This is a genomic window from Salinisphaera orenii subsp. orenii MK-B5 (genome assembly GCF_003788635.1).
In the GTDB taxonomy this organism is placed as follows: Bacteria; Pseudomonadota; Gammaproteobacteria; order Nevskiales; family Salinisphaeraceae; genus Salinisphaera; species Salinisphaera orenii.
The window spans coordinates 1-55,287 of the sequence record NZ_AYKH01000041.1 but is presented as its reverse complement, the minus strand read 5'-3'; the positions used below and the strand labels follow the sequence as shown (position 1 = coordinate 55,287).

58 protein-coding genes (1 of these 58 only partly in view) are annotated in these 55,287 nt (G+C 69.2%); 31 read left to right on the top strand and 27 right to left on the bottom strand.

Translation table 11 applies throughout. From position 1 onward, the window contains the following. The 3 genes in view from SAOR_RS14135 to SAOR_RS14125 are tightly spaced (at most 7 nt apart) and all read right to left on the bottom strand, a layout consistent with a single transcriptional unit that may run on beyond the window. On the bottom strand, positions 1 to 244 hold the 5' end (the start) of the coding sequence (locus SAOR_RS14135; protein WP_185015703.1) for an SAM-dependent methyltransferase. Its footprint begins 989 nt before the window's first position; only the first 244 of its 1,233 coding nucleotides appear in the window; its start codon is at positions 242 to 244; its stop codon lies beyond the left edge, outside the window. 7 nt (positions 245 to 251) lie between these two features. After that, complete coding sequence (locus tag SAOR_RS14130; RefSeq protein ID WP_123631995.1) at positions 252 to 1,019, bottom strand: DUF1365 domain-containing protein; 768 nt, start codon at positions 1,017 to 1,019, stop codon at positions 252 to 254. After that, the gene (locus SAOR_RS14125) at positions 1,019 to 2,275 is read right to left on the bottom strand and encodes an NAD(P)/FAD-dependent oxidoreductase (RefSeq protein ID WP_123631994.1); all 1,257 of its coding nucleotides are present in this window, start codon (positions 2,273 to 2,275) and stop codon (positions 1,019 to 1,021) included. The genes SAOR_RS14130 and SAOR_RS14125 overlap by 1 nt, the downstream gene beginning before the upstream one ends. 229 nt (positions 2,276 to 2,504) lie before the next feature. Here SAOR_RS14125 and SAOR_RS14120 point away from each other — a divergent pair, with 229 nt between their 5' ends. Both SAOR_RS14120 and SAOR_RS14115 read left to right on the top strand, forming a co-directional pair. After that, positions 2,505 to 3,476, top strand: coding sequence for a malate dehydrogenase (locus SAOR_RS14120; RefSeq protein WP_123631993.1), 972 nt, complete (start codon positions 2,505 to 2,507; stop codon positions 3,474 to 3,476). Between the two features lie 127 nt (positions 3,477 to 3,603). Further along, positions 3,604 to 4,512: an FkbM family methyltransferase gene (locus SAOR_RS14115; RefSeq protein ID WP_123631992.1), complete on the top strand. Its 909-nt coding sequence runs from the start codon at positions 3,604 to 3,606 to the stop codon at positions 4,510 to 4,512. A gap of 7 nt (positions 4,513 to 4,519) precedes the next feature. Here SAOR_RS14115 and SAOR_RS14110 read toward each other — a convergent pair whose 3' ends face one another. The 4 genes from SAOR_RS14110 to glpK all read right to left on the bottom strand — a co-directional run bounded on the left by SAOR_RS14110 (position 4,520) and on the right by glpK (position 9,220). Further along, positions 4,520 to 5,761, bottom strand: coding sequence for a glycosyltransferase (locus SAOR_RS14110; RefSeq protein WP_123631991.1), 1,242 nt, complete (start codon positions 5,759 to 5,761; stop codon positions 4,520 to 4,522). A gap of 37 nt (positions 5,762 to 5,798) precedes the next feature. Next, entirely contained in the window at positions 5,799 to 6,659 is an 861-nt protein-coding gene (locus tag SAOR_RS14105) for a hypothetical protein (protein ID WP_123631990.1), read from the bottom strand. Next, positions 6,656 to 7,522 carry a hypothetical protein gene (locus SAOR_RS14100; protein ID WP_123631989.1) on the bottom strand — a complete coding sequence of 289 codons (867 nt, stop codon included), beginning with the start codon at positions 7,520 to 7,522 and terminating at the stop codon, positions 6,656 to 6,658. The genes SAOR_RS14105 and SAOR_RS14100 overlap by 4 nt, the downstream gene beginning before the upstream one ends. 198 nt (positions 7,523 to 7,720) lie before the next feature. Next, complete coding sequence (gene glpK / locus SAOR_RS14095) at positions 7,721 to 9,220, bottom strand: glycerol kinase GlpK (RefSeq protein WP_123631988.1); 1,500 nt, start codon at positions 9,218 to 9,220, stop codon at positions 7,721 to 7,723. Positions 9,221 to 9,507: 287 nt separating this feature from the next. Here glpK and SAOR_RS14090 point away from each other — a divergent pair, with 287 nt between their 5' ends. Further along, complete coding sequence (locus SAOR_RS14090) at positions 9,508 to 10,326, top strand: DUF547 domain-containing protein (RefSeq protein WP_184947557.1); 819 nt, start codon at positions 9,508 to 9,510, stop codon at positions 10,324 to 10,326. 196 nt (positions 10,327 to 10,522) lie between these two features. Here the strand turns inward: SAOR_RS14090 and SAOR_RS14085 are convergent, their stop codons facing one another. The 3 genes from SAOR_RS14085 to arsS form a co-directional block, all read right to left on the bottom strand. After that, positions 10,523 to 11,278, bottom strand: coding sequence for an anti-sigma factor (locus tag SAOR_RS14085; protein ID WP_185015702.1), 756 nt, complete (start codon positions 11,276 to 11,278; stop codon positions 10,523 to 10,525). Continuing rightward, positions 11,278 to 11,841 (bottom strand): sigma-70 family RNA polymerase sigma factor, encoded by a 564-nt coding sequence (locus SAOR_RS14080; protein ID WP_123631985.1) that lies wholly within the window; start codon positions 11,839 to 11,841, stop codon positions 11,278 to 11,280. Before SAOR_RS14080 ends, SAOR_RS14085 begins: the two co-directional genes overlap by 1 nt. Before the next feature lie 165 nt (positions 11,842 to 12,006). Next, the gene (gene arsS / locus SAOR_RS14075; protein ID WP_123632073.1) at positions 12,007 to 12,963 is read right to left on the bottom strand and encodes an arsenosugar biosynthesis radical SAM (seleno)protein ArsS; all 957 of its coding nucleotides are present in this window, start codon (positions 12,961 to 12,963) and stop codon (positions 12,007 to 12,009) included. A gap of 108 nt (positions 12,964 to 13,071) precedes the next feature. Between arsS and hemB the strand changes: the two genes are divergently transcribed. Next, entirely contained in the window at positions 13,072 to 14,079 is a 1,008-nt protein-coding gene (gene hemB / locus SAOR_RS14070) for a porphobilinogen synthase (RefSeq protein WP_123631984.1), read from the top strand. A 4-nt stretch (positions 14,080 to 14,083) separates the two neighbouring features. Here hemB and SAOR_RS14065 read toward each other — a convergent pair whose 3' ends face one another. The 3 genes from SAOR_RS14065 to SAOR_RS14055 are packed head-to-tail and all read right to left on the bottom strand — an operon-like array spanning position 14,084 to position 17,250. Beyond that, positions 14,084 to 15,283: a glycosyltransferase gene (locus SAOR_RS14065; protein ID WP_123631983.1), complete on the bottom strand. Its 1,200-nt coding sequence runs from the start codon at positions 15,281 to 15,283 to the stop codon at positions 14,084 to 14,086. 4 nt (positions 15,284 to 15,287) lie between these two features. Beyond that, positions 15,288 to 16,430 (bottom strand): polysaccharide pyruvyl transferase family protein, encoded by a 1,143-nt coding sequence (locus SAOR_RS14060; protein WP_185015701.1) that lies wholly within the window; start codon positions 16,428 to 16,430, stop codon positions 15,288 to 15,290. Positions 16,431 to 16,446: 16 nt separating this feature from the next. Beyond that, a complete protein-coding gene (locus SAOR_RS14055) occupies positions 16,447 to 17,250 on the bottom strand; it encodes a hypothetical protein (RefSeq protein ID WP_123631981.1) in 804 nt (267 codons plus the stop codon). Positions 17,251 to 17,351: 101 nt separating this feature from the next. On the opposite strand from SAOR_RS14055, the gene SAOR_RS14050 reads away from it, so the two are divergent. Next, positions 17,352 to 18,140 (top strand): protein kinase family protein, encoded by a 789-nt coding sequence (locus tag SAOR_RS14050; protein WP_123631980.1) that lies wholly within the window; start codon positions 17,352 to 17,354, stop codon positions 18,138 to 18,140. Beyond that, positions 18,127 to 18,867, top strand: a complete 741-nt coding sequence (locus SAOR_RS14045) for a class I SAM-dependent methyltransferase (RefSeq protein ID WP_123631979.1) — start codon at positions 18,127 to 18,129, stop codon at positions 18,865 to 18,867. The genes SAOR_RS14050 and SAOR_RS14045 overlap by 14 nt, the downstream gene beginning before the upstream one ends. A gap of 161 nt (positions 18,868 to 19,028) precedes the next feature. Here the strand turns inward: SAOR_RS14045 and SAOR_RS14040 are convergent, their stop codons facing one another. The 3 genes from SAOR_RS14040 to SAOR_RS14030 are packed head-to-tail and all read right to left on the bottom strand — an operon-like array spanning position 19,029 to position 22,662. Then, a complete protein-coding gene (locus tag SAOR_RS14040) occupies positions 19,029 to 20,162 on the bottom strand; it encodes a glycosyltransferase family 4 protein (protein ID WP_123631978.1) in 1,134 nt (377 codons plus the stop codon). After that, a complete protein-coding gene (locus SAOR_RS14035; protein WP_123631977.1) occupies positions 20,159 to 21,412 on the bottom strand; it encodes a glycosyltransferase in 1,254 nt (417 codons plus the stop codon). The genes SAOR_RS14040 and SAOR_RS14035 overlap by 4 nt, the downstream gene beginning before the upstream one ends. Beyond that, positions 21,409 to 22,662, bottom strand: coding sequence for a glycosyltransferase (locus tag SAOR_RS14030; protein WP_185015700.1), 1,254 nt, complete (start codon positions 22,660 to 22,662; stop codon positions 21,409 to 21,411). Before SAOR_RS14030 ends, SAOR_RS14035 begins: the two co-directional genes overlap by 4 nt. A 90-nt stretch (positions 22,663 to 22,752) precedes the next feature. Here SAOR_RS14030 and SAOR_RS14025 point away from each other — a divergent pair, with 90 nt between their 5' ends. The 6 genes from SAOR_RS14025 to SAOR_RS14000 all read left to right on the top strand — a co-directional run bounded on the left by SAOR_RS14025 (position 22,753) and on the right by SAOR_RS14000 (position 27,820). Beyond that, a complete protein-coding gene (locus SAOR_RS14025) occupies positions 22,753 to 23,838 on the top strand; it encodes a hypothetical protein (RefSeq protein WP_123631975.1) in 1,086 nt (361 codons plus the stop codon). 156 nt (positions 23,839 to 23,994) lie between these two features. Beyond that, complete coding sequence (gene waaF / locus SAOR_RS14020) at positions 23,995 to 25,086, top strand: lipopolysaccharide heptosyltransferase II (RefSeq protein ID WP_123631974.1); 1,092 nt, start codon at positions 23,995 to 23,997, stop codon at positions 25,084 to 25,086. Further along, a complete protein-coding gene (gene aroE / locus SAOR_RS14015; RefSeq protein ID WP_123631973.1) occupies positions 25,083 to 25,931 on the top strand; it encodes a shikimate dehydrogenase in 849 nt (282 codons plus the stop codon). The genes waaF and aroE overlap by 4 nt, the downstream gene beginning before the upstream one ends. A gap of 10 nt (positions 25,932 to 25,941) precedes the next feature. Next, a complete protein-coding gene (gene mntR, locus SAOR_RS14010; RefSeq protein WP_123591076.1) occupies positions 25,942 to 26,436 on the top strand; it encodes a manganese-binding transcriptional regulator MntR in 495 nt (164 codons plus the stop codon). Between the two features lie 7 nt (positions 26,437 to 26,443). Continuing rightward, positions 26,444 to 27,157 (top strand): deoxyribonuclease V, encoded by a 714-nt coding sequence (gene nfi, locus SAOR_RS14005; RefSeq protein WP_123631972.1) that lies wholly within the window; start codon positions 26,444 to 26,446, stop codon positions 27,155 to 27,157. A 78-nt stretch (positions 27,158 to 27,235) separates the two neighbouring features. Continuing rightward, a complete protein-coding gene (locus SAOR_RS14000) occupies positions 27,236 to 27,820 on the top strand; it encodes a hypothetical protein (RefSeq protein WP_123631971.1) in 585 nt (194 codons plus the stop codon). Between the two features lie 394 nt (positions 27,821 to 28,214). On the opposite strand, the gene SAOR_RS13995 is transcribed toward SAOR_RS14000, so the two are convergent. The 6 genes from SAOR_RS13995 to hisI form a co-directional block, all read right to left on the bottom strand. Continuing rightward, complete coding sequence (locus SAOR_RS13995; protein WP_123631970.1) at positions 28,215 to 28,685, bottom strand: EF-hand domain-containing protein; 471 nt, start codon at positions 28,683 to 28,685, stop codon at positions 28,215 to 28,217. Between the two features lie 391 nt (positions 28,686 to 29,076). Next, positions 29,077 to 29,844 (bottom strand): twin-arginine translocase subunit TatC, encoded by a 768-nt coding sequence (gene tatC, locus SAOR_RS13990; protein ID WP_123631969.1) that lies wholly within the window; start codon positions 29,842 to 29,844, stop codon positions 29,077 to 29,079. Further along, complete coding sequence (gene tatB / locus SAOR_RS13985) at positions 29,841 to 30,242, bottom strand: Sec-independent protein translocase protein TatB (protein ID WP_123631968.1); 402 nt, start codon at positions 30,240 to 30,242, stop codon at positions 29,841 to 29,843. Before tatB ends, tatC begins: the two co-directional genes overlap by 4 nt. Positions 30,243 to 30,257: 15 nt before the next feature. Then, positions 30,258 to 30,551 (bottom strand): Sec-independent protein translocase subunit TatA, encoded by a 294-nt coding sequence (gene tatA, locus SAOR_RS17340; protein WP_425472116.1) that lies wholly within the window; start codon positions 30,549 to 30,551, stop codon positions 30,258 to 30,260. 14 nt (positions 30,552 to 30,565) lie between these two features. After that, complete coding sequence (locus SAOR_RS13975; protein WP_123631967.1) at positions 30,566 to 30,904, bottom strand: phosphoribosyl-ATP diphosphatase; 339 nt, start codon at positions 30,902 to 30,904, stop codon at positions 30,566 to 30,568. Next, entirely contained in the window at positions 30,897 to 31,328 is a 432-nt protein-coding gene (hisI, locus tag SAOR_RS13970) for a phosphoribosyl-AMP cyclohydrolase (RefSeq protein WP_245965487.1), read from the bottom strand. Before hisI ends, SAOR_RS13975 begins: the two co-directional genes overlap by 8 nt. 121 nt (positions 31,329 to 31,449) lie before the next feature. Here hisI and trkA point away from each other — a divergent pair, with 121 nt between their 5' ends. The 10 genes from trkA (at position 31,450) to SAOR_RS13920 (ending at position 39,816) form a co-directional block, all read left to right on the top strand. Next, positions 31,450 to 32,829, top strand: a complete 1,380-nt coding sequence (gene trkA / locus SAOR_RS13965; protein ID WP_123592120.1) for a Trk system potassium transporter TrkA — start codon at positions 31,450 to 31,452, stop codon at positions 32,827 to 32,829. Between the two features lie 70 nt (positions 32,830 to 32,899). Continuing rightward, positions 32,900 to 34,309 carry a TrkH family potassium uptake protein gene (locus tag SAOR_RS13960; protein WP_123632071.1) on the top strand — a complete coding sequence of 470 codons (1,410 nt, stop codon included), beginning with the start codon at positions 32,900 to 32,902 and terminating at the stop codon, positions 34,307 to 34,309. Positions 34,310 to 34,355: 46 nt separating this feature from the next. Continuing rightward, complete coding sequence (locus SAOR_RS13955; protein ID WP_123631966.1) at positions 34,356 to 34,688, top strand: tetratricopeptide repeat protein; 333 nt, start codon at positions 34,356 to 34,358, stop codon at positions 34,686 to 34,688. Beyond that, positions 34,688 to 35,641, top strand: coding sequence for a homoserine kinase (locus SAOR_RS13950; protein ID WP_123631965.1), 954 nt, complete (start codon positions 34,688 to 34,690; stop codon positions 35,639 to 35,641). The genes SAOR_RS13955 and SAOR_RS13950 overlap by 1 nt, the downstream gene beginning before the upstream one ends. Continuing rightward, the gene (gene dtd, locus SAOR_RS13945; protein ID WP_123631964.1) at positions 35,638 to 36,075 is read left to right on the top strand and encodes a D-aminoacyl-tRNA deacylase; all 438 of its coding nucleotides are present in this window, start codon (positions 35,638 to 35,640) and stop codon (positions 36,073 to 36,075) included. Before SAOR_RS13950 ends, dtd begins: the two co-directional genes overlap by 4 nt. Positions 36,076 to 36,171: 96 nt before the next feature. Beyond that, positions 36,172 to 36,765, top strand: coding sequence for an imidazoleglycerol-phosphate dehydratase HisB (hisB, locus tag SAOR_RS13940; RefSeq protein ID WP_123592124.1), 594 nt, complete (start codon positions 36,172 to 36,174; stop codon positions 36,763 to 36,765). 18 nt (positions 36,766 to 36,783) lie between these two features. Then, positions 36,784 to 37,428, top strand: a complete 645-nt coding sequence (hisH, locus tag SAOR_RS13935) for an imidazole glycerol phosphate synthase subunit HisH (protein ID WP_123592125.1) — start codon at positions 36,784 to 36,786, stop codon at positions 37,426 to 37,428. 52 nt (positions 37,429 to 37,480) lie between these two features. Further along, complete coding sequence (hisA, locus tag SAOR_RS13930) at positions 37,481 to 38,227, top strand: 1-(5-phosphoribosyl)-5-[(5-phosphoribosylamino)methylideneamino]imidazole-4-carboxamide isomerase (RefSeq protein WP_123631963.1); 747 nt, start codon at positions 37,481 to 37,483, stop codon at positions 38,225 to 38,227. Next, positions 38,224 to 39,009 (top strand): imidazole glycerol phosphate synthase subunit HisF, encoded by a 786-nt coding sequence (hisF, locus tag SAOR_RS13925; protein ID WP_123592127.1) that lies wholly within the window; start codon positions 38,224 to 38,226, stop codon positions 39,007 to 39,009. Before hisA ends, hisF begins: the two co-directional genes overlap by 4 nt. Positions 39,010 to 39,105: 96 nt before the next feature. Next, positions 39,106 to 39,816, top strand: a complete 711-nt coding sequence (locus SAOR_RS13920) for an SIMPL domain-containing protein (protein ID WP_123631962.1) — start codon at positions 39,106 to 39,108, stop codon at positions 39,814 to 39,816. 58 nt (positions 39,817 to 39,874) lie between these two features. Here the strand turns inward: SAOR_RS13920 and SAOR_RS13915 are convergent, their stop codons facing one another. From SAOR_RS13915 to def, 4 genes are all read right to left on the bottom strand, one after another. Next, entirely contained in the window at positions 39,875 to 40,441 is a 567-nt protein-coding gene (locus tag SAOR_RS13915; protein ID WP_123592129.1) for a type 1 glutamine amidotransferase domain-containing protein, read from the bottom strand. Positions 40,442 to 40,534: 93 nt separating this feature from the next. Beyond that, on the bottom strand, positions 40,535 to 41,833 hold the full coding sequence (rsmB, locus tag SAOR_RS13910; protein WP_221180005.1) for a 16S rRNA (cytosine(967)-C(5))-methyltransferase RsmB: 1,299 nt from the start codon (positions 41,831 to 41,833) through the stop codon (positions 40,535 to 40,537). Continuing rightward, entirely contained in the window at positions 41,826 to 42,749 is a 924-nt protein-coding gene (fmt, locus tag SAOR_RS13905; RefSeq protein WP_123592130.1) for a methionyl-tRNA formyltransferase, read from the bottom strand. Before fmt ends, rsmB begins: the two co-directional genes overlap by 8 nt. Positions 42,750 to 42,762: 13 nt before the next feature. Then, complete coding sequence (def, locus tag SAOR_RS13900) at positions 42,763 to 43,281, bottom strand: peptide deformylase (protein WP_123631960.1); 519 nt, start codon at positions 43,279 to 43,281, stop codon at positions 42,763 to 42,765. A 98-nt stretch (positions 43,282 to 43,379) separates the two neighbouring features. On the opposite strand from def, the gene SAOR_RS13895 reads away from it, so the two are divergent. The 9 genes from SAOR_RS13895 to SAOR_RS13855 all read left to right on the top strand — a co-directional run bounded on the left by SAOR_RS13895 (position 43,380) and on the right by SAOR_RS13855 (position 54,755). Then, positions 43,380 to 44,525 carry a LysM peptidoglycan-binding domain-containing protein gene (locus SAOR_RS13895; RefSeq protein ID WP_185015699.1) on the top strand — a complete coding sequence of 382 codons (1,146 nt, stop codon included), beginning with the start codon at positions 43,380 to 43,382 and terminating at the stop codon, positions 44,523 to 44,525. Between the two features lie 40 nt (positions 44,526 to 44,565). Beyond that, the gene (dprA, locus tag SAOR_RS13890) at positions 44,566 to 45,681 is read left to right on the top strand and encodes a DNA-processing protein DprA (protein WP_123631958.1); all 1,116 of its coding nucleotides are present in this window, start codon (positions 44,566 to 44,568) and stop codon (positions 45,679 to 45,681) included. Between the two features lie 33 nt (positions 45,682 to 45,714). Continuing rightward, a complete protein-coding gene (locus tag SAOR_RS13885; protein ID WP_123591439.1) occupies positions 45,715 to 46,185 on the top strand; it encodes a Smg family protein in 471 nt (156 codons plus the stop codon). A 137-nt stretch (positions 46,186 to 46,322) separates the two neighbouring features. Continuing rightward, positions 46,323 to 48,986: a DNA topoisomerase I gene (locus SAOR_RS13880; RefSeq protein ID WP_123631957.1), complete on the top strand. Its 2,664-nt coding sequence runs from the start codon at positions 46,323 to 46,325 to the stop codon at positions 48,984 to 48,986. 54 nt (positions 48,987 to 49,040) lie between these two features. Next, positions 49,041 to 49,628 carry an L-threonylcarbamoyladenylate synthase gene (locus tag SAOR_RS13875; protein ID WP_123631956.1) on the top strand — a complete coding sequence of 196 codons (588 nt, stop codon included), beginning with the start codon at positions 49,041 to 49,043 and terminating at the stop codon, positions 49,626 to 49,628. A 1-nt stretch (position 49,629) separates the two neighbouring features. Further along, entirely contained in the window at positions 49,630 to 50,547 is a 918-nt protein-coding gene (hemF, locus tag SAOR_RS13870; protein ID WP_425472121.1) for an oxygen-dependent coproporphyrinogen oxidase, read from the top strand. 10 nt (positions 50,548 to 50,557) lie between these two features. Continuing rightward, positions 50,558 to 51,517: a LysR substrate-binding domain-containing protein gene (locus SAOR_RS13865; protein WP_123632070.1), complete on the top strand. Its 960-nt coding sequence runs from the start codon at positions 50,558 to 50,560 to the stop codon at positions 51,515 to 51,517. 74 nt (positions 51,518 to 51,591) lie between these two features. Continuing rightward, positions 51,592 to 53,514 carry a transglycosylase SLT domain-containing protein gene (locus tag SAOR_RS13860; RefSeq protein WP_185015698.1) on the top strand — a complete coding sequence of 641 codons (1,923 nt, stop codon included), beginning with the start codon at positions 51,592 to 51,594 and terminating at the stop codon, positions 53,512 to 53,514. Positions 53,515 to 53,516: 2 nt separating this feature from the next. After that, the gene (locus SAOR_RS13855) at positions 53,517 to 54,755 is read left to right on the top strand and encodes a multifunctional CCA addition/repair protein (protein WP_123631953.1); all 1,239 of its coding nucleotides are present in this window, start codon (positions 53,517 to 53,519) and stop codon (positions 54,753 to 54,755) included. A 194-nt stretch (positions 54,756 to 54,949) separates the two neighbouring features. Here the strand turns inward: SAOR_RS13855 and SAOR_RS13850 are convergent. Beyond that, the coding region (locus SAOR_RS13850) for an undecaprenyl-diphosphate phosphatase (RefSeq protein WP_281273454.1) at positions 54,950 to 55,287 on the bottom strand (338 nt) is incomplete at its 5' end.

Below are 55,287 nucleotides of genomic sequence, written 5' to 3'. Positions count from 1 at the left end.
CCATATAGCCTTCGGCGAAGCCGATGGAACCGGCCTTGAACAGGCGCGTGACCATGCGCGGCGAGACGATGCGCAGGGCCGCGCTCGGCCCCGGCCGGCGGCCGACGAACAGCGCCAGCGAGCCGCCGGGCAGCGCGACCTCGAGGCGACCGGTGTGCAGCCGGTCCAGGCGTTTGACGACCTGACGCTCGCGCCAGGTCGCCGGCCGGCCGGATTGCTTGGTCGCGCGGTGGCTCGAATGCATGACGGCTTCAGGACACATTGGAGTCGTGCGGTTTGGGTTTCGGGCGATAGCCGGCGCCGCGCAGCCAGAGCTTGAGCGCCTGCCAGTGGATTGCGGCGATGACCTTGAAGGGCAGCAGCGGCCGCGCCAGCGCGGCCCGCAGCAGAGCGGCGGTGGTCAGCGGTCGGCGCTCGCCGGTCAGCGTGGTGGCGATGCGCAGCGTCTGACCGCTGTCGTCGTACAGCCGGATACCCACGCCCAGGCGCTCGTCCGGATACAGAAAATGAAAGCGATAGCGGCCGTCACGATCGAGAAAGGGCGAGACGTGAAACCGCTTGGCCTTGTCCGCCGTGACCCTCGAACCCATTGCCGCACCATCGGCGTGGAGCACATAGAAATGATGCTCGCCGAAGGTGTTGTGGACCTGGGCGACGATCGCGCGCAGCCCCCCGTCGGCGTGCTCGCAGTAGAACAGGCTGAGCGGATTGAAGCCATAGCCGAGCACCCGCGGCATCGCCAGCAGGCGCACGCGGCCGCCGGCCAGGGTCACGCCGCGATCGGCCAGCAGCGCCTCCAGCCAGGGCCGCAGCGAACTGCCGTCGTGCGGGCCGTGGTCGGCGTCGTGGAACGACAGCCAGTTGAAACGATTGCGCGAGAGCAGCGGCGTGGCCGCGCAGGCGGCGTCGATCGCGTCGATGTCCAGCAGCAGGTACCACGCCCGGTAGCCGAAACCATAGCGCGGCGCACCCGGCCTTCGGTGCATGATGCGGGCGATGTAGAGCGCATGTGCCGCCATCACCGACGCCAGGCCACGCGCGCACCCAGCCCTTCGGCCACGCGGACCGCGGCCGCGAGACCGTCCTCGTGAAAACCGTAGCCGCACCAGGCGCCGCAGTGCCAGACGCCGCCCGCGCCCTGGATCGTGTCCAGCTCGCGCTGGGCCGCGACCGCGCGGCCGTCGAACACGGGATGGTCGTAGGTCAGCTCGCGGATGACGCGCCCGGCCGCCGGTTCGATCAGCGGATTGAGACTGACGAAATAGTCGGTGGCGCCGGCAATCGACTGCAGCCGGTTCATCCAGTACGTCACCGCAACGCGCTGATCGGAGACCGCATCGCGATCGGCGAGATAGTTCCAGGACGACCAGACCGCGCGCCGGCGCGGCATCAGGGCGGGGTCGGTGTGCAGGATCGCGCGGTTGCGCTGGAAGGTGAACGCCGACAGCAGTCGCCGCTCGGCCGCCGACGGCCCGGCCAGCAGTGCCCGGGTGGTATCGGCGTGGCAGGCGAACACGACCTGATCGAAGTGCGCGTCGTCGCCGCGGGCGGTCGTCACACGCACGCCGGCGGCGTCGCGCTCGACGCCGGTGACCGCGCAATCCAGCCGCAGGCGCGGGCCGAGCTCGGCGGCGATCGCCTGCACGTAGCGCTGACTGCCGCCGGCGACCGTGCGCCACTGCGGCCGATCGCTGATATCCAGCAGCCCGTGGTTGTCGAAGAAGCGCAGGAACGGCGCGACCGGAAAATCGCGCATGCCGGCGGCCGGCGTCGACCAGATCGCCGCAGCCATGGGCAGCAGATAACGCGCGGCGAAGGCGCGGCCGTAGCGGTTTCGGTCGAGGAACGCGCCCAGCGGCTCGTCGGGCAGCGCGTCGTTCGCGATCAGGCGCTTGCCCTGGCGATTGAAGCGCAGGATGTCGGCCAGCATGCGCCAGTGCGCGGCATCGGCGATGAGCCGCGTCTGAACGAACAGCGTGCGCCAGCTATCGCCCGCCCACTCGATCGCGCCGCCCGCGATTGATACGCCGAAGGACATGTCGTTGGCCGTGGTCGGCACCTCGAGCTCGGCCAGAAGCGACTGAAAATACGGATAATTCCGGTCGTTAAGAACGATGAAGCCAGTATCCACCGGCTGTGTGCCGGCCATCACCGTATGGGCGTGGCCGCCGGCGCGCGCCTCGGCTTCGAACACCGTGACATCCGCGTGTTCGCGCAGCAGCCAGGCCGCGCCCAGCCCGGCGATGCCGCTGCCCACGATGGCGATTCGCTGCATGTGGTTCGTCCTGTGACCGGAAACTGCCGCCAAAGGGCGGTCATACGGCGCGCCCGCGCGGGTGGATGCCTTTTTACCCGGTTTCGTGTTTGGGCTATGCTCTACGCCGCGTTTTTCAAGCCCGGCCCGCCGCGCCGTCGCGCGATCCGCCCGTTCGTCGGCGATCGCCGGAGGGCGTCGGCGACGCGCTCAGGGCCCAGGCATCGACGACCTTCGCAAAGGAGCAGCCATGAAAGAACCTGTACGCGTAGCCATCACCGGCGGCGCCGGCAACATCAGCTATTCGCTGATCTTCCGCATCGCCGCCGGCGACATGCTGGGCCCCGACCAGCCGGTGATTCTGCAGCTGCTCGAAATCCCGCCGGCCATGGACGCGCTCAAGGGCGTGATCATGGAAATCAACGACTGCGCCTTCCCGCTCGTGCACGGCGTCTCCGGCAGCGACAAGCCCGAAGAAGCGTTCAAGGACGTGGACATCGCCCTGCTGGTCGGCTCCAAGCCGCGCGGCAAGGGCATGGAACGCTCGGACCTGCTGAAGGCCAACGGTGACATCTTCTCGGTCCAGGGCGCAGCACTCAACGACAACGCCTCCAAGGACGTGAAAGTACTGGTGGTCGGCAACCCGGCCAATACCAACGCGCTGATCGCCGCGGCCAACGCACCGGATCTGGACAACAGACAGTTCACCGCCATGATGCGGCTGGACCACAACCGCGCCCTGTCGCAGCTGGCCCAGAAGACCGATGCCCACGTCACCGACATCGACCGGATGATGGTCTGGGGCAACCACAGCGCGACCCAGTATCCGGACATCAGCAAGGCCACCGTCAAGGGCAAGCCCGCCCTGGATCTGGTCGACCGCGACTGGTACGAGAACGATTTCATCCCGACCGTGCAGAAGCGCGGCGCGGCGATCATCGAAGCCCGTGGCGCCTCGAGTGCGGCCTCGGCGGCCTCGGCCGCCATCGACCACATGCGCGACTGGGTGATGGGCTCGGACGGCATCGTTTCGATGGGCATTCCCTCCGACGGCAGCTACGGCGTCGCCGAAGGCATCATGTTCTCCTATCCCGTCATCTGCCGGAACGGCGACTACGAGATCGTCCAGGATCTGGAGATCGACGAATTCAGCCGTGAGCGCATGAAAGCCACGGAAGACGAGCTGCGCGGCGAGCGCGAAGCCGTCGCCGATCTGCTCTGATCCGCCGCGTCGACGCCGGGCCGCCGGCCCGGCGTCTCATCCCCGCCTCGAGTCCGACCATGCACGATGATCGCCGCGCGACGGGCTCATTTTTGGATTGCGCTCTCGAATCCCGGCGTGCCCTCTCGTGAGCGGTAGAACCGGGCTCGCCATCGCGCGCAGCCTGCGCGCGCTGTCGCCGGCGGTCCGGCGCTCGCTGCTTCGGCGGCTCGACCGACTGGCATTTCTCGATCGCTCACTGGCCGCCTGCGGTCAGACGACCTATACCCACGCCGGGCGCCGGATCACCGTCGATGCGGGCGATCGCGTCGGCCGCGAGATGCTCAAGAACGGCTTTACCGAGCAGCCGTTCGTAGCGCTGGTCCGCCGTCATTTCACCGATGTCGAGGGCTGTTTTCTCGATATCGGGGCCAATCTCGGCAACTACGCGCTGGCGCTGGCCCCGCATTACCGGCAGACCTACGCCTTCGAACCCAACCCCGTGTCCTTTCGACTGCTGCAGCAGAACGCACACGACAATCCGTCGCTGGGGATCGAGCCGATCCGCATGGGCCTGTCCGCGCATACCGGAACGGCTGCGTTCTATCCCAACAATGCCGGCAACTCCGGCGCGTCGGGGCTTGAGAAAAAGCGGCCGGGCGGCGAACGCATCGAGGTCGAGATCGCACGGGGCGACGATTTCCTGCCCCGCTTCGCCCCCTTCGTGGCCGCGATCAAGATCGACGTGGAAGGCCACGAGCTGGACGTGCTCCGCGGGCTGGAGCGAACGCTCGAACGCGACCGGCCGGTGATCTTCATGGAGTGGCTGACCGACACCATGCGCACGAAGGGCGGCTTCGACGCGCTGCGGGCGCTACTGCCCGACTACGCGCTGCTGGTGCCGGCGGCGCGCGGCCAGAACGGCCGCATCAAGACCGCGGCGCCCAAGCACCGCCTGACCCTGCTGACACCGCTGGCCGAGCCCCACCGCTCCAAGTACAACCTCGTGTTCTGCGTGCCCCGCGAACGCGCGGACGCGATCGCGACACACGGCTGAGGCCCGCTCAGCCGCCCAGCCGACCGGTGCGGTGAAAACGGGTCACCGCGTCCATCACACAGGCCGCGTGGCCTTCGTAGGAGAACACATCCCGGGCCCGCCGGATGCCGGATGTGCTCATGCGTTCGTAGGTGGCGGCATCGCGGAACAGCGCCTGCACGGCGTCGGCCGCGGCCTCGGGCGCGACCGCGCGCGGCTCGCGGATGCTGTCGGTGCCGGGATCGTAGACGTATTCGGGCAGATCCTGGATCCGGCCGCCGAGGGCCCGGTATTCCGACAGATCCAGCTCGGGCTGGACCACCCGGCCGCATTCGCCGTGCACGACGATCTCCGGCAGGCCGTCGACATTGCTCGCGACCACGGGGCAGCCGTGCACCATCGCCTCGACCGCCACGGCGCCGAAGGGCTCGCGCAGCGCCAGATGCAGCAGACAATCGACCGTGGCGTAGAAGGCCGACATGTTCCGGACCAGCCCGTGCAAGGTCACCCGATCGCCCAGCCCGAGCGTCTCGATCAGGTCGGCGACCGTGGCCTCCTCGGCTCCGGTACCCGCGATATGCAGATGGGCGGCGACGCCGCGCGCGTTCAGTGCGTGCAGGGCGTGGACCGCGAGAACCACGCCCTTGATCGACTCCAGCCGGGCGGCCACGCCGATATGCAGGACGTCGGCGGCCGGGAAGTGCCGCGGCATCGACTCGGCGGGCACCATGTTGGGCCTGAGCGCGTTGCGACAGAGCCGGATCTCGCCGGTATAGCCCCAGCGCAGTTCCAGCATGCGCCGGGAGGCGTTGGAGTTGGCCAGGGCGCCGCCGACCGAATCCAGAAGCCGGCGCTTGGCTCCCTCCTCCCCCGGCAGCCAGGACGAGCCGCGGTCCCAGTAGATGCACCGGGACCCGCCCACGGCCCGCACGGCGCGCCAGTTCTCACCCATGCGGTTCCAGAGCAGCGCCACATCCGGCCGGTGGCGCGCCGCAATCCGGCGCTGATGGGCGGCACGCAGAAACGCGGGCCGGCTCGGAATCTTCCAGCGGCCGAGACGCTTCTCGAAATCGATGCCCTCCGCATCGGCTTCGATCTCGCGTGCCAGATGCGGATGAATGCGCTTGCTGCAGGCCACGACCGCGTGCGACACGTCAAAGCGCTGGCGCGTGTGGTGGATGAACTGGGCGAACTGGTGCTCGACGCCCCCCACCGCCGCCAGACTCACGTAATGGAGTATCCGGATCGGCCGCTCGCGACTGTTCGACATGCCGTGACGAATCCGTTGGGCGCGCCGCGCGGACGCCTCAGTCGAACGACTGCGGCAGCCGCGTGACGCCGAGTTCCTGCGACAGGTAGCGCTGGACCTCTTCACGCGGATATTCGCGGATCACCTTGTTGGTGACGTGAACGATGCACGCCTCGGCGCCGGCCCCGTCGAACAGATAGCGCAGCAGTATGAAGCCCGTATCCGGAAAATGGCCGGGACCGTCCGGGCCGGCCACGCTGTACAGACAGGTCTGATCGGACTGCCAGCGGCCGCTGCGCACGACCTTCTCCCATCGTTCGACGATCGGCATCCCCCGTTTCATGTCCACCAGGACAACGCCGCCGTGATAGGCGTTGTCGACCGGCTTGTCGTTCGAATAGCACAGCAGCGGCCACGTCGCGAGGGCCGGCTTCATGGTTTCGTACCACGCCGCCAGCGGCGAGGCGACCACGAGATCGGAATCCAGATACAGGAACACCGGCTCGCTGACGTAGTGCATCAGCACTTGCTTGCAGCCCTTGGCGATCAGCCGGTTTCCGGCCGGCGGCGCGTGGACGACCACGACGTTATCCAGCGGCTCGAAAAGCTCGGGCAGGTCGGTGATGACGTAGATCGGCCCTTGATACGCCCCGCGATCGCGCAGCGAGGTGATCATGGTCAGACACCAGTCGGCGTATTTGTCGCCCATCGCGACCGCGCCCACCGCCAGTTCCGGGCAGGCCGGATCCGGTCGGGTTGCGGCGTCGCGCCTGCCGTAGACCGACCCGAAACGCAGCCGGGCCCGCCAGATGAGATCACGGCGCTGGTGTCGCAGCCGCCGCGGCAGCGAACGCGGCTCGAGATAGCGGTTGGCCGCGGGGACGTCCTCGGCGGCTCCAGGGATCCGCGGCGAACTCATGCGTCGCGACCGAAACTGGTCGGAATGCGTTCGAGCCCGACCACATGCGACAGATAGGCCTTGATCTCATCCGAGGCGTAGCGCCGCATCAGGCCGTTGGTCACGTGGACGAACGTGCCCGGCGGCTCCCCGGCGCCGTCCCGCTCGGGATCGAAGTCCGGCTGATCGGGGCCCAGGATCTGGTGCAGATAGACCAACTCCTCGTCGTCGAAGCGAGCGACGTCATCGTCGGTGATGATCGAGTGCATCGACCACTGGTCGAGCTGATAGCGGCCGGTGCGGATGAGACGGAGCCAGCGGTCGAAGAACGGCCGCACGCGCTCGCGATCCATGAGCATCAGCCCGGCGTGGTAGGCGCCGGCGACCGGCATGTTGCCCGTATAGAGCACGAGCGGCCGCGCGTCGAGCTTGGGCCGGGCCCGCCGATACCACTCGGCCAGCGGCCGGCCGATGATGATGTCGGCGTCGATATAGAGCAGCCGGGGCTCGCTCGCCCAGTCCAGCATCAGCTGCTTGCAGGTCTTGATGACCAGTCGATAACGGGTATAGGGCACGACCACGACATGCACGTTGTCGAGGCCCTCGAACGGCGTCGGATCCTCGGTGACCACATACACCGGCCCGTGGTAGTTGCCGCGCTTGCGCAGCGAATCGATCATGCTCAGGCACCAGTCGTGGTACTTGGGCAGGATCGCGATCGCGTATATCGCCAGCCCCGGAAACGCCGGATCCTCGCGTGTCGTCCCCTCCGGCAGACGCGCCTCGCGCCTGACGCGGCCCCGCCAGAGCCAGTCGCGACGACGGTGCCGCAGCCGCTGGCTGATGGTCCGGTTGGGCTTGAGCGGCGTGGGTCGTTGGGCCATGAAGACAGCGTTAAATAATCGTTAGCCCATTCTAGCAAGCCTGTGCCGCCGGGGCTGCAACCCGGGTGCGGATTCACGCCGATGCGCGTGGATCACGGCGCTCGATCCCGGTCGCCGGCAGGCAACGCCCGGGCCGTGCCCGGCGAGCCGGATCGATGCCCTGCCGGCCGCGGCAGACCGGGCCTCGATCCGCCGTTGTCAGTCCGCGCAGCGCACGCGCGCGACGGCGCGACACCAGCCGTCGTAGAGCGCATCGACCTCGGCGGCCTCGCGCGTGACCTCGAAGCGGCGCTCGGCGCGCCATAGCGCGCCGACGGCCTCCAGCGACTCGTACAGCCCCACCTGCAGGCCGGCGAGATAGGCCGCACCGAGCGCGGTGGTCTCGATGATCTCGGGACGCTCCACCGGCGTCTGCAGGATGTCGGCGAGAAAACCGCACACCAGATCGTTGGCCGCCATGCCGCCGTCGACGCGCAGCTCCCGCGGGCCGGGCGCGTCGTCGCCGATGGCGCCGACGAGATCGCGGGTCTGATAACAGGTCGATTCGAGCGCAGCGCGCACGATCTGCTCGATGCCGGTGTCGCGGGTCAGCCCAAGGATGGCCCCGCGCGCCGCCGGGTCCCAGTACGGCGCCCCGAGGCCGGTGAAGGCCGGCACCAGATAGACGCCGTCGGTGTGCTCGATCGAGGCGGCCAGGGCCTGGGTCTGCTCGGCCTTTTCGAACAGATGCAGCGCGTCGCGCAGCCACTGTATGGCCGCGCCCGCGACGAAGATGGAGCCTTCGAGCGCGTAGGTCGTGCGGCCGCCGATGCGATAGGCCACGGTGGTGAGCAGCCGGTGGCGCGAGAGCACGGCCGTCTCGCCCACGTTGAGCATCAGGAAACAGCCGGTGCCATAGGTGGATTTGGCCATGCCCGGCGCGAAGCAGGCCTGGCCGACGAGCGCGGCCTGTTGATCGCCCACCATCGCCGCGATCGGAATCTCGGCGCCCAGGAGATCCTTGCTGATCGTGCCGAAATCGCTGGCGGTGTCGCGCACCTCGGGCAGCAGCGCGGCGGGCACGTCGAAAAAGGCGAGCAGCTCGTCGTCCCAGCGCTGGTCGTGGATGTTGAACAGCAGCGTGCGGGAGGCGTTGGTGGCATCGGTGGCATGCACCGCGCCGTCGGTCAGATGCCAGAGCAGCCACGCGTCGATGGTGCCGAAGGCGAGTTCGCCGGCTTCGGCACGCGCCCGGGCGCCGTCGACATGGTCCAGCAGCCAGGCGATCTTGGTCGCCGAGAAGTACGGATCCATCAACAGCCCGGTCCGTTCCTGCAGCCAGGCTTCGGTCGAGTCATCGGCGAGCGCCCGGCAGCGCTCGGCCGTGCGCCGGTCCTGCCAGACGATCGCCCGGTGGATGGGTTCGCCGGTGGCGCGGTCCCAGATCACCGTGGTCTCGCGCTGATTGGTGATGCCGCAGGCCGCCAGATCCGCCGCCGACAGGCCGGCCCGGTCGATGGCCTCGCGACAGACCGCAAGCACGTCGGTCCAAATCCGGTTCGCGTCGTGTTCCACCCAGGCTTCCTCCGGATAGAACTGATCGAATTCGCGCTGCGCACTCGCCACGATGGCGCCGCGGGCATCGAAGACGATCGCGCGGCTGCTGGTCGTGCCCTGGTCGATGGCCAGAAGATGATTGCGGCGGTTCACGGGCGGCATACGTGGTGTCGTTTGTACCGCAGCATCCGCGCTGCATGGCCGACGGGTCAACCGACGGCCACACGCCGTCTCGCCGATCGATGCGATCCGCGACCCGACCGAAACGTCGGCTGCCGGGCGAGCACATACAGCGGCCGATTGAGCTGCGTGCGTCCGCACGCAGCGGCTGCACAGACCACCAGTTGCCGAACACCGAGACCCCGGCTACCGTGATCGTCGCGCCCCGCGCGGCGCGAGCGTGTATCCGCAGCCCGCGCCCGCGCACCCGATCAAGCAAGGAACCCGCCATGCGCGCCATCGCCGTGATCGCCCTCTGTCTCGCCCCCGTCGCCGCCCTGGCCGCGCCCGAGGCGGATCTGTGGAAACGCTGGCAGGCGCACGACGAGAACGCCACGCAGACCATCGATCACGGCGCCTTCGACGCCTTCCTCGATACCTATATCGTGGCCCACGAGCACGCCCCCAACGGGGTCCGCTACGGCGACGTGACGCCGGCCGATCGCCGCGCCCTCGCCGACTACGTCGAGCGCATGCAGGAGATCGACATCGACCGCTACAACCGGGACGTGCAGCGGGCCTACTGGACCAACCTCTACAACGCGGCCACGCTCGAATTCGTCCTCGACGACTATCCGGTCGACTCCATACGCGACATCGGCGGCGGCCTGTTCTCCAAGGGGCCGTGGAATAAAGAGGTGCTGCGCATCGACGGCGAGAAGCTGAGCCTGAACGATATCGAGCACCGCATCCTGCGGCCCATCTGGGGCGACGGCATGACCCACTACGGCGTCAACTGCGCATCGATGGGCTGCCCGGACCTGCGCCCCGAGGCCTATACCGGCGACACGATCGGCGCGCAGCTGCGCGACAACGCCCGCGACTACGTCAACAGCCCGGCGGGCGTGCGCTTCGACGACGACGAACTGACCGTGTCACGCATCTATGAGTGGTATCGCCGCGACTTCGGCCACAGCGACCAGGCGATCATCAGCGAACTGCGGCGGCACGCGGCGCCTGCGCTGTCCACACGACTGGACGCGCGCGACGCGATCGACGGCTACGCCTACGACTGGTCGCTCAACGACGAAGCGGCCATGGACGACTGAGCGGCCGCTCGGGCGTCGTGCCGCTACTCGGCCGAGCCCGCCACACCTGCCGCGCCCCCGGCGACGATTAAACCGCCGCCGGCACCGCAGTCGCTGGCGAGATCCCCGGGCGGCGGTCAGTCGGGCCCGCGATCGCGACAGGACCTTCGAGCGAGCGGTCCCCCGATCGACGCGCCTCAGGCCCGGCCGCGCGTTCTCAGCCGGTATGGCGTGCGATCGGCGACGTCCACATCAGTTCACCGGCCGGCGTGTTGATGTTCTCCCGGGTGGCGTCCTCCATCGACACCATCAGCCGCGCGGGCTGGTCCATCGCCTGGGCGACCGTATCCGACAACTTCATCTTGTACTTGCCGCCGGCGTGCGGCAGCTTGCCCAGCAGCACCGGTTCGCCCTGCTCCGGCTTGAACCAGATCCGCAGCGTCTTGCCCTCGGGCACCGGGTAATCGCCCATCGCCACCACCGACATCTCGTGGCTGCCGGCCTCGGCGGTAACCAGCCAGCTCATACCGGTGGGTTCGTCGTAGATCACGCTCGCATAGGCCGGCTCGCCGGAGGACGCGGGCGCGCCCTCGGGCTGCCTCGACGAGCCGAACAGCAGCGCAGCCATGACGATCGCGGCGACCGAGGCGGCCACGGCCAGACCGCGCCAGAACCCCGTGCCGGAACGCCGGCCGCGCCGGCCGAAATCGCCGCTGGCGACATTGGCATGGGGTGGCGCGTCGGCGTCCATCGCCGCGGCGATGCGCTGCCAGACCGAGGCCGGCGGCTGCACCGGCGCCAGCGCCAGGCCGAGCGCCCCCAGGCGATGCTCCCAGTAGGCCAGTTCCGCCCGCGCCCCGGCGTCGTTCGACAGCTCGCGCTCGAAGGCGCGCGCGTCCTCGGCGTCGAGCGTGCCCAGCACGTATTCGGCGGCCCGGAGGGTCATGGCGTGTTGTGTTTCCGATTCGGCCATCACGCCCGCTCCGCCAGGCATTCGCGCAGACGGATCAGCCCGCGCCGTATCCAGCTCTTCACGGTGCCCAGCGGCGCCCCCAGTCGGTCCGACAGTTCCTGATGCGTCAGTCCCTCGTAATAGGCCAGCAGCACGCTGTCACGCTGCTGCGGCGCCAGCGTGCCCAGGCAATGCCGCACCGCGTCCAGCGACTGCTGGTTCTCGTTCTCTTCCAGCGGCGAGAGCGCCTGCTCGTCCTCGAGCAGCGTCGCCACCATGTCCGGCTCCTCAGGCATGGCGACCTCGGGCCGCTTGCGGCGCAGCACGTCCAGCGCCCGATAGCGCGCGATCGACAGCAGCCACGTCAGCGGGGCGCCCCGCTCGGGCGCGTAGGTATCGGCCTTCTGCCACACACGTACATAAGCGTCCTGCAGCGCATCCTGCGCGCGTTCGGGATTGCGCAGAATACGCAGCAGCAACGCGTAGAGTTGCGACGAGGTCGCCGCATACAACTGCTGGAATGCCTTCTGGTCGCCCTCGGCCGTGGCGGCCAGCCACTCGGCCAACTGTTCACGCTCGGCCATCGCGTTACCGCACCCCCGTCGGATGGAGATCGGCGCCGCACGGGCGACCGGGTCGCGCACGGCGTCTGGGGACGCTTGCCTGATTCATGCGTGCATTCGTGTCCGGATTATGACCGCCAGTCTGGCGACAAACGTCGGTCGACTCAATTGCCTGCGGTCGGTTCATCAGCTCAGCGCGCCCCCGCAGCTGCTGCCCTGACCTGCGGTGCAGCCGAAACAATGATCGTCGACGGCGATCGATCGCTGCTCGAAATCGGTATCGCGCAGCGCGGACAGATGCACCCGCGAGCCGCCGCCAAGCGGCAGATCGAGCATCTGATTGAAGTCGCAGTCGTAGACATAGCCCTGCCAGTCGACACTGATCAGCCCGCGGCACATCACGCCGTCGAGGTTGTCCGGGCTGTGGGCGCCGCGCAGCAGTGTCATGTACTGATCCATGCGGCCCTCTCTCCAGAGCGTGCGCGCGAAACGCTTGATCGGCATGTTCGCGATTGTGAACAGGTTGTCGAAGACGATGCCGAATTCGTCGAACAGGAAACGCTTGTAATCCGCCTCCAGCGGCGCCTGCGGCGGCGGCAGGCTGGCACCCGCCGGGTTGTAGACCAGGTTGAGCGTCAGACCGCTGTCCGGATGGCCGTAACCGAGCGCGTTGAGCTTGATCAGCGCGGCGATACTGGCCTCGAAGACGCCCTTGCCGCGCTGGGCATCGACGTTGTCGGCCGTGTAGCACGGCAGCGAGGCGATCACCTCCACCCGGTGGTCCGCCAGGAAGCCGGGCACCCACTCATAGCCCGGCTCCTCGATGATCGTGGGATTGCAGCGATCCATCAGATGGACGCCGAGCGCGCGCGCCTCGCGCATGAAGTCGCGGAAATGCGGGTTCATCTCGGGCGAGCCGCCGGTCACATCCAGACAGCGGATGCCCTGCGCGCGCATGAAATCCAGGGCTACGTCCATCGTGGCCCGGTCCATCAGTTCGGTGCGCTTGGGCCCCGCCTCGACGTGACAGTGCGTGCAGGCGATGTTGCACAGATAGCCCAGATTCATCTGCAGCGTGTGCAGGGCGCCCCGCCGGATCGGCGGAAAATCGGTGGGCGCTTGTGCTTGAACGGCACCCGGCATGGCGGCCTCGGCCAGACGTGTTCGGATGGTCACGAAGTCTATCAGCAGTTGAATCGCCTTCGGTGGGACCTACCTTCCAAATCACTGAACTTCCCGACCGTGCCGACCATGCCCGACAACTATCCCGGCCACTATCCGGCGACGCGCATGCGCCGCGCCCGCGCGCGCGATTTCAGCCGCCGACTCACGCGCGAGACGCAGCTGACCGTGGACGACCTCATCTACCCGGTGTTCGTGACCGAGGGCGAGGCGGTGGACGTCGCCGCGATGCCCGGCGTACGCCGGCACACGCTGGACGGGCTGCTGCGCGAGATCACCGATGTCGCCGCGCTCGGCATCCCGGCAGTGGTGCTTTTCCCGGTGATCGATCCGTCAAAGAAGACGCCGGACGCGGCCGAGGCCGCCAACCCGGACGGTCTGGTGCCGCAGGCGATCCGTGCCATCAAGCGCGAATTCCCCGAGCTGGGCGTGATGACCGACGTGGCCCTGGACCCCTACACCAGCCACGGCCAGGACGGCGTCGTCGACGACGACGGCTATGTTCTCAACGACGCCACCATCGATATCCTCGTACGCCAGACCCGTGCCCACGCCGCGGCCGGGGCGGACATCGTCTCGCCCTCGGACATGATGGACGGCCGCATCCAGGCGATGCGGGCCGCGCTCGAGGCCGACGGCCACGTCAACACAGTGATCATGTCCTATGCGGCGAAGTTCGCCTCCAGCCTGTACAACCCCTTCCGCGAGGCGGTGGGCTCGGCGGCCAATCTAGGCCGCGCCGACAAGCGCACCTACCAGGTCGACCCGGCCAACACCGACGAGGCCCTGCGCGAGGTCGCCCTCGATCTCAAGGAGGGCGCGGACATGGTGATGGTCAAGCCCGGCATGCCCTATCTGGACATCATCCACCGGGTGAAGGAGACCTTCGGCGTGCCGACCTTCGCCTACCACGTCTCCGGCGAGTACGCGATGCTCAAGGCCGCCATCGACAACGGCTGGCTCGACGAGCGTGCCGCCGTGCTCGAATGCCTGGGCAGCTTCAAACGCGCCGGCTGTGACGGCGTGCTGACCTACTTCGCCAAGGACGCCGCGCGCTGGCTCGCGCCGGCCGACTGATCCCCTAGATCGACCCCAGCGCCACGTGGACATCGTCCATGTGGCGCGTGTAGGACAGCCGCCCCGCCGCATCGGCGATGGCGTTGGCGCTGAAACGCGCCAGCCGGTCGCCGTCGCCGGCCAGCGCGGCGACGGCCTCGGCCAGGTCGGCGGGGTCGATGAACCGCGGTGCGGCGATGCGATCGGCGATCGGATCGTAGACGCAGTCCACGCGCGGCTCGAGCGCGGTCTCCAGATCTGCCAGCGCCGCGCTGTCGCAGGTCGGCTCGATGCACAGCCCGGTGCGTTCGTGCTGGACGACTTCGGGCAGTCCGTCGACCCGGGTGGCGATCACCGGGCAGCCGGCCAGCGCGGCCTCGGCACAGACCAGGCCGAAAGCCTCGCGCATGGCCGGGTGGAGATAGCAATCGAGGGCGTCGTAGAAGCCCTGCATGTCGGCGACGAAGCCGCAGAAGCGCACGCGCTCGGCGACACCCAGACGCCGGCAGAACGCCCGCATCTCGGCCTCCTTCGGGCCGGTGCCGGCGATCCAGAGCTCGACGTCGTGGCCACGGCGAACGAGTTCGTGCACCGCCTTGATGGCGATGTGGGCGCCCTTGTAGGTCCGCAGATGGCCGGCCGTACCGATCCGGAAGGGCCGGCCAACCGGCAGGTCCCGCACCCGCGGCGCCCGGCTGCGCTCGCTGGCGGCCACACCGTTGAGACACAGCGCAATCGGCCGCTCGCAGCCCCAGCGCAGCTGCAGCATGCGCCGCGCGGCGTGGGAGTTGCACAGTACGGTGTCGATCTCGTCGAAGAACGCGCCGGTCTTGTCCGGATCGTGGTGGGAATACCACGACGCGCCGTGCTCCCAGTAGACCGGGCGCAGCCCGTGTGCCGCGAAGGCCCGCACGATGCGCAACCGGTTGAAACCGTCCCAGATGATGCCGGTGTCCGCGGCCGCCCGCGCGAACATCCGCTGCTCGCGCCGTCGACGCAGCGCGGCCGGCCAGCCGGGCAGCTTGACGCGGCCGTGATACCGCGGATGCCCGGCCCAGCGCGCGTGCCCGCGCAGCGGCGCACGCGCGGCGTGATGGATCGCCGGCTGCTCTAGCCAGACGCTGTTGTCGTAGCCGTGCCGCCGGGCCGAATATTCGAGGAAACGCAGAAAATGCGTCTGCAGCCCGCCGAACAGGGTGAGGTTCATGTGGTGCAGCAGCCGCATGCCGTCAGCCCCCGGCCGCGTGACGCAGTGCGTCGACGTTGCGATAGGCCAGCTCGCACCAGGGCGCGCGTCGGGCGCGCACCTCCGCCGGGTCCGGCCGCTTGGCGGCGAGCCGCGCCTCGATCTCGCGGGTCAGCCGTTCGCCCCAGCCCGGCTCGCCGTAGCGCGGGCCGTCGGCGACGCCGGCGGCGGCCCGCAGGCCGTCGATCTTGGGCGTGTTGCTGTCGAGCGCGATCCACGGCGTGCCCACGCAGGCCGCGGCGATGCTGTGGTGGAACCGCCCGGAGACCAGCAGTCGGCTGTCGGCGATCAGCCCCAGCCACTCGTCGAGACTCGCCGCGTCGACCACGCGCCAGGGGGGCCGGCGCCAGAATCGACCGGAGCACAGCGCCCGCCGGCGCCAGGCCCGCTGCAGATCACGTAGGAAGGCCGCATCCTCGTGATTGCGTGCGCCTGCCGAGCCCACCAGCACGGTCAGCGCGTGGCCCTGTTCGGCCAGCCGCGCCATCACATCGACCTGGACCGAGGCCCAGGCGCGCTGCCAGATCACGCTCGTGGCGAACACGATGCCGCGCGGCGCGCTCGTCGGCGCCGGCGGCTGCGCCTCGATGCAGAGCGGCAGGCAGTCGAAGCTCTCTCGGGCGTCGCGCCGCAACCAGCGTGCGACCCGTGCGTGCGACAGCGGCTCGCGCACCGCAACGAAACGCACGGCCTCGTACGCGCGGCGATAGATCGCCAGCAACGCGTCGTCGGCGACCTCGGTCGTATCCTGCGGATAACAGGAGTGATTGACCCGATCCGCCGGTCGCCCGAGCCGCTCGGCCGCGTACCAGGCGAGATAGAGCAGTGTCTTGGCGACGCTGCGATCGCCGTGGAGACAGCCCTCGGCGTTGACCACGACCACATCGGCGGCCGCCAGGCGCTCCGGCAGACACGGCGCCCGCGTGCGCAGCCGCGCCAGCGGCGCGTCGGTGTCGAAGTCCGCGGCTGTATTCAGGGCCCCGCCCAGGCGCGGGATATCCTCGGCGATGACGCTCTCGACGGTGTAGCCGAGCGCGCCGATCGCACGCTTGAGCCCGCGTGTGGTGCCGGTACAGCCCCAGTGGCAGACACCGGCGGTGTCGTTGACCAGCAGCGCCGTGGTCACAGCGTCGACGCCCGCATCAGTCAATCACCGGGGCGGAATCCAGCACGCCGTCGGTGACGAGCAGGCTACGGGGGTTGCAGCACAGCAGCCGACGGCCCTGGCGATCGAACTCGCCGCGCACCGCGCGCATGGCGTCGCACAGGGTGAAGTCGTCGTGCCGCTTGGGGCGGGCGTTGGCGTGCCGGCCTTCGCGCACCGAGCGGTCGTACTTGTCGTCGACCCACAGGTCGCGGTTGCTGTCGGTGATCATCTCGTCGTAGAAATAGCCGGCGTCGGACAGATCGATCCCCAGCAGCTTCACGTCGCAGCCGGGGTGGAGAATGTTGACCAGGTTGATCGCGACCGTGAGCGAGCCGCGCCGATGATACAGCGGCTGCGACAGATCGCGCGCCCAGTGAAAGCGCGGCGCTTCGTTGCTCACCGGGAAAGGCACCAAGTGGTCGTAAGCCGGCAGCGGCTCCGGACGATAGCCGTGCTGCTGCATCAGCTGGCGGCGCAGGCGGCGCTTGCGCACCGGATGCCGCCAGGCCGGGGTGCGATAGAACTGCGGATAGGTCTCGCTGACGTAGTACGGCAGCGCGTGCCCCAGATGCTGCAGGCGTTCGATGCACCGACGCAGAATCAGGTCCGCGTAGTAGTTGAAGTCCGACAGGAACAGCATCCGCGGCAGGATGCCCAGCCGCTCGTAGTGCAGGTAGTAGCGGTTCATGCCCAGCGTGCGCGGATGCGCATCCAGATACGCCCGCTCCTCGGCATCCAGCGCGAGCAGCGATCGTCCGGTGCCGAAGATATAGACCGTGTCCGTCATCGTGGCCGCCATGGTGCCAAGTCTCGCGGGAATCGCGCGGGCCGTGGCCACGCAACGAGCCGACCGCGCCGCGTCAGCCGCTGTCGTCGGGGTCGCGTATCATCCGCCACGGCATGCGTGATCGCAAACCCGCGTCCGAACAGCCCGGCACCACCGCCGGCGACCGCAGCGCGCCGCCCGTGCTCGAGCGGGTCCGCCGGCGTGCGCCCGCGATCCTGGGCGGCGGGCCATGGCGATTCCGGCTGACGCCGGATGTCGACCTGCCCGGGGCCGTCACCGGCTGGCGGCTGCTCTACGACGGCGCCCACTCGCGCATCTACCGGCTCGAGGCAGCCGCGCTGGTGGTCAAGCTCGCCGAGCCGCGTAGTCGCCCCCGCGACGATCTGCGCAAATACGTGATGTGTCAGGCGCGGCGCGAATATCGCGGGGCCGCCTTTCTCAACGCGCTCGGTCTGGATACGCCGGACATGCGCGGCTGGGCGGTCTCGCTCGCCCCGGGCGCGCACTACGAATCGGCGCTGTTCATGCGGCCCCTGCCGCCGTTTGTCTCCGGCCTGCGGCTGCTGCGCAGCGAGAGCGACGCCGACCGACGCGCCGCGTTTCTCGCCCGCCTCGCCTCGGAGCTGGGCACGCTGTTCGGCCACGGTTTCGTTCACAAGGACTGCCATTTTGATAACTTGTGCGTGCGCGACGACGGTCGCCTCGTCTGGATCGACTGCGACATCCGGCGCCCGGGCAGCGCCGCCCGCCGCCGACAGGGGCTTCGCCGAGCGCTGGCGCTGCTGCGCCGCACCGCGCGAAACGACATCGGCGAACGCGAGTGGCGAATCTTCAAACAGCAATTCGGTGAGGCGCTCGCGCACGCACCGAATGGACCATCCCTGATCGATGAAATTCAGTAACGCAGCGACCCGGCTCAAGGGCATTCCCCACATATCGCGCCATTCCGCGCGGATTCTCTACGACTTCATCCTCACCGAGCAGCCGCGCGACTGCATCGAGCTGGGCTTCGCCCACGGCGCCGGCAGCGGCTACATGGCGGCCGCGCTGGATGAACTCGGGCGTGGGCATTTGACCTGCGTCGACATCGAGCGCAGCCGCGCGTTCGACCCCACCATCGAGCAGACGCTGGAGGGGCTGGGACTGGCCTCCTTCGTATCGATCCACCGCGAGGTCAACTCCTACAACTGGTTCCTCAAGAAGGCCGTCGAGCAGCAGATCCGCGACGGCCGCTGCGAGCCCTGCTACGACTTCGTGTTCATCGACGGCAGCAAGAACTGGACGATCGACGGCATGGCCTTCTTCCTGGCCGACAAGCTGCTGCGAGAGGGCGGCTGGATCCTGTTCGACGACTACGCCTGGCGCTATGCGGACGCCCTGGAGCGCGGAAAATCCGCCACCGACGGCGTGAGCATCCGCGAACTCTCCGCCGACCAGATCGAGCAGCCGAACGTGGCCGCGATCTTCGATCTGCTGGTTGCGACCCATCCCGGTTACGGCAATTTCCGCGTTCAGGACAACACCTGGGCCTGGGCGCAGAAGACCGCCGACGGCGAGCGCGGCGTGCGTCAGGAAAGCAAGTCCCGTCTCAGGAGCGGTCTGCGGCGCTGGTTCGCAACGCGTTCGTAACACGCGCGCGTCGTCGAGCGCGGCGCGGGTGGCATTGGCGCTGTCCGCCTCCCGACCCTCCACTTAAAAGTAAAGAGACCGACGGCACCGCGGCCGGACAGCGGCATGGCGCGGTTTCCGGCTCCGGCCATCGGGCGCGGCGCGCCCCCGCTTGGAAACCGCTAGAGGCCGTGGGCGGCGTAGACGCGGCGTGTCGCCTCGAAGTTGGCGCGTTCGGTGTTGCCGGCCACGGCCGCGAGCCCCGCCTGCGCCACGTCGGCCCGCCGGGCGGGATCGACGATCCACTGCGCCAGCAGCGCGCGCAAGGCCTCGACGTCCGGCGTCTCCGGCAGCGCCTCGCGCAGATCCGCGGGCAGCAGCTCGGTCGCACCGACCCGGCGGCTGGTGACCACCGGCACGCCGCAGGCCATGGCCTCCTGCACGCTCTGACCGAATTCCTCGACGCGCGCCGGGTGGACACAGATATCCAGGGCGTGGAAATAGCGCTCGGGCGCGCGCGTGTGCTTGACCAGGCGCAGGCGATCGGCGATGCCCAGCGCACGGGCCTGGGCCAGGAACGGCCCCGCCCCGGCCTGCTTGCCGAGCACCAGCAGCAGGCTGCGCTCCCGCACCGCGGCCGGCAGGCCGGCGTAGGCCTCGAGCAGCAGATCCAGCCCGCGCTTGCGGTAGTCGCCCGACGTCACCAGCCCGACGAGCACGGCGTCGCCGCAGTCGAGCTCGGCGCGCACCGCATCGCGATGGCGTGCGCGATCGGCCCGGTCGAACTGTTCCGGCCGATACCCGGGATGGATGATCGGCAGGCGCTCGCGCGCCACGCCGTAGCGCCGGGCCAGGTCGTCCTGCATGAGCTTCGAGTTGCAGATGCACGCCGCAAAGCCGTCCTCGGCGAAGATGCGGTCGTGGATCTCGGCCAGCGTTCCGCGTGGGTCCAGGGCCGTGCCGTGGGTGATTTCGTGCGCGAGGTGCAGGCAATTGTGCATCGACAGCACGTGCTGTCGATAGTGATGCCCGTGCCCGGCAACGAATTCGTAGCCGGCGGCATCGACGACGCGCTGGGCGCGGGCGGCGAACCAGCGCCATTTGTGACGCTTGAACAGCGGCAGCCGGCCGATCTTCACGGCCCGGCCCATATCCGGCGTCACCCCGCCGCGATCGACCTTCTCGCCGATGAGATCGACGGCATGGCCCAGCCGCCGAAAATGCCGGGCATGGTCGGCGATGGTGTTGTTGGTGCCGCCGATGTCGCCGATGCCGCGAAACACGATCGCGATCCGCTTACCCGGAGTGGTACTCATGTGATCTGACCTGCCGAAGCCGGTGGATCCGCAAGCGTGCCACGGGCGCGGAATTCGTCCACCGCGGCAAGCGCCGCGTCGACGTGGCCGTCAAAGACGAAGCGCGTGGCCACCGCCTCGATGGCGGCGGCACTCATGCGCGCATAGGCGTCCGGATCGTCGGCCAGCGTCGCCACGGCCGCCGCCAGCCGCTCGGGATCGACGAGCACCAGCGGTGCGATCCGATCCCGCACCGGATCGTAGACCACGGGCGGCAGATCGTCGTCGTGGCCGCCGAGCAACGGATAATCGGCCAGCGGCAGGCTCGGCGCCACGCACAGACCGGTCACGTCATGGGTGATGACCTCCACCAGGCCGTCGACCGCCGCGACCACGGCCGGGCAGCCGTAGGCGTTGGCTTCCACCGCGATCTGGCCGAATGGCTCGCGCAGCGCCGGATGCACCAGCAGATCGATGCCGCGATAGAACGCCCCCATGTCCGCCACCAGACCCTCGAAGCGCACGACATCGGTCAGATCGAGCCGCGCCACGAGCGTTTCCAGGCGCCGGCGTTCGGGCCCGTCCCCGGCGATCGACAGCGTCACCGCGCGGCCCTGATCGCGAAGCAGGGCCAGCGCGTGAACCGCCAGTGCCACGCCCTTGATCGGCTCCAGCCGGGCGACCACACCCAGCCGCAACGGGCGGTCGGACACGAGCTGTCGCGGCCGGGCCGCGGCCGGCCGCAGCGAGGGCCGCAGGGCGTTGGGCACCACCCGGATCGCGCCGCGATAACCCCAGCGCAGCTCCAGCATCCGCCGCGCCGCGTGGCTGTTGCACAGCACCGCCGGAACCGTCGCCAGAAACCGCTGCTTCGCGATCGTCTCGCCGGGGAACCAGCTCGCGCCGCGCTCCCAGTACAGGCAGCGCGCCGCGCCGGCCGCTTCGAGCGTGCGCAGACTGTCGCGCATACGGTTCCAGATCACCGCCACATCCGGCCGATGCCGGCGCATCAATCCGCGCTGGTGGGCGGCGCGCACCGCCCGGGGCCAGGCGGGCAGCTTGAGCGGGCCGGCGTACTTCTCATAACCCACCGGCACACCCGACGCCGCCAGCCGATCGGCCACCAGCGGATGCACGCCGCGACCGCAGGCCACCACGGCATGCCGGGCGTCGGCCCGCGCCAGCGCGGTGCGAAGGAATTCGACGAACTGCAGCTCGACGCCGCCGGCGCCGTCGAGGCTCACGTAGTGCAGCAGCGACGCCGCGCTCATGCCGCCGGCGCCAGGGTGCCGGTCGCGGCGTATTCGCGCGCCGCGGCGAGCACGTCATCTACATGCGCGTCGAAATCGAACGCCGTGCGGACGTGGGCAATGGCAGCCGCGCTCATCCGGGCGTAGCGATCCGGATCGGCGATCACCCGCATCACCGCATCGGCCAGCGCCGCGGGCTCGCAGATGCGCGGCGGCACGATCCGGTCGGTCACCGGATCGTAGACCACGGGCGGCAGTCCGGCGGTGCTGCCGCCCAGTGCGCGAAAGCGCTCGAGACCGGCCGTGACGGGCACGCAGTACCCCCCGTGCTCGTGTGCGACGACTTCCGGCAGGCCGTCGACCGCGCTGCATACCACGGGGCATCCGGCGGCGGCCGCCTCGGCCGCGACCACACCGAACGGCTCGCGCAGCGCCGGATGGAGCAGCACGTCGATCTGTTCGTAGAAAGCCGCCATGTCGGCCACCACGCCCCGAAATCGCAGCCGTGACGCCACGCCCAGCGCATCCGCGAGCGCCGCCAGATCTCCGCGCAGCGGACCGTCGCCGGCGATATCCAGCCACGCATCCACACCACGCTCGACGAGTGCAGCCAGCGTGTGGATCGCCAGGCAGGTCGCCTTGACCGGCACCAGGCGACTCGCCGTGCCCAGCCGCACCGGCGCATCGGCGGCCCGACGACGCGGCGCTGCGGCCAGCTGCGGCGAACGCATGCCGTTGGGGCAGACGCGGACCACACCCCGGTATTGCCAGTGCAGTTCCAGCATCCGCCGCGCCGCCCGCGAATTGCAGATCACGGCCGGCAGCCGGTCGAGTACCGCGCGCTTGGCCTCGACCCCGCCGGCGAGCCAGGCGGAGCCGTGCTCCCAGTAAAGACAGCGCCGCGGGCCGAGCGCGTCGAGCACCCGTGCCTGCTCGCCGAGTCGGTTCCAAAGCAGCGCGACATCCGGCTGCAGCGTTCGCGCGAGCCACCGGTAACGTGCCCGGCGCAGCTGCGCCGGGCGCTGCGGCAGCTTGAAACCGCAGACCTTCTTCTCATAGCGCCAGTGTCCGACCCCCGCCAGCGCCTCTCGATGCAACGTGTGAATCCGCCGGCTGCAGGCGACCACGGACTGATCCAGAGCCTGTCTCTCGGCCGCGCGCCGGACGAACGCGGCGAACTGCTGCTCCACGCCGCCGAAACCGCTGAGGCTCACATAATGGGTCAGCGACAGCGGCACGGAACCCGCCTCGGCTGTCGTCGCGGCGTCCATCATTTTTCTGTTAAATTTGCGTTCAGACCGCGCAATTTCGCGCCATATTAAGCTTTTTCATCCAAGCCATCCCCTGAAAGCAAGACGCACATGGTACAAACATCCGCGTTCGACCGATATCCGCACACCGAGGCGTCACGGGCTGCGCCCCGAAGCCGACCGGTCAACCGGATCGGGCTGGCCGCGGGCGTGATCGTGATCACGGTCACCGCTCTCGCCATTCACGCCGGCTGCGTCGCCGGCGCGGGGCTGTCGGCCTGCGTGGCGGGAGGCGCGACCATCTATCTGCCGGTCGACGGCGGCGAGTTCCTGCTCAGCGAAGTCATGTCGCTGGTCCTGTGTCTGCTCGGCGTGACTGTGGCGCTGCTGACGTACATCGACGGCGATCGGCGCCTGAGCCGCGTGGCGATCGTGTTCAGCATGCTCTTCCTCATCGCCTTCGTGGGTGAGAACAACGCGATACGCGACGATCTGCGGCCCCAGTTCCTGATCATCCTGCTGGTATGGCTGGGCATCGAACTGCTGCTGCGACGCGCCTACGCGCCGATCGTGCTCCTGCTAGCCGGTTGTTTCGTCGCGTTCATCGGCTCGCTGGGAGACCACACCACCGCGATACAGTTCCAGAACGTGTTCGAACAGGAACTGGACGAATCGGTTCTGGCACCGGTCGCCCGCGTCGTGGGCAACGCGGAGGAACCGCTGGAGTTGCTGGGCTGGAGTCTGTTCGTGCTGGCGGCGATCTCGGTCTGCGATGTTCGTCGTCCCGCGCAGCGGCCGACGCTGTCGGTGGTGCTGGCGCTGGCGGCGATCGTGGTGCTCTCCGTGGGCGCCACCTTCCTGCATCTGCGCGACAACGAGCTGTACGAGGCCGAGCGCAAGTTCGGCCTGTTCTGCGCGGCGGCCGGCTGGGGCCTGGCCGTCGCCACGGCGTTCCTCGCCTACGCCCGCCGCGGCGCGACCGCCTATGCCTACGCCGGCGTATTCGCGGTGGCCGTCTACTGGATCTGCGTGTTCACACCGGCGGTCTACACCCACGAGCACAGCAAGACGATCAGCTCCTGGACCTGGATCTTTCCCTTGCTGTCGCTGCATGCGTTTCTTCTGTTCCGACCCCGGGAAGGCGCCGTTCGCCAGCGCGCGGACGCTGCCGCGCCCGCGCACTCGGAACCCGCCTGAGCGACGAACCGGTCGTGCCGCCGGCCCCGAGCGCCCGCCGTAGCCCGCCGCGGCCATGCAGCACCGGGATCGCGACGATGTCGCGCCCGATCACAGCACCGGATTCGGTTACGATTGGCGGCCCTCGGGGTCGATCGCCATGGAGCGGCAGGACACATGAACGACAGCCCGCGCATACTCATCGTCGGCCCGAGCTGGATCGGCGACATGGTCATGGCGCAGGGTCTGTTCAAGACGCTGCGCCGACGCCTGCCGCAGGCGCGCATCGATGTGCTGGCCCCTGACGTCACCGCGTCGCTGGTCGCCCGCATGCCGGAAATCGACGCGGCGGTGCCGCTCAACATCGCCCACCGCGAGTTCGCCTGGGGCGCCCGCCGGCGCGCCGCGCACGCCCTGCGCGGCCGTTACGACCAGGCGATCGTCATGCAGCGCAGCGCCAAGGCCGCGCTGGTGCCCTGGCTGGCCGGCATTCCACAGCGCACCGGCTATCGCGGCGAACTCCGCTACGGCCTGATCAACGATGTGCGCACGCTCGACGCCACGCGCTATCCCCGCAAGGTCGAGCACTACGCGCTGCTGGGCCTCGAACACGAGGGCGACGCGCTCGGCGAGGTCGAGCTACCGCGGCTGTCGATCGACGAGCAGCGCCGTTCGGCACTGACGGCCTCGCTGGCGCTGGACCGCGACCGACCCGCCGTCGGCTTCGCGCCCGGCGCCGCCTACGGCGGCGCCAAACAGTGGCCGGCGACCCACTTCGCACGCCTGGCCGAGGCGCTCGACGCGCGCGGCATCGCGGTATGGATCTTCGGCAGCGCCGCCGACCGCGATCTCGCCGCCGGCATCGCCGCGGCCGCGCCGCGCCACGGGATGAACCTGTGCGAACGCACCTCACTGGTCGACATCGCCGACCTGGCCTCGCTCACCCATGCCTTCGTCGGCAACGACACCGGTGTGATGCATCTGGCCGCGGCCACCGCACCACGGGTGCTGGCCATCTACGGCGCCACGCATCCCGACTATGCGCCGCCGCTGGCCCCGGCCGAGGCCCGCTTCTGGCTGGGCCTGGCCTGCGCGCCCTGTCGCGAGCGGGTCTGCCCGCTGGGCCACAACGCGTGCATGCGCGATATCCCGGTCGCCGATGTAATGCACGCCTGCCTGAACCCCGAGGCGCGGGCGCTGCCCTCGCTGCACTACGCGGCCGGCCGGGCCGCGCCGCCGTCTGCCGCTACCGAGGAGCCTGCTCCATGACCGACGAACCCGACCGCTACGCCGTGATCGGCAACCCCGTCGACCACAGCCGGTCGCCGGCGATCCACGCCATGTTCGCCGAACAGACCGGTCAGCGCATGACCTACACGCGTCTGCCCGCCGCCGAGGACGCCTTCACCGCCACGGTCGAGCGCTTTTTCGCCGACGGCGGCCGCGGCCTGAACGTGACGCTGCCCTTCAAGCAGGCGGCCGCCGCCTACGCCGCCACGCTCTCGGCGCGCGCGGAGCGTGCGGGGGCGGTGAACACGCTGATCCGCTGCGACGACGGCCGCATCCACGGCGACAACACCGACGGCGTCGGCCTGCTGCGCGACCTGACCGGTCGTCTGAGCACACCAATCGAGGGGCGTCGCGTGCTGGTGCTCGGGGCCGGAGGCGCCGTGCGCGGGGTGGTCCCCGTTCTGCTCGAACAGGGCCCGAAACATCTTTACATCGCCAACCGCACCGCCGAGCGGGCCGAGGCCATCGCCGCCGATTTCACCGACCTGGGGCCCGTCGACGCCGGCGGGCTCGCGGGCATCGGCGGCGGCTGGGACCTGGTGATCAACGCCATATCGGCCGGACTGGCCGGGCGCATGCCGGATCTGCCGGCAGCAGCGATCGCGGGTGCGACCGCCGCCTACGACATGATCTACGCCGATGCGCCCACACCGTTTCTGCGCTGGGCCGAACGCCACGGCGTGGCCCGCCGGTGCGACGGCTTCGGCATGCTCGTCGAGCAGGCGGCCGAGTCCTTCCATCTCTGGCGCGGCGTGCGCCCGGACACCCGGGCGGTGATCGCAGCCCTCCACCCGGCCCCGCAGGGTCGCGACGACACGGTATAATCGAAGCACGATGAACGCAGAACGCACGGCAAACGATCTCGACCACGTCCTGCGTGCGGATACCTCCGGGGAGCTGCTCGACCCCGCCGACCACGCGCGCCAGTACAGCTATGTCCGCAAGGCGCACGAGACCGAGCTGATCGAGGACTATGTCGAGCTCATCGCGGATCTGATCGATGCCAAGGGCGAGGCTCGCGCCGTCGAGCTGGCCCAGCGCATGGGCGTGACCCAGGCCACGGTCGGCAAGATGATCCGCCGCATGACCGACGCCGGCCTGGTGACCAGCGAGCCCTATCGCTCCATCTTCCTCACCGAAGACGGCAAGCGCATGGCCTGCGAATCACGCGACCGGCATATCGTGGTGCTGCGCTTCCTGCGTGCCCTGGGCGTGCCGGAGACCACCGCGCGCAAGGACGCCGAGGGCGTGGAGCACCACGTCAGCGCCGAAACCATCGAGATCATGCGTCGTTTCGCCGACGACCGCGACGGCGCGCAGGACGACTGAGGCACGGATGCCGGACACACCCGGCGTCGTCCGTCGCCAGACCACCGACGGCCGCATCTGCCTCGACCACGACTGGCCCCAGGACGCGCGCGCCTGCCGGACGCTGCAGCGGGAACTGGCCGACCGCGTCGACACCCGCCACGATACCGGCCCGGTGGCGACGCTCGGCGGCGTCGACATCGGCTTCGAGGACGGCGGCCGCACCACGCGCGCGGCGGCCGTGGTGCTGGATGCCACCACGCTGGCGGTACGCGAGCGCCGGCTCGTGCGCGTGCCGACGCGGATGCCCTACATCCCCGGCCTGCTGTCGTTCCGGGAGATCCCCGGCGCGCTAGCCGCGCTCGAGGCGCTTGAGACGCCGCCGGATCTGATCCTGGTCGACGGTCATGGCATCGCCCACCCGCGCCGCCTCGGCGTGGCGACCCACCTCGGCCTGGTCACCGGTCGGCCGACCATTGGCGTCGCCAAGAAGCGTCTGACCGGAACGCACGGCCCGGCCCCGGAGCGCCGCGGCGCCTGGACCCCGCTCTACGACGGCGAAACCGTGATCGGCGCCGTCCTGCGCTCGCGCGAGCGCGTTAAGCCAATCTTCATCTCGCCCGGGCATCGTGTGGACCTCGACAACGCGATTGCCTGGACCCTGCAGGCGCTGACCCGCTACCGCCTTCCGGAGACGACCCGCGTCGCTGACCGGCTCGCCTCCGGAAAGCCGGATTTTTGAGCGCCTGCTGCGGCACTGATAACCTTGAACGTTGTCAGATCAGGTCCACACGACATTCACTCGACGGATAGACCTATGATGAAACGTGTAACATCCACTCTCGCCGTGGCGCTGGCCGCCATCGCCTTCAGTGCCACGACGGCCAACGCGCAGGGCGCGGCGGCCGGCGGCGCCGATCAGCAGGAAGCCCAGCAACTGATGCAGCAGTACCGCCAGAAGGCGTCGCGCCTGCAGCAGATCCACAAGGAAACCATCGAAGCCAATCCGGAGCTGGCCACCCAGCAGGAAGAGTTCGAGAAGAAGGTTCGTCAGGCCGTCGAGGACGAGGGCTACGACGTCGAACAGGGCCAGCAGCGGGTTCAGGAACTCGCGCAGAAGATGCAGTCCGGCGATCTCGACCAGTCCGAGCGCAAGGCGGTGATGCAGGATTTTCAGGCCGAGCGCCAGGAGATGACACAGGCCCGTAACAAGGTCATGCAGAAGCCGGAAATCCAGTCGGCCGGTCAGCAGCTGCAGGAAGACACGCTTGCGGCCATGAAGAAGCAGAACAGCAACACGCAGGATCTGCTCGACGAGATGGATTCGCTGCGCTCCGAGCTGCAGTCGAAGATGCCGCAGTCCGGTCAGGCGCCCGCCCCGGGCCAGTCCCCCGGCAGCGGCTGATCTCAAGCCCTAACTGCTCGCGAAAAACCCGGCCATGCGCCGGGTTTTTTCATGGCCGCTATCGGGGCCGTCCGGCGATCCGCGGAATCGAGCACCCTCCCGCCGCAGCCCGAGCCGGGACGAATATCGGCCGCGACAACGGCCATGTGCGCATCGCACCTATTCGATGCCGCACGCGATCCGCAGCCGTGACGGGCCGACCGTGATATCGAATGGGAAACTCCGCCGATTCGCCGAGTATCGGCGTCACGACGAGAAACGCCCGCGGCACGCCGCGGGCGTTCATGCGTCGAAGCATCAAATCAGCTAACGGCCGCGCGCCGCGCGTGGACTTGGTGTCCCGTCACGGCCGGTCGAACCGCTAGCGCAGCATACGGCGCCGGCCAGACGGTGACTACTCGTCCCAGCGGGTTTCAGCATCCTGCGACCTGTCGCCGCCCGGCCGAGCGTCCGGATCCTTCAGCCGACGCGTGCCGTCGCGCATGATGATATAGGTCTGGCCGCCGGAAACCGCGGGGCCGACCACACCGGCACCGCGGGCCTGCATTCCGGCCTGGAACTGCTCGAAGGTGATGCCGCCGGGACTGCTCTGGCTTTCGCGGTCCTCGATCGTCGCACTCGTGTCGAGCGAATCGTAGATCTCGGCGACCTCCTCGCTGTCGGCGGCCTCCGACCGGCTGAGCACGCCGTCGCCGTTGGCATCGAGCGCGTCGAAGCGCGTGTGCAGCGCGCTTTCGCTCATCTGAGTCTGACGTTCGGCGCCGGCGTTTCGCTCGCCGCTGTTCTGCATGCTGTCTTGGGCCATCGCGCTGCCGCCACCGGCGGCCATGGCGAGCCCGATTGCGATCGCTGTCTTCCTGAACATGGCGGTGCCTCTGTGTCGGAATGGAATTCAACGCGGAACATAACGCCGTGCCATGAACCCGCACTTAACCCGTAGGCCCGGAACACGAACGACACCAGGGCCTGCCAACACCTCATGCGAGCCCGCGCCAGGCGTTTCCTGAAAAATTGATCAGGGGCGGCAGGACGAGGCGTCGTGCGCGCCGCGCAGTCATTCTGCGCCAACTTCTGCGCCAACGCGGGATTGCCGCACCACAGCGCCTGGCCCGAAGGGTTGGGCCGCCCATGAAACAATCATGGGCGCGCTGCGGCGTTGCCAGTCTTGATCGTGGCGCGCCACGATCGGTGACTCGCGCCTCGCGTAACACGATTTGAGGTCTCCAACGCGGCGTCCGCATGAAGTGTTAACAGGCCTAGCGCTGCTCGTCCTGCTGCGCCTCGACCTCGCGCACACCCGGCACGAAAAGCCGCGCGGTCCAGATGCCGACCTCGTAGAGCAGATAGACCGGCACGGCCAGAAGCGTCTGCGAGATGACGTCCGGCGGCGTCAGCAGCATGCCCACAGCGAATGCCGCCACCAGCACATAGGCGCGATAGCTGGCGAGCTGGCGCGGCGTGACGAAGCCGGCCCAGACGATCAGAAAGATCGCCACCGGCAGCTCGAAGGCCATGCCGAAGGCGAGGAACATGCCGAGCACGAAATCCAGATACGCCGAGATGTCGGTCATCACCGCCACGCCCGTGGGCGCGACCGAGATGAAAAACCCGAACACCACGGGGAACACCGCGTAGTAGGCGAACGCCATGCCGAGATAGAACAGCCCGGTGCTGGAGGCCAGCAGGGGTGTGACCAGCCGGCGCTCCTGGGCGTAGAGTCCCGGCGCGATGAACATCCAGATCTGGTAAAGGGTCCAGGGCAGCGAGACCGCCACCGCCAGCAGCATCGACAGCTTGAACGGCGCCAGAAACGGCGCGGCGACCCCGGTCGCGATCAGGCTGTTGCCCTCCGGCATGTGCGCGAGAAGCGGCCCGGAGAGAAACGTGAACAGATCGCGCGCGAAATAGGCCATCGGCACGAAAACGATGCCGATGCCGATCACGATCCGCAGCAGGCGCGAGCGCAGCTCGAGCAGATGCGCCATCAGCGGCTGTTCTTCCTCGCTCGGCGTCTGCTGGCTCATTCGCTGGGTCGATCCGTCTTCCGTGATCCGTCATCGGCGGTCGGCGCGTCGCGCGCCGACGCATCGCCGCCCCCGGCCGCATCCGACCGTGTGCCAGCCCGGGCGGCGTCGTCGCTCGGCTTCACCGACGGCCGCTCGGGGGAAAGGGCGTCCTGTGCGGGCTCGATCGCCCCGCGCGTCTCCGATTCGATGCGCTCGCGCGTGCGCCGGACGTCGGCGCGCAGCTCGTCGACGCTGACCTCACGCTCGAGCTCGCTGGTGATACCGCGCACATAGCCCTTGGCGCGCCCGACCCAGAGCCCCAGCGTGCGCGCGACCACGGGCAGGCGCTCGGGGCCGAGCACGATCAGGCCGATGACGGCCAGTATTGTCAGTTCCCAGAAACCGATATCGAACATTCCCGTGGCGCGAGACTACTCGCGGTTCTCGCTCTCATCCCGCTTGGCGTTGCGCTGATGGGCGTCCTCCACCGGGCCGGTGTTGGCCTTGGTCTTGCCCAGTTCGTCGACGACCTGCGGGTCCTCCGGGCGCTTGCGGGCGTCCTCGGTGGTCTCGTCGTTCTCGTCGCCGTCCTTCATCGCGCCGCGGAAATCCTTGAGCGCCGAACCGAGATCGCCGCCGAGGTTGCGCAGTCGCTTGGTGCCGAATATCAGCACCACGATGACCAGAAGAATGAGCAGCTGCCAGATACTGATACCACCAATCATGATTACCTCGTCTGTTACTCGTGTCCGTCGGACGCCGGGCGGGCGGCCTTCTCCTCGATGCCGGACACGCCAAAGCGTCGTCCAAGTTCGGCCTGCACCGCGGCACTGTCGAGCCCGCGCGAGCCGAGCAGCACCATGCAATGGAACCACAGGTCGGCGACCTCGTGGATCAAATGGACGTCGTCGTCCTCGGCGGCGGCCTCGACCACCTCCTCGGACTCCTCGCGGATCTTGGCGCCGATGCGCGCCACGCCGCCCGCATAGAGCGAGGCAGTGTAGCTGGTGTCGGGATCGGCCTCGCGCCGGGCGGCCAGCGCCGCGTCGAGCCGGCTCAGAATATCGTTGTCACTCATGCAGACCGTACATGTCCTGGGGATCGATGAGCACCGGGTCCCGGGTCACCCATTCGCCGTCGTCGTGGATCTGGAAGAAACAGGATTCGCGCCCCGTATGACAGGCCGCGCCGCCGATCTGTTCGATCCGCAGCAGCAGCGCATCGTTGTCGCAGTCCAGCCGGATCTCGACCACGCGCTGCCGATTGCCCGATGTCTCACCCTTGCGCCAGAGCTTGGCACGCGAACGTGACCAGTAGGTTGCAAAGCCGGACTCGACCGTCGCCGCGAGCGCGGCCCGGTTCATCCAGGCCAGCGTGAGCACGCGCTGGCTGTCCACCGACTGCGCGATCACCGGCGCCAGGCCGTGTTCGTCCCAGGCCACGTGCTCGAGCCAGGCCGGGCCGTCGGCGGATTCGGGGGATGAGCTGACGTCGTCGTTCACGATCTGTCGCGAGGGTGTTGAACAGGCGTCCATATTACGCGCATCGTGCAGCGAACACAGCGTCCGATGTGCGCCTGCAGGCTGTTGCAAGCGGACAGGGCCCGTTCTACTGTTGCGCGGCATGAAGATCATCATCCTGGGGGCGGGCGAAGTCGGTGCGACACTGGCGGAGAATCTCGCGCACGAATCCAACGACGTCACCGTCGTCGATACCGACCAGTCGCTGCTGCGTCCGCTCCAGGATCGGCTCGATATCCAGGCGGTGCAGGGCTATGCCTCGCATCCCGACGTTCTGCGCAATGCCGGTGCCAACGACGCCGACATGATCATCGCGGTCACGGCGACCGACGAGACCAACATGATCGCCTGCCAGATCGCCTACACGCTGTTCCACACGCCGACCAAGATCGCACGCATCCGGGCGGCCGAGTATCTGCTCGAGGATCGGCTGTTCCATCAGGATGCGATCCCGATCGACATGACCATCAGCCCGGAGCAGCTGGTCACCGACTACATCAAGCGGCTGATCGAGTATCCGGGCGCGCTCCAGGTGGTGGACTTCGCCGACGGCAAGGTGCAGGTCGTGGGCGTCAAGGCCTACTACGGCGGGCCGCTCGTCGGCCAGGAGCTGCGCACCCTGCGCGAGCACATCCCCGACATCGACACCCGCGTGGTGGCGATCTATCGGCGCGGCAAACCGCTGATCCCGGAAGGCGACACCATCATCGAGGCCGATGACGAGGTGTTCTTCGTCGCCGCACGGCGGGACATCAAGAAGGTGATCGGGGAACTGCGCAAGCTCGACCGGCCGGTCAAGCGGGTGATGATCGCCGGTGGCGGCAACATCGGCCTGCGGCTGGCGCTGGCGCTGGAAAACCACTGCCAGGTCAAGATCATCGAGAACAATCAGGCGCGGGCCGGCTGGCTCTCGGAGAAGGTCAACCGCTCGATCGTGCTCAAGGGCGACGCCGCGAACGAGTCGCTGCTGGTCGAGGAGAACATCGAGCACGTCGACGTGTTCTGCGCGATCACCAACGACGACGAGGCCAACATCCTCTCGGCCATGCTGGCCAAGCGCCTGGGCGCGCGCAAGGCGATGTCGCTGATCAACCGGCTGGCCTATGTGGACCTGATCGAGTCCTCGGGCACCCAGATCGACATCGCGATCTCGCCCAAGCAGTCCACCATCTCCGCCCTGCTGGCGCACGTGCGCCGCGGCGACGTGGTTCGGGTGCACACGCTGCGGCGCGGCGCGGCCGAGGCGATCGAGGCCATCGCCCACGGCGAGCGGGCCGACTCGCGCGTGGTCGGCCGGCGCATCGACGAGATCAAGCTGCCCCCGGGCACGACCATCGGCGCGATCGCACGCGGCGACGACGTCCTGATGGGCCATCGCGACACGGTGATCGAATCCGGCGATCACGTCATGCTGTTCATCGTCGACAAGAAATACACGGCGGACGTGGAACGTCTGTTCCAGGTCGGCGTGTCCTACGTCTGAGCGCGCCGTGGCGACATTCCAGCTGAACTACTACTTCGCGGTCGTCCAGCGGGTGCTCGGCCTGCTGCTGATGATCTTCTCCACCAGCATGCTGGTGCCGGCGGTCATGGGTTTCGCCTACGGCGACGGCGAGAGCGACGCCTTTCTCATCGGATTCGCGGTCACCCTGACGACCGGTACGGCCGCGTGGTGGCCGGTCCGCCACGTTCAGCGCGAACTCAAGGTCCGCGACGGCTTTCTGGTCGTGGTGCTGTTCTGGATGGTGCTCAGCCTGTTCGGCGCGGTGCCGCTGTATCTCGCCGAGCGTCCCGACATCAGCGTCACCGACGCCGTGTTCGAATCGGTCTCCGGGCTGACCACGACCGGCGCCACCGTGCTGGTCGGGCTGGACACGCTGCCGCATGCGGTGCTGTTCTGGCGCCAGCTGCTGCACTGGATGGGCGGCATGGGCATCATCGTGCTCGCGGTGGCGGTGCTGCCGATGCTCGGCGTGGGTGGCATGCAGCTTTATCGCGCGGAAACGCCCGGCCCGATCAAGGATTCCAAGCTGACGCCGCGCATTCGCGAGACCGCCAAGGCGCTTTGGTATCTGTACGTCTCGCTCACGGCCCTGTGCGCGCTGGTGTTCTGGCTGGCCGGCATGAGCGCCTTCGACGCCGTGAGTCACGGCTTTTCGGCGATCGCCACGGGCGGCTTCTCCAACCACGACCTGTCGCTGGGCCATCACGACAACCCGGTGATCGAGCTCGCGGCGATCGTGGCGATGCTGGTGGGCTCGATCAGCTTCGGCATGCACTTCACCGTCTGGCGCAGCGCCAATCCGCTGACCTACTGGCGCGACTCGGAGACGCGCACCTTCCTGATCATGGTCCTCGCCGCGACCACGGTCTGCGTCGGGGTGCTTTTGTTGTCGGGCACGTACGTCAACGTGCCGGAGGCCATGGTGAAGTCGATGTTCCAGGTGGTCGCCATCGGAACCACCACCGGCTTCACGACCACCGACTATTCGGTCTGGCCGACCTTTCTGCCCATGCTGCTGCTGCTCGGCAGCTTCGTGGGCGGCTGCGCGGGCTCGACCACGGGCGGCATGAAGGTCGTGCGCTTCATCCTGCTCGCCAAGCAGGGCACGCGCGAGATCACCCGCCTGGTTCACCCCAACGCCGAGATCCCGATCAAGATGGGCGCGAAGGTGATCCCGGACCGCGTCATCCAGGCGGTCTGGGGTTTCTTCGCGGTCTACGTGACGGTGTTCACGGCCATGTTCCTGGTGCTGCTGGCCGCCGGCCTGAGCGAGCTGACGGCGTTCTCGGCGGTGGCGGCCTCGATCAACAACCTGGGTCCGGGCCTGGGCGAAGTGTCATCGAACATGGCCGGCCTGCCCGCGCTGGCCAAGTGGGTGCTGTGCCTGGCGATGCTGCTGGGCCGGCTGGAAGTGTTCACCCTGCTGGTGATTCTGACCCCCGCCTTCTGGCGCCACTGAGCGATTTCTCTCCCGCGCGGCGCAGCGCGACCGTTACACTGTGCGCATGGGGATGCGCGACCAACTCGAGGACATGCTCGCCGCGGGGCGCGACGGGGCGCTGCTGCGTTTCTCGCTCGGCGAGCTGCTGTATCAGGCCGGCGAGACCGGTCCGGCGATCACGCATCTGGCGGAGGCGGTCGCTCAGGACCCGCAGTATTCCGCCGCCTGGAAACTCTACGGCCGGGCCCTGCTGGAACACGGTGACACGGACGCGGCGATCGATGCGCTCGAACGCGGGATCGCAGTGGCCGAGGACCGCGGCGACAATCAGGCGGCCAAGGAAATGCGGGTCTTTCTCAAGCGCGCGCGCAGGCGGGACAGCGAAGGCAGAAACTGATGTCGGTGTACACCCGGGTCGATCACGACGATCTGCGCGCCCTGCTCGCGGATTACGCCATCGGCGAACTCGAGGACTTCCGCGGCATCGCCGCCGGCATCACGAACACCAACTACTTCGTGGACACCACCACCGGACGCTGGGTTCTCACGCTCTTCGAGCAGGTGGACACCGCGGCGCTGCCGTTCTTCATGCAGCTCATGGACCATCTCGCCGGACACGGCGTGCCGGGGGCCCACCCGGTGGCCCGTAACGACGGCGGTTTTCTCAGCGAGGTGCGCGGGCGCCCGGCCGCCCTGGTCTATCGGCTGTCCGGCGCGAGTATCGAGAGCCCGGAACCGGCCCAGTGCGGCTCGCTCGGCGGCGTCGTGGCCGAGATGCACCGTGCCGTGCGCTCCTTCGGCCTGACCCAGGACAACACCCGGGATCTGGCCTGGCTGCGCGATGCCCGCGCGCGCCTGGGCACGCGCCTGGACACCGAGACGCGGACGCTGCTCGACGACGAGCTCGCCTATCAGTCCGACTGCGCCCGGACCTGCTACGTCGACCTGCCGCGCGCGGTCATCCACGCCGACATGTTCCGCGACAACGTCCTGTTCCAGGGTCAGCGGGTCTCGGGCATCATCGACTTCTACTTCGCCTGTCAGGAGTATCTGCTGTTCGATCTGGCCGTGATCTGCAACGACTGGGCCTACGACGACCAGCGCCGGCACCTGCCGGATCACTGGGCGGCCTTCGCGGGCGCCTACCATCGCCGCCGGCCGCTGACCGACGCCGAGATCCGGGCCTGGCCGGCGATGCTCCGGGCCGCGGCGCTGCGTTTCTGGGTCTCGCGGCTCGTGGATTACCACTTCCCGATGGACGGCGACGTCGTGCACGTCCACGACCCGACGCCGTTCGAGGCCCTGCTGCGCCGCCATCGCGAACAGGCGCCGCCGCTGATCCCGTCATGATCGCGCTGATCCAGCGCGTGTCCCGCGCCGCGGTGTGCATCGACGGCGAGCAAGTGGCCGCCATCGACCGCGGCATACTCGCGCTGGTCGCCGCGGTGCCCGAGGACGACGACGCCCGAGCCCGGCGGCTGGCCGAGCGCGTGCTCGGCTACCGCCTGTTCGCCGACGCCGACGGCCGCATGAACGTCAGCGCCGCGGCGGGCGGCCACGCGGTGCTCGCCGTGCCCCAGTTCACGCTCGCCGCGGACACCCGTCGCGGCACGCGGCCGGGCTTTTCCACCGCCTGCCCGCCCGAACGCGCGGCCGGGCTCTTCGACGTCTTCGCCGCCGCCCTTGCGGCCGCGCACACGCCCGTGGCCACGGGCGTTTTCGGCGCCGACATGCAGGTCGAGCTGGTCAACGACGGGCCGGTCACGTTCTGGCTTGCCAGCTAGGCGACGCGGGCGCCCGCGGCCATTCGCGTGACCGGCGCAAACGGCGTATTATCCGCCGTCTGACGGGGTGAATCGACAGCTTTGAAAGCGACTACCATGACTTCGCGACGGGCCACGATCGCACGCGCGACGGCCGAAACCGATATTCGACTCGAGATCGACCTGGACGGTAGCGGCGCCTTCACCGGCGGTACCGGTGTCGGCTTTTTCGATCACATGCTCCACCAGATCGCCCGCCACGGGCTGATCGACATCGAGCTGAGCGCGGCCGGCGACACCCACATCGACGACCACCACACGGTCGAGGACGTGGGCCTGTGTCTGGGCCGGGCGCTAGCCGAGGCCGTGGGCGACAAGCGCGGCATCACGCGCTACGGGCACGCCTACGTGCCCCTGGACGAGGCGTTGTCGCGGGTCGTCGTCGATCTGTCGGGCCGGCCGGGGCTGTTCTTCGACGCCGCGTTCACGCGCGACAAGATCGGCACCTTCGACGTCGAGCTCGTGCGCGAGTTCTTCCAGGGCGTGGCCAGCGCCGGCGCGATCACCCTGCACATGGACAGCCTCAAGGGTGACAACGCGCACCATATCGCCGAGACCCTGTTCAAGGCCTTCGGACGCGCGCTGCGCATGGCCGTGGCCGGCGACGCGCGCGCCGAGGGCGCGATGCCGTCGACCAAGGGCCGCCTCTAGACCACCTTCTCTACGCTTATGGCAACCGTCGGCATCATCGACTACGGGATGGGCAATCTGCACTCGATTGCCAAGGCCCTGCGCTACGTCGCATCGGACGAGCAGATCGAGGTCAGCTTCGATCCGGATGCGCTCGCGCGCATGGATCGCCTGGTCCTGCCTGGCGTCGGCGCGATCGGGCACTGCATGGCCGAGCTGCATCGCCTGGAGCTCGACGACATGATCCGCGAGCAGCTCGGCCGCAAGCCGCTCATGGGCGTCTGTCTGGGGATCGAAGCCCTGATGGCGCACTCGGAGGAATCCGGCGGGGTGGAATGCCTCGGCGCCTTCCCCGGGGATACGGTGCACTTCGCCGGCCCGGACGACCAGCCCGACGGCGTGCGCCGCAAGATACCGCATATGGGCTGGAATCAGGTCCGCCAGGAGCGGCATCATCCGTTGTGGAAGGATATCGCGCCGGCGAGCTGGTTCTATTTCGTCCACAGCTATCACGTCGTGCCCGAGAACGCCGGCCACATCGCCGGCACCACCGACTACGGTGTCCGCTTCGCGTCGGTGATCCTGCGCGAGAACGTCTTTGCCGTGCAGTTCCATCCCGAAAAGAGCCAGTCGGCCGGCCTGCAGCTGCTGGCCAATTTCCTCGAATGGGACGGCGCCGCCTAGAACGGCCCCGCCCGCAACAGTCACGAATCGGCCGCAGACCAGGAGTTCCGGCGTGCTACTCATCCCTGCAATCGACATCAAGAACGGTCAGTGCGTGCGCCTGCGCCAGGGCGACATGGACAAGAACGTCACCGTATTCGACGACGACCCCGTGGCGGTGGCCGAGCGCTGGATCGCCGCGGGCGCTGACCGCATCCACGTGGTCGATCTCGACGGTGCCAAGGCCGGCTATCCGGTCAACGACCGCGTGATCGGGGAGATCGTGGCCGCCGCGGGCGACATCCCCGTGCAGGTCGGCGGCGGCATCCGCGAGGAAGTCGACATCGAGACCTATCTCGAGCGCGGCGTGGAGTTCGTCATCCTCGGCACCCGCGCGGTCTCGGAGCCGCACTTCGTCGCCGACGTCGGGGTGGAGTTCCCGCGCCGGATCATCGTCGGCCTGGACGCCCGCGACGGCAAGGTCGCCACCGACGGCTGGTCGAAACTGTCCAATCACGCGGTTGCCGACCTCGCGCAGCAGTTCGAGGCCGACGGCGTGATCGCCATCATCCACACCGACATCAGCCGCGACGGCATGATGGAGGGCGTGAACGTCGAGGCCAGCCGCGCGCTGGCCCGGGAACTGACCATTCCGGTCATCGCCTCGGGCGGGGTGACCCGTCTCGACGACATCGAGGCCCTGCTCGACGCCGAGGCCGACGGCGTCACGGGCGCGGTGATCGGGCGCGCGCTCTACGAGGGCACCATCGATCTCGCCGAAGCCCGCCGGCTCGTCAACGACAAGACCCGCAGCCCATGACCCTCGCCAAGCGCATCATCCCCTGCCTCGACATCGACAAGGGGCGGGTCGTCAAGGGCGTGAAGTTCCTCGAGATCAAGGACGCCGGCGACCCGGTCGAAATCGCGCGCCGCTACGACCAGCAGGGCGCCGACGAACTGGTGTTTCTCGACATCACCGCCAGCCACGAGGCGCGCGACACCCTCATGGACGTGGTCGAGCGCGTGGCCGGCGAGGTCTTCATTCCGCTGACCGTGGGCGGCGGCGTGCGCACTCTGCCGGACGTGCGCCGGCTGCTGTCGGCCGGGGCCGACAAGGTCTCGATCAACACCGCCGCGATCTCCAACCCGGATTTCGTGCGCGAGGCCGCCTACCGCTACGGCTCGCAGTGCATCGTCGTGGCCATCGACGCCAAGAACGTGGCCCGCAAGGGCGAGCCGCCGCGCTGGGAGATCTTCACCCACGGCGGCCGCAAGCCGACCGGCATCGAGGCCATCGGCTGGGCGCAGAAGCTGGTATCGCTGGGCGCCGGCGAAGTGCTGCTGACCAGCATGGACAAGGACGGCACCAAGTCCGGCTTCGACCTCAAGCTCACCCGGGCCATGTCGCAGTCGGTGGACGTGCCCGTGATCGCCTCCGGCGGCGTGGGCAGCCTCGAGGATCTGCACGACGGCCTGGAGATCGGCTGCGCGGACGCGGTGCTCGCCGCGTCCATATTCCACTTCGGCACCTATACTATCCAGCAGGCCAAGGGCTTTCTCGCCGAGCGCGGCGTGGTGGTGCGCGACCCGATCTACCGCTAGCGACCTCCGCCCCGCGCCCGATGCGTACGCACGCAGCGGGGCTTTCCGATATGCTTTGAAGGCGCTTTTCCGGCGTCGACGCAAAGGGCTATCGGCGTGTACCACAACGTCTTCGCAGCGGCCGTGCTCGGCCTGGCCATCGCCATCGGCCTGGTGACCGGTGGCAGCTATCTCAAGAGCGCGGCGATCCAGTGGAAATCCGCCGAGCGCACGGTCACGGTCAAGGGTCTGGCCGAACGCGAAGTCCGCGCCACGCTGGCGCTCTGGCCGCTGCATTTCAGCGTGACCGGCGACGCGCTCGGCGAGGTCCAGCAGCGGGTCAACGCCCAGGCCGACATCATCCGCGCCTTTCTCGCCGACGCCGGCTTCAAGCCCGACACGATCACCCTCACCTCGCCGGAGGTCACCGATCGTTTTGCCAACAGCTTCGGCAACCAGCGCCCGCCCAGCCGTTATTCGGCCGAGGCCACCATGCTCGTGCGCACCGAAGCGATCGACGCGGTCAAACAGGCCATGCCACGGGTCGGCGAACTGATCAGCCAGGGCGTGGTGCTCTCGCCGAACTACAACTACCGCACCGAATTCCTGTTCACCGAGCTGGAAGAGATCAAGCCGGAGATGATCGCGGCCGCGACCGCGGATGCCCGCAAGGCCGCCAAACAGTTCGCGCAGGACTCGGGCAGCCGGGTCGGCGCCATCCGCTCGGCCTCACAGGGCTATTTCTCGATCTCCGATCTCGACAGCTATACGCCGGATATCAAGCGCGTGCGCGTGGTGACCACGATCGACTACGCGCTGGAGGACTAGCGCGCACGAAAAAGCCCGGCCGTGGCCGGGCTTTTCCCTCATCGCGCGTGCGAACAGCCTAGGTCGTCTGTTCCTCGTGCTTGCCCTCGGCGATCTCCTCGATCATCTTCGCGCAGAAGGCGTCGAGATCGTCCGGCGTCCGGCTGGTGACGAGCGCTTCGTCGCAGACGACTTCGCGATCGACCCAGGTCGCACCGGCGTTCTTCAGATCGGTCTGGACCGACGGGAAGGACGTCAGCGTGCGGCCGTCGACCACGCCGGCTTCGATCAGCACCCACGGTGCATGACAGATCGCGCCGACCGGCTTGTGCTGGGCGAAGAAATCGCGCACGAAGGACACGGCCCTGTCATTGGTGCGCAGCGTGTCCGGATTGGCCAGACCGCCCGGCAGCACCAGTGCGTTGTAGTCGCCGGCCGAAACCTGATCCACGGTCTTGTCGACCGGCTTCGGGTCGCCCGTCGGTTCGCCGCCGCTTTCGCCCTGGATCTTGCCGGATTCGAGCGAAATCAGTTCCACTTCGGCGCCGGCGGCCTTGATCTCGTCCCAGGGCTGGGTCAGCTCCGAGTATTCGAAACCGTTGGTGGCCAGAAACGCGACCTTCTTGCCTTTGAGTTCGTCGCTCATCGCAACTCCGCTTGGTTGATGCATCACTACGCGACCAAGCATGCGATTGCGCGCAACCGTTTCAACTCCGTATTGCTACGTACCCCGGCGACGTCAGTCCGGACGGCGTTCGAGCACGGCGTAGTAGAAGCCGTCGAAACCGTGCGCGCCGGGCGCCAGCCGACGCCCGGCCGCGGCCGGCTCGCCCCAGTCGGCGGCGATCGGACGCTCGTGCGCATCGGGCTGGCGCGCGATGAATGCCGCCACCGGATCCGCGCCTTCCGCGGCAAGAATCGAGCAGGTGGCATAGACCAGCCGCCCGCCTGGGGCGAGCGTCGGCCACAGCGCATCCAGCAGCGCGCCCTGGCGCTCGGCAGCGGCGGCGATGTCGGTCGGGCGCCGCAGCCACTTGATGTCCGGATGCCGGCGGATCACCCCGGTGCCGCTGCAGGGGGCATCGAGCAGAATCGCGTCGAAGGCACGACCGTCCCACCACGAATCCACCGCCCGGGCGTCGGCGGTTCGCGTGCGCGCCGCGAGGCCGAGCCGGGTCAGCGTGGCTTCGAGCGTGGCCACACGCTCGCCGTCGACGTCCAGCGCGAGCACGTCGGCCGCGGCCCGTTCGAGCAGATGCGCGGTCTTGTTGCCGGGCGCGGCGCAGGCATCAAGCACGCGCTCACCGTCAACCGGGTCGACCAGATCCGCCGCGAGCTGGGCCGCGCCGTCCTGGATCGAGACATCGCCGGCGGCGAAGCCGGGCAGCTCGGCGACCGCCACCGGCGTGTCCAGGGTCAGCCCGTCGGGCGCATGCGGCGTGGGCACCGCCTCAAACCCCGCCTCGGCGAGCACCGCACGATAGGCCTCGCGATCGATGCGCCGGGCGTTGACGCGCAGATGCATCGGCGCCTGGGCGTTGTTGGCCGCCAGCACCGACGTCCAGGCCTGCGGCCAATCGGCACGGATGGCGTCGACCAGCCAGTCCGGATGCGAATACCGCAGGCCGGGCGCATCGCCGACCGCGGGCGCACCGTCGCGCTGGAACCCGCGCAGCACCGCGTTGACCAGCCCCCGCGCCTTGGATAGCCCCAGGGCGCGTGTCGCGGCCACGCTGGCGTGCACCGCCGCGTGCGGGGGCACGCGCATGGCCTCGAGCTGATGGACACCCACGAGCAGCAGGGCGTGCAGCAGCGGCTGCGGCCGGCGTTTGAGACGCGGCGCGATCAGCGCCGCCAGGCGCCGGTGTTCCCGCAGCGTGCCGAAGGCCATGGCGGCGGCGAGACCGCGGTCGGCCGCGCTCAGGGCCACGACCGCTTCGGCCAGCGCCGCATCCAGGCTGCGACCGCCGTCGATGACCGCGCTGACCGCGCGCGCCGCCGCCGCCCGCGGCGCGGAACCGGCCGCGGCGTCACTCAAGCCGCAGCCCGACCCAGTCGCGACCATGCGCGGCATCCGCCGCGCTCATCCGGCGCTTGCCCGGCAGCTGGAGTTCGTGCACCCGCAGCAGCCCGCCGCCGGTGGCGATATCGATGCCGCCGCGACCCGCGGCGACGACCGTGCCCGGCTCGGCCGCGCTCGTGCCCGGCGCCACGGCGGCCCGCCAGATGCGCAGCCGCGCACCGTCCAGGCCCGCATGGGCCACCGGCCAGGGCGAGAACGCGCGCACCGCGCGGGCGATCGCCTCGGCCGGCGCGCGCCAGTCGATCGCGGCCTCGGCCTTGTCCAGCCGGCGGGCGTAGGTGGCCTGATCGTCGTCCTGGGGCTCGGCCTCCAGCCGGCCGGGCAGCCGGGTGAGCACGTCGCCGAGCGCGACCGCGCCCAGTTCGGCGAGCTCGTCATGCAGCGCACCGGCGTCGGTGGTGGCGTCGATGGCCACCGCGCGGCGGGCGAGCATGGGCCCGGTATCCAGGCCGGGCGCCATCTGCATCACGGTGACCCCGGTTTCGTTGTCGCCGGCGAGGATCGCGCGGGCGATCGGCGCGGCCCCGCGCCAGCGCGGCAGCAGCGAGGCGTGCACGTTGACGCAGCCGTGCGTCGGCAGATCGAGCACCCGTTGCGGCAGGATCAGGCCGTAGGCGACGACCACCATCAGGTCCGGCGCCAGCGCGGCCAGCGCGTCGATATCGGCATCGCGCTTGAGGCGCTCCGGCTGCTGGACCGGGACACCGAGTTCGAGCGCCCGCTGCTTGACCGGCGACGCCGCCAGCCGGCGCCCGCGCCCGGCCGGGCGATCGGGCTGGGTGAGCACGCCGGTCAGGCGATGACCGCTCGCCGCGACCGCGTCGAGGCTGGGCAGCGCGAAATCCGGCGTGCCGGCGAAGACGATGTTCATACCCGACCCGCGTTCACGCGTCGCCGGCCTCGGCGGCGTGACGCGCGGCCTTGGCGAGCTTGCGCCGGATGCGCTCGCGCTTGAGCCGCGAGAGCTTGTCGATGTAGAGGCCGCCGTCGAGATGAGCCAGTTCGTGCTGCACGCACTGGGCGAGCAGACCCTCGGCCTCCATCTCGAAATGCTCGCCGTCGCGGTCCTGGGCGGCGAAGCGCACCCAGGTGTAGCGTTCGACCCGGTCGTAGTGCTCGGGCACCGACAGACAGCCCTCGTCGACGACCTCGGGTGCCTCCTGCGACAGGATCCGCGGATTGCACATGACGATGCGCCCGCTGCGGTCGTCGGAGCAGTCCATGACCGCGACGCGGCGCGTATCGCCGACCTGAGTCGCGGCCAGGCCGACGCCCGGCGCGTCGTACATGGTCTCGAACATATCGTCGACGAAGGCCGACAGCGCCGCATCGAACTGCGTGACCGGTTCGGTGGTCTCGCGCAGCCGCGGATCGGGGAAATGCAAAATCTCGAGAATCGCCATATTCTGTCGGTTTGGACAAGGTTGCGCATGACCGGGGCCGCATCGCACGCCGTGTGGCGCCCGCCATGTGCGGCTCGACCACGGGGGACGCATCCCGGATGCGAGAGTATAACGGTTTGAACACCACGCTCGGGGCCGTGGTCCGCGCCCTGGCACTGGCCGCGGGTCTGGCCCTGGCCGGCTGCGCCGGGCAACCGACCTCGCCCGCCGGGCCGCCGGGGCCCGCGCCCCGGGACGAGGCCCCACCGCGCGCGGTCGCGCCGCCCGATCTCGAGACCGCGGACCTGTCGGCACAGATCCGCGACGACGCGCCGCTGCGCTATGTGGTCAAACCCGGCGACACGCTCTGGGACATCGCGGGCTATTACCTGCGCGATCCCTGGTACTGGCCGCAGCTCTGGAACGACAACCCGGACATCGACAACCCGCACCGCATCCGCCCCGGCGACGTGCTCGTGCTCTCGCGCGCCGGCGACGGCCAGCCGCGGCTCGATCGCGGCGGGCGCGAGCGGCTGTCGCCGCGCATCCGCGAGGCGCCGGTCGAACGGGCGATCCCGACGATCCCCCGGGAGGCGATCCGCGCGTTTCTGACCTCGCCACGGCTGGTCACCGAAGCCGAGCTCGCCGAGGCACCCTATATCGTGTCCTTCGGCGACGAGCATCTGATCGGCGGCGAAGGCAGCCTCGTCTATGTACGCGGCGCGCCCGCGGACGGGCCGGCGGAATACAGCGTCGTGCATCCGGCCGGCGACTACCGGGATCCGGCAACCGACGAGATCCTGGGCCAGCGGGCGATCCCGACCGGCGAGCTGCAGATACGCCGTTTCGGCGACATCTCCACCGCGGTCATGACGCGCAGCTACCGCGAGGCCCGACCGGGCAACCGGCTGCTGCCGGTCGCGAGCACGAGCATGCTGCGCGACTTCCACCCCCACGCGCCCGCCGACCCGGTCACCGGCCGCATCATGTCGGTTCAGGACGGCCTGTCCGCGATCGGCCAGTACCAGGTCGTCACGCTCAATCGGGGCCGACGCGACGGCATCGAGCGCGGTCACGTGCTCGACATCTACGCCGCGGGACGCGAAGTCGCCGACCCGATCGCCGGCGGCCGGGTGGAGCTGCCCGAGCGCCACGCCGGCCAGCTGATGGTCTTCAAGGTCGACGCCCGCGTCAGCTTCGCCCTGATCATGAACGCGACCCGCGCCATTCACGTCGAGGACGTGGTGCGCTCGCCGGCCGCGTGAACCGTCGCGCCGTGCGATTGCGCCCCGAACCGGCGGCTCGATGAGCACCCGGGACTGGCTGCGACTGGCGACCACGCCCGGCATCGGGGCAACGCTCGGTGCCCGTCTGATCGCGCACTATGGCGATCCCGCCGCCGTGCTCGCCGCCGGCGACGCCGGCTGGCAACAGCTGGGCGTGCCGGCCCCGGCACGCCGGGCGCTGGCCGAACCGGACGCCGCGCGCATCGACGAGACCGAACGCTGGCTCGCCGGGGACGGCCGCGGGCTGATCACTGCCGATCATCCGCACTATCCCGGCCCGCTCGCGGAACTGACGCCGGCCCCACCCTGGCTCTATGCCATCGGCGACACCGACCTGCTGAGCTATCCCGCGGTCGCGGTCGTGGGCAGCCGCAATCCCACACCCGCGGGCCTGGAACACGCCCACGCCTTCGGCCACGCCCTGGCGAGCGCCGGGCTGGTCGTGGTCTCCGGACTGGCCCGCGGCATCGACGCCGCGGCCCACGAGGGCGCGCTGGCCGCCAACGGCATGACCATCGCCGTCTGCGGCACCGGACTCGACCGCGTCTATCCGGCCGCTCACCGGGATCTCGCCCAGCGGATCGCCGACCACGGGCTGCTGCTGTCCGAGTTCGCCCTCGGCACCCAGCCGGCGCGGGGGAATTTCCCGCGCCGCAACCGGGTGATCGCGGGGCTGTGCGCGGCCACTCTGGTGGTCGAGGCGGCCCGGGCCTCGGGCTCGCTGATCACCGCCCGCCTGGCCAGCCAGGCGGGCCGCGACGTGTTCGCGCTCCCCGGCTCGATCCACAACCCGCTGGCGCGGGGCTGCCATCAGCTCATTCGCGACGGCGCGAAACTGGTCGAGACGACCGACCACATCCTCGAGGACATCGCCGGCGTGCTCGACGGCTTCCGGCGCCCCGATCCCGTTCCCGACGACGCCGCCGATACGCTCTCGAATCAGGCAGATGACGCCGGCATGTCGGACGCCCAGAGCGCCCTGCTGACCGCACTCGGCCACGCCCCGGCGCGCATCGACGATCTGGTCGCGCGTACGGGCTGGCCGGCGGATGCGGTATCCTCCACGCTACTCATACTCGAACTCGAAGGCCGCGTGGTCGCCGCCCCCGGCGGGGCCTACATGCGGACCGGCTGACTCGACCGACATTCTGGCAACGGATTCGCGCGTATGAACGAAAACCTGCTCGATGTCCTGCTCTATCTGTTCGAGAACTTCTCGCTCACCGAAGCCGAGCACGCGGCCAACGTCCGCGACGATCTCGGCGATGCAGGCTTCTTCCCCGACGAGATCGACGACGCCTTCGCCTGGATACGCGCCACCCAGCCGGAGGGCCAGGCGCTGGCGCTGAGCCCGAGCGCGGACGCGATCCGGGTCTACGCCGAGCACGAGACCCGCGTACTCGACGCCGAGTGCCGCGGCTACATCGCGCGTCTGGAACAGTGCGGCGTCCTTTCGGCCACGGCGCGCGAGATCGTGATCGACCGGCTGATGGCGCTTGCGGAGGACGAGTCCGAGGGCGCCGAGATCGAGCAGCTCAAATGGGTGGTCATGATGGTGCTGTCCTCGGGTGGCGAGGATCAGGCCTATGCCCATATGGAATCGTTGATTCACGCCGAATCGCCCGGCGCCAGCCACTGAACCGCGGCCGCGGGCCGGCGCCGGCATGCCGCGTCGTTCCTTGACGCGGCGCGCTCGCGCATGCTTCAAAGGCTGTGCTAGCCTGCGACGCGCTCTGCCTCCCGCAGCCATCCCGACTCCGACATCAGCGTGATTCGATGAGCCGCAACCTCGTCATCGTGGAATCGCCGGCCAAGGCCCGGACGATTGAGAAGTATCTCGGCAAGGACTACGAAGTCCTGGCCTCGTACGGCCATGTCCGCGATCTGATCCCCAAGGAAGGCGCGGTCGACACCGAGCACGACTTCGCGATGCGCTACGACGTCATCGACCGCAACGCCAAGCAGGTCGACAAGATCGCGCGCAGCCTCAAGAAATCCGACGCGCTGCTGCTCGCGACCGACCCGGACCGCGAGGGTGAGGCCATCGCCTGGCATCTGCTCGAGCTGCTGCGCGAACGCGGCCTGCTCGAGGACAAGCACGTCGCCCGGGTGGTCTTCCACGAGATCACCAAGCGGGCCGTGGCGCACGCCGTCGAGAATCCGCGCGACATCTCCAGCGATCTGGTCAACGCCCAGCAGGCGCGCCGGGCGCTGGATTATCTGGTCGGCTTCAACCTCTCGCCGCTGTTGTGGAAGAAGGTCCAGCGCGGGCTGTCCGCCGGCCGCGTGCAGTCGCCGGCCCTGCGCCTGATCTGCGAACGTGACGCCGAGATCGAGGCCTTCGTTCCGGAGGAATACTGGAAGATCGAGGCCAGCGTCGAGAAGGACGGCACGCCGTTCGGCGCGCGGCTGTCGCAGCTCGACGGCGAGAAGGTCGAGCAGTTCACGGTCAACAATCACGGCAGCGCCCGGGACGCGCTCACCACGCTGACGGCTGCCGCCGGCGGTCAGCTGACCGAGGACAGCCAGGAAAGCGCCGACGCGCCCGCCCTGCGCTCGGCCGGCGGCGAACTGCGCGTGGCCAAGGTCGAGCGCAAGCAGCGCAAGCGCAATCCGGCGCCGCCGTTCATCACCTCCACGCTGCAGCAGGAGGCCGCGCGCAAGCTCGGCTTCACCGCCAAGCGCACCATGCGCACCGCCCAGAGCCTTTACGAGGGCGTACGGCTGGGCGACGGCGACGAGACCGGCCTGATCACCTACATGCGGACCGACTCGGTCAACCTGGCCAACGACGCCGTGGCCGAGCTGCGTCAGCTGATCGCCGATCGCTACGGCGACAAGAACCTGCCGGACGCACCGCGCACGTTCCGGACCAAGTCCAAGAACGCCCAGGAGGCGCACGAGGCCATCCGGCCGACGGCGAGCGCCCGGGTGCCGGCCGAGATCAAGCAGTATCTGGCCTCGGACCAGTTCCGGCTCTACGAGCTGATCTGGCAGCGCACGGTCGCCAGCCAGATGATGCACGCGCTGTTTGACACCGTCTCCGCCGATCTCGCCGCCGGCGACGACGACCGGCACCTGTTCCGCGCCAGCGGCCGGACCCTGCGCGAAGCCGGCTTTCTGGCCGTCTACAAGGAAGGCAAGGACGACGACAAGGAAGACGACGACGGCGACAAGCGCCTGCCGCCGCTCGAGGAGAACGAGCGGCTCTCGCTGGTCGAGATCGTGCCGACCCAGCACTTCACCGAGCCGCCGCCGCGCTTCACCGAGGCCGCGCTGGTGAAAACGCTCGAGGAATACGACATCGGCCGGCCGTCGACCTATGCCTCGATCATCTCGACGCTGCAGGACCGCGAATACGTCGAGATGGACGGCAAGGCGTTCATGCCCACGCCGCTGGGCAAGATCGTCAACAAGTTCCTGACCGACCACTTCACGCGCTACGTCGACTACGCCTTCACCGCGAATCTCGAGGACCGGCTCGACGCCGTCTCGCGCGGCGAGGAGCAGTGGCAGCCGCTGCTGCGCGAATTCTGGGACCGCTTCTCCGACCAGATCGAGTCGAAGCAGGATCTCTCGCGCGAGGAAGTCGCCCAGGCCCGCGAGCTGGGCACCGATCCGGAATCCGGCAAGCCGGTGATCGTGCGCATCGGCCGCTTCGGACCGTTCGTGCAGATCGGTTCCAAGGACGACGAGGAAAAGCCTAAGTTCGCCGGCCTGCGCAAGGGCCAGGACATGGACAAGATCACCCTCGACGAGGCGCTGTATCTGTTCAACCTGCCGCGCGATCTGGGCGAGACGCCCGAGGGCGAGGAGATCCAGGTCAACATCGGCCGCTTCGGCCCGTACGTGCGTTTCGGCAAGACCTTCGCCTCGCTCAAGGAGGACGACCCCTACACGATCTCCAAGGAGCGGGCGCTGGAAGTCATCGCCGAGAAGAAGGAGGCCGACGCCAAGAAGCTGATCAAGCACTTCGAGGACGCCGGTATCAAGGTGCAGCACGGCCCGTTCGGCCCCTACATCACCGACGGCAAGAAGAACGCCAGCGTGCCCAAGGACCAGGAGCCGGCGGACCTCACCCTCGAGCAGTGCCAGGAGATCATCGCCAAGGCGCCCGAAAAGAAAAAGCGCGGCCGCAAGGGCTCGGCCAAGACCGCCGGCGCCAAGAAGAGCGCCGCCGGCGACGGCCGTACCGCCAAGGCCTCGGGTTCAAAGACCACTGCTTCGAAGACCACGAGCTCGAAGGCCAAGGGCACAAAGACCGACGGCGCTCCGAGCAAGGCCGCGAAGTCGGGCACCGGCAAGTCCGGCGGCACGAAGACCAAGGCCACCGGTTCGACCAAGGGTGGCTCAGCCAAGACGACCCCCGCGAAATCGAAGGCGGCGGGCAAGGACGGCGATAGCGGCAAGGCCGGCGGCGGCTCGCGCCGCAAGTCGTAGGGCCCGGTCGCGGCCCGCGTCGACGCCGTCTCGTCCGCAGCGAACCAATCCGCCATGTCACAGAGCCCTGTCGAACGCGCCTGTCGTATCAGCCCGCATCGCCTGCGCCACGCTGCGCGCGTTCTGCGCGCCGGCGGCGTGGTCGCCCACGCCACCGAGGGGGTCTGGGGCCTGGCCTGCGACGCCTTCGATCTCGACGCGGTGATGCGCATCCTCGCGCTGAAGCGACGCGACGCGGCCCGAGGCCTGATCGTGGTCGCGCACAGCGCCGACGCCCTGGCACCGTTCGTCGACCCGGACGCGCAAGCGGCCTGGCAGCGCGCCCACGCGAGCTGGCCGGGGCCGACGACCTGGCTGCTGCCAGCGCGGGACACCGCGCCGTGGTGGCTCACCGGCGCCCACGACACCATCGCGCTGCGTCAGACCGCCCATCCGGAGACCGCGGCACTTGCAGCCACACTCGGCAGTGCCCTGGTATCGACCAGCGCCAACGTCAGCGGGCGGCCGCCGGTCCGCAGCGCCTGGCGCGCGCGGGCGCTGTTCGGAGACGGCATCGATTGCGTCGCCGGCGGCGTCTGCGATCGGCCGGGCGTGCCGAGCACGATCCGGCATGCGCTCGACGACACCACGATCCGGGGCTGACGTGGGCACGGAGGCCGCCGATACCGAAGCCGTCATCGCCTGGTTCAACACCCTGCAGGACCACATCTGCGAGCGTCTGAAGATCTTCGAACCCGACCGGGACTTCCACGTCGACGCCTGGCAGCGGCCGGCGGGCGGCGGCGGTGACACCCGCGTGCTGGCCGACGGCGACACCTTCGAGCGCGCCGGGGTCAACTTCTCGCGCGTGACCGGTGACGACCTGCCGGCCTCGGCCTCGGCGCGTCGTCCGGAACTGGCCGGTCGCTCGTTCATCGCCAGCGGCGTGTCCGTGGTCGCCCATCCGCGCAATCCGCATGTACCGACCGCCCACGCCAACGTGCGCTTCTTCATCGCCGAAAAGGCCGGCGAGCCGCCGGTCTGGTGGTTCGGCGGCGGCTTCGACCTGACGCCCTACTATCCGGTGCGCGAGGACGCCGTGGCCTGGCACCGGGCGGCCCGAGACGCCTGCGCGCCCTTCGGCGACGACCTGTATCCGCGCTTCAAGGCCTGGTGCGACGAATATTTCCATCTGCCGCACCGCGACGAGAACCGCGGCATCGGCGGCCTGTTTTTCGACGACTTCGACGAGCTGGGCTTCGACGACAGCTTCGCCTTCGTGCGCTCGGTCGGCCAGGCCTTCATCGACGCCTACACCCCGATCGTCGCGCGGCGGCGCGAGACCGACTACGGCCAGCGCGAGCGCGACTTCCAGCTCTACCGGCGCGGGCGCTACGTCGAGTTCAACCTCGTCTACGACCGCGGCACGCTGTTCGGCCTGCAGTCGCGCGGGCGCACCGAATCCATCCTCATGTCGATGCCGCCGCTGGCGGCGTGGCAGTATGGCTTCACGCCGGAGCCGGGCAGCCCGGAGGCGGCACTCTACGACACCTATCTGAAGCCGCAGGACTGGCTATCCTAGCCTCATGCACATCACCCTGACCGAACTGCGCTATCTCATCGCGCTCGACAAGGAGCGCCATTTCGGACGCGCCGCGCGGCGGGCGTTCGTGAGCCAGCCCACGCTGTCGGTGGCGGTCAAGAAGCTGGAAAGCGAACTCGGCGTGACCGTGTTCGAGCGTAGCCGCGGCGAGGCCCGGGTCACCCCCATCGGCCGACGCATCATCGAGCAGGCCTACCGGGTGCTCGGCGAGGTCAGTTCGCTGGAAGCGGTCGCCGAACAGGGCCGCGACGAACTCAAGGGCCCCCTGCGTCTGGGCGTGATCTACACCGTGGGGCCCTATCTGCTGCCGCATCTGATCCCCAGACTGCGAGAGGCGACCCCGGACATGCCGCTGGTGATCGAGGAGAACTTCACCGGCACCCTCACCCAGCAGCTGCGCAACAACGAACTCGACGCCGTCATCGTGGCCATGCCCTACGACGTGCCGGGGCTGTCGACGTGGGCGCTCTACGACGAGAGCTTCGTCGTGGTCATGCCGCAGAACCATCCCTGGACCGCGCGCGACGAGATCGACGCCAACGACCTGGCCGGCGAGGATCTGCTGCTGCTGGGCCCGGGCCACTGCTTCCGCGATCAGGTGCTGGATATCTGCGCCGAATGCCGGGACGCCGAACGCGACCGCCAGACCCAGGCCGGCTCGAGTCTGGAGACCATCCGCCACATGGTGGCCAGCGGGCTCGGCATCACCGTGCTGCCACGCTCGTCGATCCCGGGACTGTCCGAGGAATCGCGCCTGCTGGAGACCCGCCCCTTCGCGGGCGAATCACCCACGCGGCGCATCGCGGTGGCCTGGCGCAAGAGCTTTCCGCGGCCCCGCGCGATCACGGCGCTCCGGGAGGCGGTCATGCGCTGCGAGCCCGGCGGTGTGCGGCTGCTGACCGATGCCACCGCGAGCAATCTTGAGGACGAGATCGCGCTCGAGGGCTGAATCGGGACCGAGGGCCGACGGCCCCGCACGCTGGGTTACACTCGGCTGCCGTGATCCGCAACTCCTGGATAGCCATGCGCGTGCTGTTGATCGCCGCACTCGTCGGACTCGCCGGCACCGCGGCCGCGACCACCCCGGCCCAGCGGTCGCTTTTTCTGGACACGCTGGCCGCGGCCGAGCAGGGCCGGCTCGATGAAACGCCGGCCGCACGGCGTCAGTTGGAGAACTACCCGCTTCACGACTATCTCACCGCGGCGGATCTGAGTCATCGCCTGCGAACCGACGCCAGCGCCGCGCTCGACCGGCGCATCGACGCCTTCGTCACCGCGCATCCCGACCTGCCACCGGCACGCGCGCTGCGCGGCCGCTGGCTGGCCAGCCTGACGCGGCGCGAGCGCTGGGACACGCTGCTGGCCGCCGTGGACACCGACGCAGACGGCACCGCCAACCGCTGCCGCGCAGTGCACGCGCGCATTGCACGCGGCGGTGAACCGGCCACCGAGGCGCTGGAACTCTGGCGCGTGGGGCACAGCCAGCCGGACGCCTGCGATCCAGTCTTCGCCTGGCTGGAGGACAGCGGCCGGCTGAGCGCGGACGAAATCCTGTTGCGCGCGCGGCTGGCCCTGCTCGAAGGTCACTTCGGCCTGGTCCGCTATCTGGGCCGCAAGTTACCTGAGGACCGCGCCGCGCGCACCGATCGCTGGCTCGACGTCGCCCAGAACCCGGAGCGGCTCGCCAGCGCCGGCCCGCTCGACACCGACGTCGCCGTCTACGTCTTCAAGCGGCTCGCCCTGCGCGATCTCGACGCAGCCACCGATCTCTACCCCCGGCTCGTCGAACGCCTGAACCCGGACGCGGCCCAGCAGTACGAGATGAAGCGCTATCTCGCTCTGCTCTATGCACAGAACCACGAATCCGAGGCCCTGGCCTGGTTCGCCCGGCTCGACCACGCGCGCATGGACGCCCATGAACTGGGCTGGGAGATCCGGGCGGCGATCTATCAGCAGCGCTGGCCGCTGGTCATCGAGGCCATCCACGACCTGCCACCGGAGCTCGCCGACGAGGAGGAATGGCGCTACTGGCAGGCCCGCGCGCTGGCCGAGACGGGCGATGACGAAGCCGCGCGGGCGCGCTACCAGGCGCTCGCTCGCGAACGCTCCTATCACGGCTATCTCGCCGCGGACGCGCTCGGCCTCGATTACAGCCTCAACGAGCGCCCGCTGGCGCCCGACACCGACGCCCTGGCGCGTCTGCGGGCACAGCCGGCGCTGGCGCGGGCCGAGGAGCTGCGGGCGCTCGGCATGGATCACCAGGCCGGCCGCGAGTGGAATGTGCTCGTCGACCGGCTCGATGGCGCGGCGCTCGGCCAGGCCGCGCGCGTCGCCCACGACTGGGGCTGGCACATACGCGCGATCACGACGCTGGCCAAGGCCGACTACTGGGATGACCTGGACATCCGCTACCCCACGCCGTTCCGCGACGCGGTGGCCACAGCCGCCGACCGCGCCGGCATCGATCCGGCCTACGCCTACGCCATCATCCGTACGGAGTCGCTGTTCCAGCCGGCGGTGCGCTCACCGGCGGGGGCGATCGGGCTCATGCAGCTCATGCCCGGCACGGCACGCCTGGTGGCCCGCCAGAACGGCGAACCCACACCCTCGACCACGGCGCTGACCGATCCGGCCACCAACGCGCGGCTGGGCACCCGCTATCTGCGCGACATGCTCGATCGCTGGCACGGCAATCTGGCCCTGGCCACGGCCAGCTACAACGCCGGCCCCAACCGGATCGCACGCTGGCTGCCCGCAGAGTCGATGGATCCGGCGATCTGGATCGCCAACATCCCCTACACCGAGACCCGCAAGTACGTGCAGCGCGCGATGTCACACATGACCGTTTTCCAGCAGCGGCTGACGGAGTCGATCGTGCCGCTGGCCGAGCGCCTCGATCCGATCCGGCCGCGCTACGCCGACGACGACACGGCGGGCGAGGGCTGACCATGCAGCGCTATCTCGTGGGCGGCGCGGTCCGCGACGCCCTGCTCGGCCAGCCGGTGACCGACCGCGACTGGGTGATCGTCGGCGCCACGCCGGAGGCGCTCACCGCGCGCGGCTATACCCCGGTGGGGCGCGACTTCCCGGTCTTTCTGCACCCCGAAACACGGGAAGAGCACGCCCTGGCGCGCACTGAACGCAAATCCGGCCGCGGCTATCACGGCTTTGTCTTCCACACCGGCGCCGAGGTCTCGATCGAGGACGATCTGGTGCGGCGCGATCTCACCGTCAACGCGATCGCCCAGGCCGAGGACGGCCGCATCGTGGACCCGCACGGCGGCCGCGCGGACCTGGAGGCCCGGGTGCTGCGGCACGTCTCCCCGGCCTTCGTGGAGGACCCGGTGCGGCTGCTGCGACTGGCGCGCTATTACGCGCGCTTCGCGCCGCTGGGCTTCACCGTCGCCGACGAGACCATGTCACTGCTGCGCACCCTGGTCGCCAACGGCGAGGTCGATCATCTGGTGCCGGAACGCGTCTGGGCCGAGACCGAACGCGCGCTGATGCACGCCGAACCGCAGCTGTTCTTCTATCTCCTGCGCGAATGCGGCGCGCTGGCGCGGCTGTTTCCCGAGCTGGACGCCCTGTTCGGCGTGCCCCAGCCGGTACGCCACCACCCGGAGATCGACTCCGGCGTCCACACCCTGCTCGTGCTCGCTCAGGCGGCGGCCGCGGGGGCCGATCTCGATGCCCGCTACGCCGCGCTCTGTCACGACTACGGCAAGGCCGCGACGCCGCGCGCGCGGCTGCCGGGCCATCACGGCCACGAGGAGGCCGGCGTTCCCCTGGCGCAGGCCTGCAGCAAACGGCTGGGCGTGCCCCGGGCCCTGCGCGACGCGGCCCGCCTGACCGCACGCTGGCACACCCATGTGCATCGCCTGTACGAACTGCGCCCGGCCACCGTGCTGGCGCTGTTCGAGGGCATCGATGCATTCCGGCGCCCCGAGCGCCTCGAGACGCTGCTGCGCGTCTGCGAGGCCGACGTTCGCGGCCGGCTGGGTTTCGAGCGCCGCGCCTACGGCCAGGCCGATCGGGCCCGCGCGGCTTTTGCCGCCGCCCGCGCGATCACCGCCAAGCCCCTGGCCGACCAGGGCCTGGCCGGGCCCGAGATCGGCGAGGCGCTGCGCCGGCAACGCATCGCCGCGATCGCCGAGACGCTGTCGAACCGCCTCGACCGAGACGCCTAGAACGCGAGACGGGCGCGCCGCATTCGGGCGGCGCTCGTGCCGATCAAGCCGAGACCAGCTGCAGCTTCGCACAGCCGCCGATCAGGCTGTCGCGACCGTATCGACACAGGCGACGTCCCGAGTGGCGGGCGAACGCCCGAAGGACTTCGGCCCTGCCCCAAACCACGCCGGGCGCTGCCGGCGCGTCGACGCGGTCAGCCGGACCAGCCGAAAAGCGCGAACAGCAGCAGGCCGAGGAGCACCCGATAGACGACGAACACGGTCATGCCCATCGACTGCAGCATGCGCAGGAAGAAATGGATGGTCACGAAGGCGCTCGCGCAGGCCAGCACCGCGGCGACGCCCATCTGGCTCCAGGCTTCGTCGATCGGACTGCCGAGCATCACCACGACTTCGAACACGATCGCGGCCAGCGTGATGGGGATCGCCATGAAGAACGACAGCCGGGCCGCGGCCGGCCGCGTCAGACCGAAGGCGCGCGCGCCGAGGATGGTCATGCCCGCGCGCGACGAGCCGGGAATGAGCGCCACCG

Coding starts and splice junctions, on each gene's coding strand:
- tatB (WP_123631968.1), bottom strand. CDS start 30,242: ATGTTCGATATCGGTTTCTGGGAACTGACAATACTGGCCGTCATCGGC.
- SAOR_RS13875 (WP_123631956.1), top strand. CDS start 49,041: ATGTCACAGAGCCCTGTCGAACGCGCCTGTCGTATCAGCCCGCATCGC.
- mntR (WP_123591076.1), top strand. CDS start 25,942: ATGAACGCAGAACGCACGGCAAACGATCTCGACCACGTCCTGCGTGCG.
- SAOR_RS14080 (WP_123631985.1), bottom strand. CDS start 11,841: ATGGCCGAGCGTGAACAGTTGGCCGAGTGGCTGGCCGCCACGGCCGAG.
- SAOR_RS14110 (WP_123631991.1), bottom strand. CDS start 5,761: ATGTCGAACAGTCGCGAGCGGCCGATCCGGATACTCCATTACGTGAGT.
- SAOR_RS14030 (WP_185015700.1), bottom strand. CDS start 22,662: ATGGACGCCGCGACGACAGCCGAGGCGGGTTCCGTGCCGCTGTCGCTG.
- nfi (WP_123631972.1), top strand. CDS start 26,444: ATGCCGGACACACCCGGCGTCGTCCGTCGCCAGACCACCGACGGCCGC.
- arsS (WP_123632073.1), bottom strand. CDS start 12,963: ATGCCGGGTGCCGTTCAAGCACAAGCGCCCACCGATTTTCCGCCGATC.
- hisB (WP_123592124.1), top strand. CDS start 36,172: ATGACTTCGCGACGGGCCACGATCGCACGCGCGACGGCCGAAACCGAT.
- SAOR_RS13950 (WP_123631965.1), top strand. CDS start 34,688: ATGTCGGTGTACACCCGGGTCGATCACGACGATCTGCGCGCCCTGCTC.
- SAOR_RS14050 (WP_123631980.1), top strand. CDS start 17,352: ATGCGTGATCGCAAACCCGCGTCCGAACAGCCCGGCACCACCGCCGGC.
- SAOR_RS14085 (WP_185015702.1), bottom strand. CDS start 11,278: ATGGCCGAATCGGAAACACAACACGCCATGACCCTCCGGGCCGCCGAA.
- hemB (WP_123631984.1), top strand. CDS start 13,072: ATGCCCGACAACTATCCCGGCCACTATCCGGCGACGCGCATGCGCCGC.
- SAOR_RS14090 (WP_184947557.1), top strand. CDS start 9,508: ATGCGCGCCATCGCCGTGATCGCCCTCTGTCTCGCCCCCGTCGCCGCC.
- glpK (WP_123631988.1), bottom strand. CDS start 9,220: ATGCCGCCCGTGAACCGCCGCAATCATCTTCTGGCCATCGACCAGGGC.
- SAOR_RS13915 (WP_123592129.1), bottom strand. CDS start 40,441: ATGAGCGACGAACTCAAAGGCAAGAAGGTCGCGTTTCTGGCCACCAAC.
- SAOR_RS14125 (WP_123631994.1), bottom strand. CDS start 2,275: ATGCAGCGAATCGCCATCGTGGGCAGCGGCATCGCCGGGCTGGGCGCG.
- SAOR_RS13880 (WP_123631957.1), top strand. CDS start 46,323: ATGAGCCGCAACCTCGTCATCGTGGAATCGCCGGCCAAGGCCCGGACG.
- SAOR_RS14035 (WP_123631977.1), bottom strand. CDS start 21,412: ATGAGCGCGGCGTCGCTGCTGCACTACGTGAGCCTCGACGGCGCCGGC.
- SAOR_RS14100 (WP_123631989.1), bottom strand. CDS start 7,522: ATGGCCCAACGACCCACGCCGCTCAAGCCCAACCGGACCATCAGCCAG.
- SAOR_RS14045 (WP_123631979.1), top strand. CDS start 18,127: ATGAAATTCAGTAACGCAGCGACCCGGCTCAAGGGCATTCCCCACATA.
- SAOR_RS13960 (WP_123632071.1), top strand. CDS start 32,900: ATGATCTTCTCCACCAGCATGCTGGTGCCGGCGGTCATGGGTTTCGCC.
- SAOR_RS14105 (WP_123631990.1), bottom strand. CDS start 6,659: ATGAGTTCGCCGCGGATCCCTGGAGCCGCCGAGGACGTCCCCGCGGCC.
- SAOR_RS14120 (WP_123631993.1), top strand. CDS start 2,505: ATGAAAGAACCTGTACGCGTAGCCATCACCGGCGGCGCCGGCAACATC.
- SAOR_RS14040 (WP_123631978.1), bottom strand. CDS start 20,162: ATGAGTACCACTCCGGGTAAGCGGATCGCGATCGTGTTTCGCGGCATC.
- SAOR_RS13895 (WP_185015699.1), top strand. CDS start 43,380: ATGCGAGAGTATAACGGTTTGAACACCACGCTCGGGGCCGTGGTCCGC.
- SAOR_RS13855 (WP_123631953.1), top strand. CDS start 53,517: ATGCAGCGCTATCTCGTGGGCGGCGCGGTCCGCGACGCCCTGCTCGGC.
- trkA (WP_123592120.1), top strand. CDS start 31,450: ATGAAGATCATCATCCTGGGGGCGGGCGAAGTCGGTGCGACACTGGCG.
- SAOR_RS13860 (WP_185015698.1), top strand. CDS start 51,592: ATGCGCGTGCTGTTGATCGCCGCACTCGTCGGACTCGCCGGCACCGCG.
- dtd (WP_123631964.1), top strand. CDS start 35,638: ATGATCGCGCTGATCCAGCGCGTGTCCCGCGCCGCGGTGTGCATCGAC.
- waaF (WP_123631974.1), top strand. CDS start 23,995: ATGAACGACAGCCCGCGCATACTCATCGTCGGCCCGAGCTGGATCGGC.
- def (WP_123631960.1), bottom strand. CDS start 43,281: ATGGCGATTCTCGAGATTTTGCATTTCCCCGATCCGCGGCTGCGCGAG.
- hisF (WP_123592127.1), top strand. CDS start 38,224: ATGACCCTCGCCAAGCGCATCATCCCCTGCCTCGACATCGACAAGGGG.
- hisH (WP_123592125.1), top strand. CDS start 36,784: ATGGCAACCGTCGGCATCATCGACTACGGGATGGGCAATCTGCACTCG.
- aroE (WP_123631973.1), top strand. CDS start 25,083: ATGACCGACGAACCCGACCGCTACGCCGTGATCGGCAACCCCGTCGAC.
- tatC (WP_123631969.1), bottom strand. CDS start 29,844: ATGAGCCAGCAGACGCCGAGCGAGGAAGAACAGCCGCTGATGGCGCAT.
- SAOR_RS13975 (WP_123631967.1), bottom strand. CDS start 30,904: ATGAGTGACAACGATATTCTGAGCCGGCTCGACGCGGCGCTGGCCGCC.
- SAOR_RS13885 (WP_123591439.1), top strand. CDS start 45,715: ATGAACGAAAACCTGCTCGATGTCCTGCTCTATCTGTTCGAGAACTTC.
- fmt (WP_123592130.1), bottom strand. CDS start 42,749: ATGAACATCGTCTTCGCCGGCACGCCGGATTTCGCGCTGCCCAGCCTC.
- SAOR_RS13995 (WP_123631970.1), bottom strand. CDS start 28,685: ATGTTCAGGAAGACAGCGATCGCAATCGGGCTCGCCATGGCCGCCGGT.
- dprA (WP_123631958.1), top strand. CDS start 44,566: ATGAGCACCCGGGACTGGCTGCGACTGGCGACCACGCCCGGCATCGGG.
- tatA (WP_425472116.1), bottom strand. CDS start 30,551: ATGATTGGTGGTATCAGTATCTGGCAGCTGCTCATTCTTCTGGTCATC.
- SAOR_RS14025 (WP_123631975.1), top strand. CDS start 22,753: ATGGTACAAACATCCGCGTTCGACCGATATCCGCACACCGAGGCGTCA.
- SAOR_RS14065 (WP_123631983.1), bottom strand. CDS start 15,283: ATGCGGCTGCTGCACCACATGAACCTCACCCTGTTCGGCGGGCTGCAG.
- SAOR_RS14000 (WP_123631971.1), top strand. CDS start 27,236: ATGAAACGTGTAACATCCACTCTCGCCGTGGCGCTGGCCGCCATCGCC.
- SAOR_RS14130 (WP_123631995.1), bottom strand. CDS start 1,019: ATGGCGGCACATGCGCTCTACATCGCCCGCATCATGCACCGAAGGCCG.
- SAOR_RS14055 (WP_123631981.1), bottom strand. CDS start 17,250: ATGGCGGCCACGATGACGGACACGGTCTATATCTTCGGCACCGGACGA.
- SAOR_RS13955 (WP_123631966.1), top strand. CDS start 34,356: ATGGGGATGCGCGACCAACTCGAGGACATGCTCGCCGCGGGGCGCGAC.